The following is a 41,766-nucleotide window of genomic DNA, read 5'->3' on the forward strand; positions in this document are numbered from 1 at the left end:
GTCAGGGGGAGGCGGGTGCGGGGTCAGGGGGCCGCGGGTGCGAAGACGAGGGTGGTGCCGCGGCGGGTGGCGAGGACGCCGGGGAGGTCGACGCCCTTCTGGCCGTGCCAGTCGGTGACCAGCGCGGCGACCGCCAGCGTCTGCGAGCGCGAGAGCGCGACTCCGAACTCGTTCGCCACGACCAGGCGGATGATCCGCTGCCGCAGCGCCGGCGGGTCCGCCGCGAGCCCGCGCGCGTCGACCGTGACGTGCCCCGCCTCGTCCTGGCCCACCAGCTCGAGCGCCCAGTCGAGGGCGAGCGCGTCGAGCGCGTCCCCGTCCTCCCGCAGCTGCTCGGCGGTGCGCGCCAGAGCCTGCGCCACTCCCGGCCCCAGCTCGTCCTCCAGCACGGGCAGCACGCGGTTCCGCACCCGGACCCGCGAGTAGCGGGGGTCGTCGTTGTGCGGGTCGTCCCACGGCACGAGCCCCTGGTCGGAGCAGGCGAGGCGGGTCGTCTCGCGCCGCAGGCCGAGAATCGGCCGACGCAGCGGTCCGCTGACCGGCGCCATCCCGTGCAGCGAGGCCGCACCGGCTCCTCGTGCCAGGCCCAGCAGCACCGTCTCGGCCTGGTCGTCGAGGGTGTGGCCCAGGAGGATCGCGGCGGCGCCCGTCGCGGTCAGCGCGTCGTCGAAGGCGCGGTAGCGTGCACTGCGGGCGGCCGCCTCCGGACCGCCCTCGGCGGACACCGTCACCACCTCGCGCAGCACCGGCGCGAGCCCCAGCCCGTGCGCCTGCTCCGCGGCCCGCCGCGCGACCTCCGCCGACGCCTCCTGCAGCCCGTGGTCGACGATCACCGCGCCGGCCCGCCTCCCGCCCCGCGGGGCCTCGAAGGCGACCGCCGCCGCGAGCGCGAGCGAGTCCGCTCCCCCGCTCAGCGCGACCAGCACGAGCGCTCCGGGGTCGAGCCCGTCGAGGCTCTCGCGCACCGCCCGCCGCAGATCGGCGACAGCGGGGGTCAGGCGGGGGCGATCGGGCACATCAAGTAACGTAATGCCAGCGATCCGCCCCTCCCGCGCGCGCACCCGCGCGAGCGTTCCGGAGGCCGATCCGTCCGCCGATGCGCCGCTCACGGCGCCACCGACTCAAGGAGAGAGCATGGCCGCATACGACGTCGTCGTCGAGATCCCCAAGGGGAGCCGCAACAAGTACGAGGTCGACCACGAGACCGGTCGCGTCTACCTCGACCGCGTGCTCTTCACCTCCTTCGTCTACCCGACGGACTACGGGTACTTCGAGAACACCCTCGGCCTCGACGGCGACCCCGTCGACGCGCTGGTGCTGCTCGAGTACCCCGTCTTCCCGGGCGTGGGCGTCTCCGTCCGCCCGGTCGGCGTGCTCAACATGAGCGACGAGGCCGGCTCCGACGCGAAGGTGATCGTGGTCCCCGCGAAGGACCCGCGCTGGCAGCACATCCAGGACATCGGCGACGTCCCGGAGCAGACGAAGAACGAGATCAAGCACTTCTTCGAGCGCTACAAGGACCTCGAGCCCGGCAAGTGGGTCAAGGTCGACGCGTGGGGCGACGCCGCCGAGGCGGAGCAGATCGTCCAGGACGGCATCAAGAAGCTGGCCGAAGAGGGTCACTGACCCCTCGCATCGACGAAGGAACCCCCTCCCGTCGTCTCGACAGGAGGGGGTTCTCTCGTTGTGCGGTGCGGCCGCGTCTCAGGCGGCCGGGCGGCCGACCATGCCGGCGGGCGTGCCCCAGGTGTTCCAGATGCGCACGGGCTTGCCGTAGTCGGCGGCCTCGATGATCTGGTTGTTCCCGAGGTAGATGGCCACGTGGTAGTAGTCTCCGCCGCCGCCCCAGAAGATCAGGTCGCCGCGCTGGCGCTGGCTGTAGGGGACGAGCTTGCCGGCGCCGGCCATGGTGTTGTACTGGTTCGTCGCCGAATGGGTGCCGATGTAGATGCCCGAGGACGCGTACGAGGCCTTGGTGAGGCCCGAGCAGTCCCACTGGTCCGGGCCCATGCCGCCGAGGACGTACTCCTCGCCGAGCTGAGCCATCGCGTACGAGATCGCGTTCTCGACGGCGCCGCTGGTCGGCACCAGGACCGGAGCGGTCACCGGCTGCGGGAGCGGCTGAGCCGCCGGCTGGGCGACCGGCTGAGCAGCGGGCTGGGCCGGAGCAGGAGCGGGCTGCTGCTGCGCGGGCTGCGGCGCGGCGGGCTGCGGGAGGGACGCGGTCTGCCGCGACGGGGCGGCGGTGTCGGCCTGCGCCGAGGACTGCTGCTGGGCGGAGCGGGCGGTGGACTGCGCCTGAGCGGCGGCCTCCGCCTCGGCCTGCGCCTGGGCGGCGGCCTCGTCGGCCTGGCGCTTCTGCTCGCCCGCGAGGTACTGGGTCTCGGCCTCGACCGAGGAGTCCTTCAGCAGCGCGAGCTGGGCGACCAGCTCCTGCGACTTCTCCTCCTGCGCCGAGAGCGACGCGCGGGCCGACTCGGCGGCGGCGTCGGCGTCCTTGCGGGCGGCGTCGGCCTCGTCCGAGAGCGCCTGGTGCTCGGTGACGGCGCGGTCGGCCTGGTCGCCGAGCGACTCCGCGTTCTGCTTGTCGGCGAGGGCGTCGGCGTAGACCTTCTGCGACTGCTCCGAGAGCTGCGACATCGCGCCGAGCTGGTAGAGCAGGTCGCCCGCGTCCTTGCCCTTGGCCACGAGGCTGGCGGAGAGGTCGCCACCGGCGGCGCGAGAGAGGTGCGCGGCCAGCAGGCCGGCGCGCATCTTCGAGGTCTGGGCCTTGGCGGAGGCGGTGGTCGCCTTCTCCTCGAGGTCGGCGACGGCCTTCGCAGCGGCGTCGAGCGCCTCCTTGGCCTGGCGCCAGACCTCGGCCTTCTTCATCGCGGTGATCGACTTCTCGTCGACCGCGGTCTGCAGGCTCGCGATGAGGCCGGTGATCGAGTCGATCTCGGCCTGCTTGCTCGCCTCGTCCTTCTTGGCGTTCTGCACGTCGTCCCACGAGGGGTACTTCGCGTCGTCGGCGAGGGCCGGGGTGATGCCGAGGGACGCGGTGACCGCCGTGACCGCGAAGGCGGCGGAGATGACGAGCGGGAGGCGGCCCTTCCAGGCGCGCTCCCGGGGTGCCGGGGTGAAGGTGCGTGCGGTCGTCTGTGCGTCAGCCAAGGGTGACTCCTCGTTGGGCCATGAAAGGTTGGGCGTCGACGGCGGAGCCGTTGACGCGGGTCTCGAAGTGCAGGTGGCAGCCGGTGGAGGCGCCGGTCGAGCCGACGGCGGCGATCTGCTCGCCCGCCTGGACCTGCTGGCCGACGCGGACGTAGATCCCGCCGGACATGATGTGGGCGTAGCCGGTGCTGATGCCGCTGCCGTGGTCGATCAGAACCCAGTTGCCGTAGGTGCCGTTGGGGCCCGCGTAGGAGACGGTGCCGCTGTGCGCCGCGAAGATCGGGATGCCGCAGCCGCCCGCGAGGTCGGTGCCGCGGTGGTACGAGCCGGAGGATCCTCCGCCGGTCGAGATGCTGTCGCGCGGGCCGAAGGTGCCGGTGATGCGGCCTCCGGCAGGGCGGACCCAGCCGGAGTCGCTGACGGCGCTGGAGCCGCCGCCGCCCGAGGGGGCGACGTACCCGCCACCGCCACCGCTGCCGCCGCTGGATGCGGCTGCGGCCCGAGCGGCCTCGCGGCGCGCGGCCTCGGCCTGGGCGGCGGCCTGGCGGGCGGCCTCCTCCTCGGCGAGCTTCCGGAGGCGCTCGGCCTCGCGGGCGGCGACGCCGGCCTCGTACTCGGCCACGGTCTTCGACTCGGTGTCGCGGAGCGCGGCGAGCTGCTGCTCGAGCACGACGCTCTGCTCCTGCTGCTCGGCGAGCGCGGCCTCGGACGCCTCCTGAGCGGCGGTCGCCTCGGCCAGCTTCTGCTCGGCGGCGACGCGGAGGCGCTCGCGCTCCGTCTGCGCGACCTCGGCCTGGTCGGCGAGGGACGACGCGGTGTTCCGGGCGGTGCTGGCCTGCTCGTAGATCGCGGAGGAGCGCTCGACCAGCTTGGTCATGCTCCCGATCTTCGACAGCAGCTGGTCGGCCTGGCCGGCCTTCTGGTCGAGGAAGATGTTGACGGACAGGTCGGTGCCGGTGCTGCGGTAGAGCTGCGCGGCGAGCAGGCCCGCCTGCTGCGAGGCCTTGTCGGCCTCCTCGGCGCTGGCGGCGGCCCGGTCCTCGAGCTTCTTCGACTGGTCCGAGGCCTCGTCGAACGCCTGCTGAGCGGCGAAGTGCTCGTCGCCGCGCTGCTGCGCGAGCTGCTGAGCGGAGGCGACCTCGCTCTGGAGGTCGCCGATCAGGGACGTGATCCGGTCGACCTGAGCGGCAGCGGCGGCGGTGTCGCCCTTCGCCGCCTCGACGTCGGCCCACGACGGGTACTCGACCGCCTGGGCGGGAGTGGCGACGAGCAGTCCGGCGACGAGCGCGACGACGGCGGAGGCCAGGGCAGCACCTCGGAGTCGCCCGAGTCGCGGCGCGCCGGGGAGGCGGGCGGGACGCGGACGGCGCAGGGAGTGGGGCATGGGACCTCGGGGATAGGGGGCCCTCCCTCCGCGGCGGTGCGGCTCCGGCGCGCGGGTGGGGGGAAGAGCGATTCCGCCCCACCCTAACCGCGGCCCTGCCCGATCTCCTAGACCCGGGTCAACCCCGGACGGGGTGCACGCCGCCTGCGGAACCGTCGATTTTGCATCCTGCGCCGCAGCCCCCTATGCTTGCGTGTCGGTAGTCATGGGGGGTCGGCCGCAGGGTCGCCCCGCGAGTCTCCGGCCCCATCGTTTAGTGGCCTAGGACACCGCCCTTTCACGGCGGCAGCACGGGTTCGAATCCCGTTGGGGTCACGGATGGGTCGGTACTACCAGCACCACCAGAAGTACCAGCACCACCGGAAAGTGCGCCGGCTCGAGAGGGTCGGGGCGTGAAAATAGAACAGCCTCGAAGGCAGTATGCTTGTCTTCGCAACGAGGCCCTGTAGCGCAGTTGGTTAGCGTGCCGCCCTGTCACGGCGGAGGTCGCGGGTTCAAGTCCCGTCAGGGTCGCAAAGAGGCCCTTCCGAGAGGAAGGGCCTTTTTCAGGAGATCACCTCTCCAGCGACATCACGTCGCAACGGCTCTGTAGCTCAGTTGGTAGAGCGCACGACTGAAAATCGTGAGGTCACGGGATCGACGCCCGTCGGAGCCACTGGAACCCTCGCCTAGCTTCTACATGGCGAGGGTTTCTTCGTACCCGGAGGTCCCCGCCGCCGCGATCCGCCGCACATCCCTCCCGTTCCGGCCCGCGCCGAGCAGTGACGGCAGCCCGGATCCCGTCCAGGCGGTCTGCGTAGGCTGGCCCGGCCATGCAACCCGACGCCTTCCCGCCGCCCGATCCCGCGACGCTCGCGCCCGACTCCGCTGCGGCGCCGTCGTGGCCGGCCGAGCCCCTCGCCTCGGTCCACGCGCCCTACTCCTCCCTCCTCTACCTGCCCGATCCTCGGGTCCGCTGGGGCCTGCCGACCGCCGTGCTCACGATCGTCGGGATCGTCCTGCCGCTGGCCGTGCTCATCCTGCTGTTCGGGTTCGGCGTGCTCCCCTACTCCGCCGGACTCGCCTTCGCGGGGGCGCTCGCGAGCTATCTCGTCGCGCTGATCGTCCCGTTCGCGGCGTCTCGGCTGCGCGGGCTGGGCACGATGGCGGCCGACTTCGGGCTGCGGTTCCGCTGGATCGACGTGCCCCTCGGGATCGGGCTCGGCATCGCGGTGCGCGTCGTGATCCTGTTCGTGCTCGCCGCGTTCGCTCCGCTCCTCCAGGACGCGCAGGGGAACCTCGACATCGACCCCGATCCGCTGTGGTTCGTGCTGAGCTCGGTCCTCATCCCCGTCGTCGTCGCGCCGCTGGTCGAGGAGGTCCTCTGCCGCGGCGTCGTGATGCGCGCGGTGCGGAACCGGATGCTCCGGGGCTCGGCGGAGTCGGCGCCGCCCACCCGCGGCCGCCGGGTCTGGGCGATGGCGTTCAGCATCCTGGCGTCCACGGCGGTCTTCGCCCTGCTGCACGGGCACCAGATGGTGAACCCGGCGACGATCGTGACGCTCGGCGTGACGACGGTCACCGCGGGACTCGCGCACGGCTGGATCGCGACGATCACCGGGCGGCTCGGAGCGGCGATCGTCTCGCACGCGACGCTGAACGGCTCCGCGGTGCTGCTGCTGGCGCTGCTGCCGCTGCTGACTCCGTAAGGGGGGATCTCGAGACGCCCGCTGCGCGGGCTGCTCGATCGGCAGGAGTCGGAGCGGCCCGATCGGCGGCGTGGGGCGGCCCGTCAGACGTCGTAGGTGCGCGCCCCGGGCAGCGGGCCGCGGACCTGGCGGTGGAGGCGCTCCATGTCGGCGTCGAGGGTGGCGGCGGTGCGGGCCGCGTCGGCGAGGCCGTCGAGGAGCTCCTGCGGGACCTGGCGGTCGTACTTGTAGTAGATCTTGTGCTCCAGGCTCGCCCAGAAGTCCATCGCGATGGTCCGGAACTGCACCTCGACGCAGACGTCGACCGATCCGCCGGAGAGGAACACCGGCACCTCGACGATCGCGTGCAGGCTCTTGTAGCCGTTCTCCTTCGGCTCGGCGATGTAGTCCTTCACCTCGAGCACCGTCACGTCGGACTGCGAGGTGAGCAGGTCGAAGACGCGGTAGACGTCCGAGACGAAGCTGCAGGTGATCCGCACGCCGGCGATGTCGGTGATCGCGTCGGCGATGCCCTCGAAGGTCGTCTCGCAGCCCTTGCGCTCGATCTTCTCGATCAGGCTGTCGGCCGACTTGAGCCGGCTGGTGACGTGCTCGATCGGGTTGTACTCCTGCAGCTCGCGGAACTCCTCCTGCAGGATCGACACCTTCGTGACGATCTCGTCCATCCCGAACTTGTACTGGAGCATGAAGCGCGCGAAGTCGTCGCGCAGAGCGCGGATCTCGGCGACGGTGGTGGCGTCGAGCGCTTCGGCGACGGCATCCGTCAGCGGAGGGACGGCGTGCGCGGGTTCGGGGATGCGGGATTCCACAGTCGGACACCCTACGCGCGGAGTCGTTCGAGACCGGTGGGAGGCGCCCGGCCTAGCCTGGGAGCGTGATCACCGAGCCCCGCCCGCTGCGCTTCTGCGCGTTCGTCATGAACACCGCCTCCCACATCCAGCACGGCCTCTGGCGCCACCCCGACGCCCGGCAGCACGAGTTCGACGACGTGCAGCTCTGGATCGACCTCGCCCGGACGCTGGAGCGCGGCCGCTTCGACGCGATGTTCTTCGCCGACGTGGCGGGGCTCTACGGTCCGGCGGACGGCGACTGGGACGTCAACGCCCGCGAGGGGCTGCAGCTGCCCAGCAACGACCCGTCGGTGCTGCTCTCGGCCCTGGCGGTGAGCACCGAGCACCTCGGCTTCGCGTTCACGAGCTCGGTGCTGCAGTCGCATCCGTTCGACTTCGCCCGGAAGGTCTCGACCCTCGACCACCTCTCGAAGGGGCGGATCGCCTGGAACATCGTCACCAGCGCCCTCGACGGCGCGGCCCGCAACTTCGGCTACGACCGGCTCGAGGAGCACGACGAGCGCTACGCCTGGGCGCAGGAGTACCTCGACGTGGTCTACAAGCTGTGGGAGGGCTCGTGGGACGACGGCGCGCTCCTGCGCGACAAGAGCGGCTCCTTCGCCGACCCGGCGCGCATCCACCGCATCGACCACGTCGGGAAGCGCTACCGCGTGCAGGGGCCGCACCTCTCGGCTCCGTCGCCGCAACGCACCCCCGTGCTCTTCCAGGCCGGCTCCTCCCCCGCGGGCCGGCGCTTCGCCGCGCGGAACGCGGAGGCGCAGTTCGTGTTCTCGGGGTCGCCGGAGAAGACCCGCGAGCTGATCGAGGACACGCGGGCCCTCGCCGCGGCGGCCGGTCGCGGAGCGGGTGCGCCCTCCTTCTACCTGGGGCTCTCCTTCATCACCGGCGACACGGAGGAGGAGGCGCGACGCGCTGAGCGCGAGATCGACGAGTACCTCTCCTCCGACGCCTTTCTCGTGCACTCGAACCTCGGCTTCGACCCGGCGACGGGCGAGAAGCTCGACCCCGACCTGCCGCTCTCGGCGATCGAGACCTACGCCGGCCAGAGCCACCTGCAGTGGATCCGGGACGCCTCCCCCGACCGCGAGCCGACCGTCCGCGATCTGGCCCGGCTCTCGGCGAAGCTGCGCGGACGGGTCGTCGGCACTCCCGAGCAGATCGCCGACCACCTGGCGGGCTGGCGCGACGCGGGGATCGACGGGATCAACGTCGTCAACTGGATCCTGCCCGGCAGCTACGAGGAGTTCGTCGACCGGGTGATGCCGGTGCTCCAGGAGCGGGGCCTCGCGCAGACCGAGTACGCCGAGGGGACGCTGCGCCGCAAGCTGTTCGGGACGGACGAGCTGCCGGCGACGCACCCGGCGCGGGCGTACCGCGGGGCGTTCGCGGGCTGAGCCGTCGCGGGCCGGGCTCTGCGCGTCCGCTGCCCCTGCACCGGCTGCCCGCCCCGCCCCGCGCCCTCCGTCGGGCGGGGGACGCGAGGGCGGGTGCGGCTCCGTAGCGTCGAGGGATGATCCAGACCTGGGGAGTCCTGACCGCGCTGTACGGAGTCGTCGTGACGGCGGTCGCGGTGCTCGCGATCGTGCTGCTGGTGCTGCTGTGCCGCCTGGTGCTCGCCGCGCGCGAGAACCTGCAGGCCTCGACGCGGCTGCGTGAGCTGCAGATCGAGCGGATGCTGCTCGAGGACGAGTAGCGGGCCGCGCGTCGCCGGCCGCGACCAGGTCTCCTCAGCGAGGAGCACTCGCGGCCGACGACGCGCGGTCCGGTCAGGGCAGAGCGGGTCGCGCCTCAGGGCGGGGCGCCCGCGGGATGAGCAGGCCGAGGGCGACGGCGACCAGCGCTCCGATCGCGCCGATCACGAACGTGGTCTCGAAGCCCTGCGAGCTCGGCAGCTGCACGTCGCCGACGGACACGGTCAGCTGCGCGAGCACGCCCGCGGTCACGGCGGAGGAGAGCGTCGTGCCGAGGGTGCGCATCAGCGAGTTCAGCCCGTTCGCGGCGGCGGTCTCCGAGGCGGGGACGGCGTGCATGATGAGCGTCGGCATCGCGGCGTAGGCGAGGCCCAGGCCGACACCGATGAGGGCGTTGATCACCAGGATCTGCCACACCTCGCCGCCGAACGGGAGGATCAGCAGGTACGAGACCGCGATCAGCCCGGAGCCGGCGATCAGCACGAGCCGCGGCCCGGACTGCGCCGAGAGGCGGGCGGCGAGAGGGGACGTCGCCATCATCGCCAGGCCCGAGGGCGCAAGCACGAGGCTCGCCACGATCAGGCTCAGGCCGAAGCCGACGCCCGACGCGGCCGGCAGCTCGAGGCGCTGCGGCAGCGTGATCTGGGCGCCGAAGAACGCGAAGCCGACCGCCACCGAGGCGAGGTTGGTGAAGAGCACGGCGGGGCGGGCGGCCACCCGGAGGTCGACGAGCGGGCTCTCCTGCCGCAGCTCGTACCAGCCCCAGAGGAGCAGGACGGCGATGCCGCCGAGGCCGGAGCCGAGGATCGCGGGGCTCGTCCAGCCGGAGTCGTTGCCGCGCGAGACGGCGATCAGCACGCCGCTCAGTCCGAGGGCGAGGCCGATCGTGCCGACCACGTCGAAGGTGCCGGGCGAGCGCAGCGTCGACACCGGCACGACCAGGAGGACGAGGACGATGTCGAGGACGCCGAGGCCCGCGGACATCCAGAACAGGACGTGCCAGTCGGTGTTCTGCGCGATGAGGGCGCTGAGCGGCAGGCCGAGCGCGCCGCCGATGCCGAGGGTCGCGCTGACCAGGGCGATCGCGCCGGGGAGCCGGTCGCGGTGGAGGGTGTCGCGGAGGATCGAGATGCCGAGCGGGATGACGCCCATCACCGCGCCCTGGAGGGCCCGGCCCACGACCAGCGTCCACACGTCGCCCGCGAAGGCGCACACGATCGAGCCGATCACGAGGACGACCAGCGCGGCCACAGCCATCCGCCGCTTGCCGTAGAGGTCGCCGAGGCGGCCCGAGACCGGGGTGAGGATGCAGGCGCTCAGCAGCGTCGCGGTGATCACCCACGCGGTCTCGGTGCGGTCGGCGCCGAGCAGCGTCGGCAGCTCGGACTGGATCGGGACGACCAGCGTCTGCATGAAGGAGGCGCTCATGCCCGCGAAGGCGAGGACGGCGGTGATGAGGCGCGGGTCCGGCGAGCGGGTCAGGGAACGTCTGTCGGAGTCGGGCACGGCGGTCCTTCGTGTCGGCGGCGGACGCGCACCCGGACCGCGGCGGCGGGCGGGCCGTCGTCGGCGGGATCGTATCGCTCGGCTCTGCTTTCGACCGGCTCGGGGCTCAACAGCGCGGGCCGCCGCTTTGTTCCCTCCTCCTCCTTCCCGCGCGCGTCGGGCAGGACGAGGATGGGCGGATGATCGACATCGAGAGCTGGATCACCGGCTACGAGAAGGCCTGGGCCACGGACGACGCGGCGGACGTGGCCGCACTGTTCACCGAGGACGCCGAGTACTTCACGGCGCCGCACCGCGACGCGATCACTCCGCGCGACGCGATCGTCGAGTGGTGGCGGGCGGAGGAGGAGCCCGCCGACCCGACGTTCGCGTGGGGCCTGGTCGCACTGACGGAGGAGACCGCGGTGGTGGAGGGGCGCACCGTCTACCCGGGCGACCGCACCTACCTGAACCTCTGGGTCATCCGCTTCGCCCCCGACGGGCGGGCGCGCTCGTTCACCGAGTGGTACATGGAGGAGCCGGCCGACTCCGTGTCCTGACCCGCGCGGGTCCCCAGGAGCGGCGAGGAGCCCTCAGCGGCGCCCGGTCAGAGCTGCGCGGCCGCGAAGGTGTCGCAGCTGGTGGCGTCGCCCTCGAAGCCGGCCTGGAACCAGCGCTGCCGCTGCTCGGCCGAGCCGTGCGTCCATCCCTCCGGATCGACGGTGCCGGTGGCCTGCTCCTGGATGCGGTCGTCGCCGACGGCGGCCGCGGCGCCGAGCGCGTCCTGGTACTCCTGCGCCGTCACCGGCTTGAGGTAGGGCGTGCCGGTCTCGTCGGGCACCGTCGAGGCGTCGCCCACCCAGGCTCCGGCGAAGCAGTCGGCCTGCAGCTCGAGGCGCACCGAGTCCGACTCGGGGCCGGTGCCGGAGCGGTCCGCCGACTCCATCGCGCCGGTCAGGTTCTGGATGTGGTGGCCCCACTCGTGGGCGAGGATGTACATCTGCGCGAGCGATCCGCCCGAGGTGTCGAACCGGGTGCGCAGCTCGTCGAAGAAGTCGGTGTCGAGGTAGATCGTCCGGTCCGGCGGGCAGTAGAACGGGCCGACCGCGGCGGTCGCGCTCCCGCAGCCGGTGGTGGTGCTGTCCTCGAACAGGTCGACGCCGGTCGGGGTCGTGTAGGCGACTCCGAGGGTCGGCGTCTGCTCGCCCCAGTAGCGGTCGAGCGACTCGGCCGCACCCTCGAGGCGGCAGTCGACCTGCGTGTTCGCGTCGGCGCCGCTGTCGCAGGCCACCGCGGTGGAGGTGACGCCCTCCGGCGAGGACCCGCCTCCGCCGAACACCTCGCCGAGGCCCGAGAGGTTCACGCCGAGCAGCTGCGAGAGCAGCGCGAGCACGACCACGCCCACCGCGCCCCCGCCGACGGCGATGCCGGTGGTGCGGCCGCGGCGGCGGACCTTGCCGCCGCTGAGCTGGGAGTCGTCGTTGAAGGTCATGCCGACGAAGCTAGCGCTCCGCGGACGGGCTCCGCTCGGGCTTGCGGTCAGCCCCAGCGCGACTCGCTGGCCGAGCGGATGATCTCGAGCAGTGCCTCGCGCAGGGGGCCGTGCTCGAGCGAGCCCGGGAACATGTCGACCTCGAGGCGGTGCGCCCGGCGCCAGGCCTCGCCGCCCGCGTCGGTGAGCGCGACGAGCTGCCGGCGGCGGTCCGACGGATCCGTGGTGCGCGAGACGTGGCCCTCGCGCTCGAGGCGCTCGATGGTGCGCGACATGGTCTGCACCTCGACGTGGGCCGCGGCGGCCAGCTCCTTCTGCGCGACGGGACCCGCCTGCAGGAGGTGCAGCACGATCAGGCCGGCGTGGGTGAGGCCGATCTCGGCGAGGGCGCCGTGCCAGGCGTGCTCGACCATCCGGGAGGCGGTGGAGAGCAGCCGGCCGGTGGGCCAGTCCTCCATACCGGAGGCGTCGTCCGCGCGCATCTGATCAGGGTAGACCCGCTCCCGGGACACGACGGCACCGGGCGCGGGACGCTCAGGCACGGGCGCCCGGGCATCCCGGCCTCAGGCGCGGACCGCCCCGCCCGTCAGGACGCGAAGCGGTCCGTCGCCTCGATCAGCGCGTCGAGGATCCCCGGCTCATCGAAGGCGTGGCCCGCGTCGGCGATCATCCGGAAGTCGGCCTCGGGCCAGGCCCGGTGCAGGTCCCAGGCGGTGAAGGCCGGGGTGCACATGTCGTAGCGGCCCTGCACGATGACGGCCGGGATGTCGCGGAGGACGCCGGCGTCGCGGATCAGCTGCCCCTCCTCCAGCCAGCCCCTGTGCACGAAGAAGTGGTTCTCGATGCGGGCGAAGGCGAGCGCGAAGACGGGATCGGACCAGTCCGCGATCAGCTCCGGCTTCTGCAGGAGGGTGATGGTCGACGCCTCCCAGGTGGTCCAGGCGACACCGGCGGGGCCGTGCACGGCGGGGTCCGCGTCGTGGAGCAGGCGGTAGTACGCCTCGATGAGGCTGCCCCGCTCGCCGGCCGGGACGACGGAGGTGTAGCCCTCCCAGAGGTCCGGGTAGACCGCGGCGGCGCCGCCCTCGTAGAACCACTCGAGCTCGGCGCGGCGGAGGGTGAAGATCCCGCGGAGGACGATCTCGCTGACCCGCTCGGGGTGGGTCTCGGCGTAGGCGAGGGCGAGGGTCGAGCCCCAGGAGCCGCCGAGCACGAGCCAGCGCTCGACGCCGAGGTGCTCGCGGAGGCGCTCGATGTCGGCGACCAGGTACCAGGTGGTGTTGGTCGAGAGGTCGGCCTCCGGCTCGCCGGCGTGCGGGGTGGAGCGGCCGCACATCCGCTGGTCGAACAGCACGATGCGGTACTTCTCGGGGTCGAACAGCCGGCGGTGGGCGGGCGAGGTGCCGGCTCCGGGGCCGCCGTGCAGGAACACGACGGGCTTGCCCTCGGGGTTGCCCGAGACCTCCCAGTAGAGCGAGTGGCCGTCGCCGACGTCGAGCATGCCGGAGTCGTGGGGCTCGATCTCGGGGTACAGAGTGCGCATGGCCCGCACCCTACCGACTGTCAGGGTCGCGGTCCGCGAGGCGGGCGGTCCGTTACCGGAGAGGGCGGGAGCGCCCGCGTCCACCCGGCGCACCCGCATCCCGCGGTCGTTACTGTGGAGCGGACCTGCACGCCCCCGTCGAAGGAGCCCCCATGCCCACCACTGTGCGCGGCGTCATCGCCCGGTCGAAGGGCGCTCCCGTGGAGCTCGTCGACATCGTCGTCCCCGATCCGGGCCCGGGCGAGGCCGTGGTCGACATCGAGACCTGCGGTGTCTGCCACACCGACTTCCACTACCGCGAGGGCGGGATCAGCGACGACTTCCCCTTCCTCCTCGGTCACGAGGCGGCCGGGCGGGTCAGCGCGATCGGAGAGGGAGTCACCCACGTCGCGGTCGGCGACTTCGTGGTCCTCAACTGGCGCGCGGTCTGCGGCGAGTGCCGGGCCTGCACCCGGGCCGAGCCCTGGTACTGCTTCGACACCTTCAACGCGACGCAGCGGATGACCCTGGAGGACGGCACCGAGCTCAGCCCCGCCCTCGGGATCGGCGCCTTCGCCGAGAAGACCCTCGTGCACGCCAAGCAGTGCACGAAGGTCGATCCGGAGGCGGACCCCGCCGCGGTGGGCCTGCTCGGCTGCGGGATCATGGCGGGCCTCGGCGCGGCGATGAACACCGGGAACGTGACGCGCGGCGACTCCGTCGCGGTCATCGGCTGCGGAGGAGTCGGCACGGCCGCCGTGGTCGGCGCCGCTCTCGCGGGCGCCGGCACGGTCATCGCGATCGACCGGGACCCCAAGAAGCTGGTCGCGGCCGAGAAGCTCGGCGCCACGCACGTCATCGACTCCAGCGGCCTCGACGAGGCGGGCGTCGTCGCGGCGGTGCAGGCTCTGACGAACGGCTTCGGAGCGGACGTCGTCATCGACGCCGTGGGCCGCCCCGAGACCTGGCGCCAGGCGTTCTACGCCCGCGACCTCGCCGGGACCGTGGTGCTGGTCGGGGTGCCGACTCCCGAGATGACGCTCGAGATCCCCCTGCTCGACGTCTTCGGCCGCGGCGGCTCGCTGAAGTCGAGCTGGTACGGCGACTGCCTGCCGGAGAGGGACTTCCCGATGCTGACCGGCCTCTACCTCCAGGGCCGCCTGCCCCTGGACGAGTTCGTGAGCGAGCGGATCGGGATCGAGGACATCGAGGAGGCCTTCGCCACGATGGCCGGCGGCGACGTGCTCCGCTCGGTGGTGGTGCTCTGATGGGCGCGCGGATCGAGCAGCTCGTCACGAGCGGCACCTTCAGCCTCGACGGCGGCACCTGGGACGTCGACAACAACGTCTGGATCGTCGGCGACGACTCCGAGTGCGTCGTCATCGACGCGGCCCATGACGCGGACGCGATCCTCGCGGCCGTCGGCGAGCGCCGGCTCCTCGCCGTGCTGCTGACCCACGGGCACGACGACCACCTCGACGCGGTCGAGGGAGTCCGCGCTGCGACCGGCGCCCCGGTGCTGCTCCACGAGGCCGACCGGATGCTGTGGGACGCCGTGCACCCCGGCACGGCCCCGAGCGGCGCCCTGGTCGACGGGCGGATCGTGCCCGTCGCCGGCGTCGAGCTCGAGGTGCGGCACACCCCGGGCCACACCCCCGGCGCCGTCTGCTTCGTCGCCGAGGCGCTCGGCTCGGTGTTCACCGGCGACACGCTCTTCCAGGGCGGGCCGGGAGCCACCGGCCGCTCCTACAGCGACTTCCCGACGATCATCGACTCGATCACGGAGCGCCTGCTGACGCTGCCCGCCGCGACGGTCGTCCGGACCGGCCACGGCGACTCGACCACGATCGGAGCGGAGGCGCCGCACCGCGAGGAGTGGATCGCGCGCGGGCACTGACCGGGCGGGGCCGGCGCAGAGGCTGCCGGCCCTCCCGCTTCGGCGTTCTGCTCGCCCGGATGTCCGACGGGTGTGGGAGTTTCGCAACCGATGATCGTGCTCCCTTGTTACCGTGAACAATCGCCGGTACCGTGCGAAGACCACACCGCTGGCGGGATCCCCTGTCCGCCCGCCGGTTCGCTGCAGAACCCGAGAGGACACGTCGACGATGACGTCACGACCCCCGGGCGGAGGCAGGCGCTCGCGCCTGCTCGCCGCCACCCTCGCCGCCTCCGCGACGATCGCCCTCGCCGCCGGCGCCGCCGTGCCGGTCGCCGTCGCCGCGACAGCGGCGACCACTCCCGCGCAGAGCCTGCTCGCGGACTTCACCTTCGACACCGCCCCGAGCGGAGGCGCCTTCACCGACAGGTCGACCCGCGCCGCCGTGAAGGGGACGCCGACCCTCGTCGCCGGGCGCACCGGGCAGGGCAGCGCCGTCTCGCTGTCGTCCTCGTTCTGGCTCGACCTCACCGCGACCGACGGGCAGCCGCTGCTGAAGGGTCGCGACTCCGTCACTCTGTCGTACGACTCCAAGCCCGCCGCCGCGGACAACGTCGGCTGGTCGGTCTTCGCCGCTCGCTCGGCCGCGACCCAGGACTACGCCCAGGAGAAGTACGTCGGCGTCCTCGACAGGACGAACGGCCTCACCGTCGAGCGCTACGCCAACAGCGGCGCCCGCGACTCCTCGGGCAACCTCACCGGCCCGAGCAGCACGGAGTGGAAGCACGTCGATCTCGTGCTGAGCGGCGGCACCGCCCGCCTCTACGTCGACGCGAAGCCCGTGGCCGTCACGACGGCCGGCCCCTCGCTCGCGACGGTCCTCGGATCGACCGGCGGAGTCCTGCAGATCGGCAAGGCCAACTGGGGCGGCGGGGAGTACTTCACCGGACTCCTCGACAATCTGCGCATCTACGACCGCGCCCTGACCGGGGCCGAGCTGGGCGCGACGAGCAGTCCCGTGGCGACCGACCTGCGCGCCGCCCTCGACGTCCCCACGACCGTGCTCGGCGACCTGCCCGCGCAGGTCCTCGGGAACACCGTGACGTGGACCGCCTCCGGCGCCGGCGCCGCGCGCGTCTCCTCCACCGGCGCCGTGAACCTCTCGGGCCTCACCGCTCCCGTCGCCGTCCGCCTCCAGGCAGCCGTCGCCGGGCAGACCTACGCGTGGGACAGCACCCTCGCTGTGCCCGGCGGGCGCATCGCCACCTCCGTCAAGACCGTCACCACGACGAACGGCGTGAAGGACGACCCGCTGGCGTACAACGACGACCGTCGCGCGGACTCGCTCTTCACGGCCGCACTGCCCGCCGGCGCGACCACCTGGGAGCCGCTGAACCGCTCGCAGTCGATCCTCTCCGTCCTCAGGGACGGCGATCAGGCGCAGCGCCCGAACGCCCAGATGGGCTCGCCGCTGCTGTTCCGCTCGAAGGACGGCTCGCTCGGCGCGGTCTCGTCGCAGAACAACGCCACGGACTCCGTCTACCTCTGGAGCTCCGCCGACGGCCGCACGTTCCGCGACCAGCGCGTCCTCCGGGTCGCGCCGGGCTCGGTCGTGACCGACCCGCGGATCGTCTTCGACTCCGCCCTCGGCGTCTACAAGCTGTTCTGGACCGATCTGCTCACCACCGAGGGCCGCGTGACGCTGTTCACGGACCTCGCCTCCGGCACCGCTCCCGGAGCGACCACCCGCGCCGACGCCCGCGTCCCCGGTGTCCAGGGCTCGGGTCTCCCCGCCGGGTTCACCCAGGGCCAGGCCGGCGAGACGGCGCTGACCTCGACCGAGTTCGGCACGTTCTACCGCGAGTACGTCGACCTGAAGAACACCGGTGTGAAGTCGCTCAGCGGCTCCGTCGACTCCGGCGCCGGATCCGCTGCGATCGCCGCCGCGCTCCCGGGGCAGGCCGTGATGGAGTACAACGACGGCTCGACCAAGTCGCTCAACGTCGACTGGCAGGACGATCTGACCACCGCCGTCGACACCTCGCGTCCCGGGACCTACCGGGTCACCGGCTCCGTCCAGCAGGACCCCGAGGCGATGGTCAACGAGGCCCGCGCGGATCCGCACGTCTTCTTCAACGAGGACGACGGCTACTACTACCTCACGGGCTCGCACTACGGTCAGGACTCGCTCGGCCCGATCGAGGAGAGCTCCAGCTACCGCAAGATCGGCCTCAAGCGCTCGAAGACCATCGCCGGTCTCGACTCCGCTCCCGAGCAGATCGTGATCGACCCCGACGCCGGCACGCCCGGTCGCCAGAGCCAGTACCCGAACACCTTCTACGGCTGGGGCGGATACATCTGGGCGCAGGAGTTCCACAAGATCAACGGCACCTGGTGGATCGTCGCCGGCATGAACAAGGGCTACGCGCCTGTGGGCGGCTGGTGCGACAACACCGTCCTGATCCCCTACACCGGGACCGACGCCTCGATCGCCGAGGGCGGATTCCTCGACCAGACGAAGTGGGGCGAGCCGGTCGTCCTCGAGGGCGCGGCCTTCGACGTCAGCTACATCGAGCGCCAGGAGAACGGCGCCGCCCAGGGCTACTGGGTCCTGCCCAACGGCGGCACGCTCTCGCTCGCCAAGGCGACCATGGGGCCCAAGGGCACCGTCCCGCTGATCTCCGGTGCAGTCAGCCGCATCTACGGCGAGAGCCAGCCGTGGGAGTCGGGCAAGCGCTCGCCGACCCCGTCCGACACCACCGAGGGAAGCGACCAGGGCATCGTCGAGGCGCCGTTCATCGTGTCGAAGGGGGGACGCCTGTACCTCACCTACTCGGGTGGAACGGTCGACAAGTACTACTCGCTCGGCCTGCTCACGGCCGACGCGAGCGCCGACCTCCTCAACCCCGCGACGTGGACGCAGACCGCGTTCCCCGTGCTGGACACCGAGGACACCTACCTGGGCCGCCTCGGCGCCGACGAGACGCAGTACTTCTCGCGCCAGCAGGCCGGCACCGGGCACAACTCGTTCGTCGAGGACGAGTCGGGCAACCTGCTCCTCGCCTACCACGCCCGCCCCTACCCGGACCCGCACACGGCGACCGACCCGCAGAACGCGGGCGGCCTGTTCGACTCGGACCGCAACACCTGGTTCAAGGGCGTCAACATCCGCGCGAGCGGCCGACTCGACCTCTCCCTCTCGAAGGAGCAGGAGGTGGCCTCGGCCAACCGCACCGTCACGGCGACGATCACCGTGAAGGCGCCGGCTGTGCCCGTCACCGCCACCGCCGCGGCTCGCTGCGTCGCGGGCAAGGTGGTGGTCACCCTGACCACCGTCAACAGGGCCGCGGCGACCGCCGACCTCCGCTGGAGCACCCTGTGGGGCGCGAAGACGCAGCAGATCGACGCGGGCCGGACCGCCTCGCTGGCCGTGACCACGCGGGCCGCCTCGGTCACCGCCGGGACCGTCCAGGGAGTCGCCACCGTCGGCAGTGCCTCCGCTCCCGTGAGCGCCGCCTACCCGGCGCTCCGCTGCGGATGACCTGACCCGCTTCCGCGAACGACGACGCCCGGCCGTCCCTCACACGAGGGCGGCCGGGCGTCGTCGTTCCGTTCTGCGGTGATGTGCCGAACGACCGGGTCGCGACCCTCGATGATCTCTCGGCGGTGCCGCCGGCATCGCGGGAGGAGACCCACCGGATGAAGCGGCAGCGTCGCACGACCGCACGGTTGCGATCCACGAGTCACTCCTCATCGGGGGGGGGAGGTCGTCGCTCGACGAGGTACGGGGTGTCGTGAATCGGACTCGAATGGGCGAGCCGATCTGTCGCTTCTGCACGAACCGGCCCGCCCCTTCGGCATCGTCTCACTGGACGAGGGCGTCCTCCGCCTCGTCCCAGGCGCGGTCGAGGTCCTCCTTCCTCCCTCGGATGAGGAGGAATCCGATGGCGACGGGCGAGAACGCCGTGACCGCGACGGTCAGGGCGAGGTTCGCGAGCCCGGCCCCAGCGGTCCCGTTCCGAGAACGATCTGGAAGTGGAACGCGAGAGAGAGGACGGCCCCGATCAGGACGGCGCCGTCGGCGGCATGAATCAGGATCGCGCCACCTCGCGCACGACGCAGGGTGAAGGGGCGGCAACGGCCGGCGTGGAGTCGCCGGAGCCCTGAGCGGCGACTGGTGCTCCGCGGGGGCGTCGTCACGGGCGAGCCGTGCCTGAGCGCGCGCCGGCGGCGAGCTCGCACAGCTCGTCGGGATTCGCGTCGGCAGTGCCTCCGGCTGCGGTCGGCCTCGTGATCCTGAGCGGGTGTGACGCGGTCACGAGCGAGGGGACCGCGAGGCCGGGACCTGCCTGCGACCCGGCGCGTCGGATCCCCGGATCGACGCCGAACAGACTCGACGCGCCCGCGCAGGCGCTCGGCTCGTCAGCGGGACAGCAGCGCGACGTGGATCTCCTCGGCGAGGAGGTCCAGTGCTCTGGCGTGGGACGCCAGGAAGGCCCGGCCGTCGCGCGTGATCGAGAAGCGCTCGATGCGCTGCAGTGCGGTCCTCCTGCCTCTCTCCAGGAGCACCAGGCCCCGGCGGGAGAGCCGGAGGAGCCGCTTGCGCACCTCGAGGACCTCGACACGGTCGCCGGAGCGGAGGTCGAGGACTGCTCGCAGGCGGGTCTCGTCGCGGTTCTCTCCGGTCGCGAGCGCGATCAGGATGAAGACGTCGATGCTGCAGTCGAGCCCGCAGGCTCCGCAGCGGTTCGTGCACCGCGCAGAGCGTGCCAGGGACACGAGGAATCGATCGAGGCGCATCACGGGTATCTCCTGGGGAACGGCGGTCTCCTGCTGCATCGGGAGGAAGGGGCTGGGCCGGTCACCGCCGGCGCGCGTCCGGGAGTCGCCTCAGGAGAGCTCCACGCATCAGCGATCGGCCCGGACAGCAGAATCCGGCCCGATCACCACCCCGGTCTGCAGCCGGTGGTGAGGTCGGCTCGGCGGGATCGTCGGGCGACCAGGGCCGTGGACCCACCCGTACCGCTCAGGTGGACTCAGGAGAGAGGGAGGGCGTTGCCGTTGATCAGCAGGAGGTCGTGTCCTCCGACGGCAGCTGCGCTGCCGGCCGCTCCGTCGTCCTTCTCCTCGGTGAGGGTGTGCGACTGCGCGACCTTCGTCAGCACGGGCCCGATGGTCGGGACCGTCCCGGTTCTCACTCTGTGGTGCATCTCGTCGGTCGTCCTTCTGAGGTGGCGGCACTGCAGGGCGGCGCAGTGCCGGTCGGGGGCGGGGCGACGAGGGAGCGGGCGATCGTGGCGCCCGCTCCCTCACCGTCTCAGCGGCAGCTGCGCGCCGGGTAGTCGACGCTCGTCTGCGTGCTGACCGTCTTCCCGTCGACGACGGCCTTTCCTGTCGCGGCCACCGACCCCGCGGGGATCGAGACCGCTCGGGTGGTGACGGCGCTCGACGCGGACGATCCCGGAGCGACTCCGGTCACGGTCTTCGAGCCGAAGGCGGTGACGGTCGTGATGTCCATGATCGAGCGGCTGTCGTTCTTCACCACAGTGGTCAGGACGACCTTCCCGCTGACGCAGCGGGTCGACGCCGTGGCGGTCAGGGTCAGGGGCGACGTGACGGTGACCTTGGCGGTCACAGTCCGGTTCGCGGGTGCGACCTCCTCCGTCGGCGTCAGGTCGAAGACCGGCCGGCCGTCGGCGGCGTAGTGGATGCGGGCGAGACGGGTGTCGCGGCCGTCACCCCCGACTCCGTTGCCCCAGGTGTGGTAGACGTACACGTCGTTGCCGTCCTCGTCCTGGGTGACGGCTCCGTGGCCGGGACCCTGCTCGTAGGTGCGGTAGTCGAGGACGCCGTCGGGCAGGGGGACGCTCTGCAGGAGCGGGGCGTCGTACTTGGTCCAGCTCGCGATGTCGGTCAGGTCACTGCCCTCCTTCGCCCAGGCGCCGCCCACGATGTACTTCGGGCTGACGCCGCTGCTGGAGTAGACGAGCGTGATCCTCCCGTCGCGCTGGATCGCGAACGCTCCCTCGGACAGGTGGTCCTCGAACGTCAGCGAGGGCACGATGATCGGGGTCGGCTCGCCGATGACGCGGGTGGGGTTCGCGGGATCGACCTTGGCGATCCAGGTCGCCGGGTCGCTCACTCCGTTGTCGACGTAGCGCTGGGACCAGGCGTAGTACGCAGTTCCACCGGACTCGAAGTAGGTCATGTCGAGGCTGATGTTGCGTCCCGTGCCGGGGCGTCCGAGGGCGCTTCCATCGCTCTTCACGACAGCGCGCGGCGCGCTCCAGTCGGAGGGGTTCGCGGGGTCTCCGCCGTCGCGCAGCTGCATGATGTGCGCCTGCACCGTGAACCACTGACCGTTCTGGTTCGACTGGTCGTTGTCCGGGTTGAAGCACGGGGCGAACAGGATGGAGAGCTTGCCGCCGATCTCGTGGATCTCGGGGGCCCAGTAGCAGCCCGCGATCACCTTGCCCTCGGCGGTGCGGTCCATCCGCGTGGTGCGGTTGAGGAGGTCCACCTCACGGGCCCGTCCGCCGTTGTCGTCGCTGAGCTGGTCGATGCTGTCGGCGACCCGGATCGGCAGGTGCTGCGAGGCGACGTTGTTGTTGTTCGTGTCGTCCGTGGCGGTGAAGAGGTACTGCGTCTTCCCGTTGCGCTCGTAGCGGTGGATCGTCGGATCCGCGCGGTTGTAGGCGAACGGCTCGTTGTACTGCCGCTGGCGGACGGTCCCGGAGAGGTCGTACGTTCCCGGGCCCTTCGCAGCGAGGTCGGCGAGCTGCTGCTGGTTCCAGTCGATGCCGAGGCTGCCGGTCGAGCCGTCGTTGTAGGAGAGCTGCGCCTTCACTCCGGACAGGGCGGAGGTGTCGCCCTGATCGATCGTCTGCGGTGCGACCGAGGATCCGGTGTTGACCGTGCGGCCGAACCTCTTCACGAGCGAGTCGGCGACGGAGCCGGAGACCGTCAGCGCGCCGCCCGGCAGAGCGTCGGCGACGCGGCCCGGGACTCCGGAGAGGTCGGGAGCGGCGACGGTGGCGGGGCTTCCACCGAGGACCGCACCGCGGTTCCCGTCGGTCACGACGACGCTGCGACGGCCGCCGTCCTTCGGCCAGAACGCCTGCGCGCGGAGCTCGGTGCGGGCGAGGTCCGTGACGGTCGTGTACTTCGCCGCCCCGGAGGAGTCCGTCCAGGAGACGAGGTAGCGGTTCTGGTCCGTGTCGAAGACGGCCTTCGGCGCGACGACGCCGCCGGTGGTGCCGAGGTCGATGAGGCCGAGCTCGGTGAAGTCGGACGCGGTGGCGTCCGTGGCCTTGAAGATCAGAGCGCTCGAGGCCCCGGTGCCGTCGGACGCGCCCGACTGCAGGACGCGCGTGGCGATCACGCCGACGGTGCCGTCGGCGAAGGTGAACAGCGAGGGGTTCGCGAGGCCGCGGTTGTCGGCCTTGTCGGTTCCGAGGAAGACCCCGTCGGCGAAGAGGACTCCTGAGTTGCCCGAGAGCGGTGCCGCGTCGGCGACGGACGAGCCGAGTGCCAGGTGGAGGCCGCGGGCGATCGTGTCCTGGTTCGCCTTGTCCTCGCCGGTCGGCGTCCGGGTGTACGACACCACGGTCTTCGCCGTAGAGGCGCTGAGGACGGTGGTGCGGAAGGTCTTCGTCAGCGTGGTGGCGCCGACCTTCACGGAGGCGGTGAGCGCGAGTGCCCGGTCGGTCGCCGAGTCGTTCACGAGGCGGCCGCCGGACAGGCCGGCACCGTCCGCGCTCCACGACACGGTGTAGCCGGCGACCGTGGGAAGAGCGGTTCCGGAGGCGACGGTCGGCGGGACGACGAGGGCGGTGCGCAGGCGCGCCGTGGCGTCGGCCTCGGTGTCCGCGGCGACGGTGACACTGCGCGCGGTGCCGGTGGCGGCGGATCCGGCGAAGGTCGCGGTCGGGGTCAGGGTCACGGTGGCGTTCGCCGATCCGGGTGCCGGGCGGCGCACGGAGCCGTCGGTGCCGATCACCGCGGGGTCGCTGCTCGCCCAGGTGAGGACGGAGCCGCCCGCGCCGCGGGTCGGCAGGGGGAGGTCGCTGGTGACGGGTCCGGTGACGGCGATGGTCGCCGCGGCGGCGTCCGATGCGGCGATCGCGGCGGCGGCCGGAGCCGCGTCCTCGCGCACCTGGTCCTGGGTCAGGGCGGAGGAGTAGACGTGCACGTCGTCCATCGCCCCGGCGAAGAGGGGGTCGGGGCCGTAGAACGACTTGCCGAGGAGGCCGGAGAAGGCGGAGGTGCCGACAGTCGCCGCTCCGGTCGCGGAGGTCGGGGTGGTCTGGGCGAGCCGGCCGTCGACGTAGGTCGAGACGCTGACGCCGCTGCGCAGGACCACGGCGACGTGGCTCCAGCGACCGGTGGCGGCGGGACCGGAGTCGGCCGCACGCTGCTCCGAGCCGTTCTTCACGGCGCCGATCAGGTTGCCTCCGCACTGGGGCGTGGTGAAGAGGTACCGCTCGGTCGACTGCCCGAGCGCGTACGCCCAGCTGCAGCTCTGGTTCCCCTCCCAGCGCAGCCAGGCCGACATGGTCACATCGGTGGTGGCCGCCGTGGTCAGTCCGGGCGCGATCTCGGCGTAGGCGGCGGAGCTGCCCGCGGCACCGCCGGGGAGGCGCAGTGCGCGGTCGGTGCCGCCGCGCGGACCGGCGACGGTCGTCGCTCCGGTCCCGCGCACGGTGGCGGAGCGGCCGGCAGCGGAGTCGGTCAGGGTCGTGCCCGCGCCCACGGCGGAGCCGACAGCGGCGGACGAGGAGAAGTCGTAGGAGAGGACCGGGCTGGGCACCGCGGCCTGTGCGGGTGCCGCGCCGAGCGCAGCCCCTCCCGCTGTCAGGCTCGCGGCGACCAGGAGGGCCGTCGTGCGTCGGAACCGCATTGTTCGTCTACTTCCGTGGGAGAGGTGGATCCGGGGAGAACGGACACGGGGTCCGTGCTTCCTGCTCCGGTGGCCGGAGGCCCCGGAGCGAGAGGAGATCAGGGGAGGGGCGACTCGGAGCCGCCCCTCCCCCTGTCACCGGCCTAGCGGCAGGTGAGCGCCGAGTACGGCGCGGCGGCCGTCCTGGTGCCGTTCGCGTCCTTCGAGGCGACGCTCACCTCGCCCGCGGCGACCGAGGTCGCCCGGGTGGTGAAGGCGGCGGACACGGACTTGCCGGGAGCGACCCCGGTGAAGGTCCTGCTCCCCCACTGCGAGCCGACGGTCATCTCGACCGTGGAGCCGCTCGTGTTGGTCCCGGTCGCGGTGACCGTCACCTTGCCGGCGACGCAGCGGCTCGAGGCCGAGGCCGTCAGCGACGGTCCGGGAGGAGCCGTGGCGGTGATGGTGGCGATGGCCGGAGTCGCCGCCGAATTGGCGAGCTGTCCGCGCACCTGCACGGTGTCGCCGGCCTTCTTCAGCGAGCTGAGATCGGCCGTCTCCCACGTCACGGCGACCGTCTCGCGGTGGCCGTCCTTGAACGTCGCGCCCACCGTGGCGGGCAGGTCGACGGTGGTCGATCCGGCCTGCACGGTCCGCGCCACGGCGTCGATCGAGGTCACCAGGAGCGACGGGTTCCACTTCGCGGCCAGCGCGTCGCGCTCCTTCGCGGTGATGGAGACGACGGATCCGTGGCGGGGCGACGTCGGCAGCGAGAAGCTGCTGGGGATCGTCCACTGGATGTCGCCCTCGAGCGAGTTCGTGCCGAGCGGGATGTAGCCGCGTCCGCCGTAGTTGTCGGTCCAGAGGAAGTACTTGTACCCCGCCCGGTCGCCCTCGTTGGTCTTGAAGATCTCGGGACCCTCGACCTCCGGCGTTCCGGCGGTGCGGCCGATGCAGGTGTCGATCAGGCTCCACGCGCCGGAGGCGGTGGTGGCCCGCAGGTTCGTCGACTTCTGTCCGATGATGTCGGGCGAGGGGCAGCCGCTGGTCTCGGTCGCCTTCGTGAAGCGGTAGTAGGTGTCGCCGTCCTTGAGCATCGTGGCGTCGATCAGCCCGTTGCGGCTGTTGAGCGAGGGGACGTCGGCGGCCTTGAACCAGACCTCGGGGGTGGTGAACTCCCGGAAGTCGCGGGTGGTGGAGGTGAGGATCTGGGGTCCGTTGCCGTCCTCGACGTTGCGGGTGCTGTCGGTGAAGAGGGCCGAGGTCCAGTAGACGACGTACGCGTCGATGGTGGGGTCGTAGGTGGCCTCCGGCGCCCAGGTCATGCCCGCGTTCGGCAGGTTGACCTCGACGTGGCGCTGCTGGCCCCAGTTGACGAGGTCCGTGGACTCCCAGATCTCGAGGTAGCGGCTTCCGCGGTTGGTCGAGCCGCCGAATCCTGTGGTGCCGACGGAGAGGTCGGTGGCCATCAGGAAGAAGCGGTCGCCCTCCTTCGAGCGGAAGATGAACGGGTCGCGCAGGCCCTTCGTGCCCAGGGTCGAGGTGAGGATCGGCTGCGCGTCGTTCAGGGTCTTCCACTTGAGCGAGTCGTTGCCGTCGGAGGTCGCGAAGCGGATCTTCTCGCCCTCGATGCTGTCGCCGGTGAAGTACGCGAACAGGTACGCGTCGAGGTCGCTCGCGGCGACGGGGGCCGCGGCCGGAACGGTGCGCGTGAGGGTCCGGACGAGGGGCGTGGTGCCGGGGACGGTGATCGTCGCGGTGAGGGTGACGGTGGTGTCGGCGGACGGACGCGTGAGCGAGCCCTTCGCGACGACGTTCGGCGCAGTGCCCTTGTCGGCGGAGGTGATGACGGCCTCGTTCGACGAGGTCCAGGTCACCACGGCGCTGGCGCTGTTCGCGCGCGCGGCGGTGGTGGCGACGTCGGCTCCGGTCGAGGGCAGGTTCAGGCTGCCGCGCACTGGTCCGGCGAGGGCGGGATCGTTGGCGATGCCGTCGGCGACGGCCCGGGCGAGCTCGGCCTCGGCGCTGTCACCGGCGGCGTACGCCGGGACGGAGACGGTGGTCGCTCGGCCGACGACGGTGATGCCGCCGTGGACGGCGGTCGGGGTCAGCGTGACGGTGGCGTCCGGGCTGCCCGCGGCGGGCCGGGTGACGACGCCGCTGGTGCTGACGACGCCGGGGGCGCTCGACGTCCAGGTGATCGTGGAGCCGTTGGCGCCGGTCGTGGGGAGAGTGAGGTTCGAGGTGACGTTCGAGGTGTCACCGAGCGAGACGGCGGCGTCCTGGTTCGCGAGCACCGAGTGCACGGACGCGGCGCTCTGCTGCACCTGGCCGGCGGTGAGCGCGGAGGTCCAGACCTGCATGTCGTCGATGGCACCGGCCCAGTAGGCGTCCGCGCCGTAGAACGATTTGCCGAGGAAGCCGGAGAACGTGGACGTGCCGATCGCGGACGCGGCGGTGAAGGTCGTGCTGCCCTGGCCGACGAGAGCTCCGTCGAAGTAGGTCGAGACCGACTGGCCGCCCTTGACGACGACCGCCATGTGCACCCAGCGGTTCGCGGCGACCGGAGTGGTGCCTGCGGCCCGCACCTCGGAGCCGCTCTTGATCGCGCCGAAGCCGGCCGGTCCGCACTTCGTGGTGGAGAGGACGTGGGAGTCGACGCTGGAGCCGAGCGTGAAGGGCCAGGTGCAGTCCGGAGCACCGCTCCAGCGCAGCCAGGCGGACATCGTGACGTCCTGCGTGCCGGCGGGGATCAGGCCCGGGGCGATCCGGACGTGCGGCGCGGCCGACGTGCTCGATCCGCCCGGGAGCGAGAGAGCGCGGTCGGTGGAGGCGCCGGAGGGGCCCGCGACGCTGGTCGCGCCGGAGTTGATCAGGGTCCCGGGGTGGTTGCCCGGAGCGGAGTCGGCGACGACGGCTCCGTTGGCGAGCGTCGCGCCGATGCCGTCGAACGAGTACTGCAGCGCAGGAGCGGGGACGGTCTCTGCGGCGCCGGCGGCGCCGATCGGTCCGAGGACGCCGCCGAGGCAGGCGATGGCGAGCGTCAGCGCGGCGCCCGCTCGAGGGAGGCGTGAGCGCCGGGTGCGCTCCTGCCGGGGGGTTCGTGACATGGGGGGTCCTTCAGGTGAGGGGTGGAGGGGAGGTCGGGATCGCGGCGAAGCGCGACGGCGGACGCCCGAGGCGGAGGCCGGGGGGCTGGTGGGGAGCATTCGCGTGCGGGGATGCGAGCCGGGCCGTGGAGGCGGCGGCCGATCCCGCCGAACAGGGCGGGCCGGTCAGGCGGCGGGACAGCGCTCGCGATCGGCGGTCATCGCGAGGAGGCGGAAGCGGGATCGACGGCGGTGCCGGAGGTCATCGCGACGCTGGCGAGCGTCGGCGGACGGGGGGCGGAGATGTCGTCGTCATCGACGGTCCTCTCAGGTTCGTCATCGAACCGGTCGGTCGGAGTGGGATGTCGGGCGTGAGGACACGCTGACCACTTCAGGGGCCACAGTAGCGAGTTTTGTTAACGGTAACAATGGCGGAATTCTGCGGAAGTTCCGACGGTCGGCAGTGTGAGCGCTCTCTCCTTGCGAGCGCTGGGATCCGCCGTGCCGCACCCGGATCGGATCGCCCTCGTCCCGTCGAGCACCGCGCGGATCGGCCCTTGACACCGGCTGTCCGACCGGTCGATGGTTGTCCACGTCAACACCGGGCCGACTCCGGCTCAGCTCCCCATCGGAGCCCCGGTGCCGACACGCCCCGCGATCGAGCGGCCGGATCACCGTCCCGGCCGGCTCCGAACGCTCCTTCTGCCGCCGCCCGACCCGGTCGGACGCGGCCTCCTCCTGCGACCCCTCACACGCGTCCCCTCGGGGGCGCCGGATGTCTGCGAAAGGCACCCCTATGTCCCGGACAACGAAGTCCCACCCCTCCCGCCGCCTGATCGGAGCTCTGATCACGGCCGTCGTCGGAATCACGACGCTCGGCTTCAGCACGCCCGCCTCCGCGGCCACCGCCCCGGTCGGCCTCGGAGCGGCTCAGGAGATCCGCAACCAGCACAGCAGCATGTGCCTCGACGACTACGACTTCATCACTCAACCCGGCGCCGAGGTGCGCCAGTGGAGCTGCAGCGAGTCGAGCAATCAGCGCTGGCAGGTCACCGACCTGGGCACCGGCTACGCCGAGATCAAGAACACGTTCAGCAACCTCTGCCTCGACGACTTCGACTTCGGCACCACGCCCGGTGCGGAAGTGCGCCAGTGGAGCTGCAACGGCAGCACCGCGCAGCAGTGGCGGATCACCTCCGTCGGCGGGGGCTACGCCGAGATCGCCAACCGCCACAGCAACCTCTGCCTCGATGACAAGGACTTCGGCCAGCTCGACGGCTCCCCCGTCCAGCAGTGGACCTGCACCGGCTCCAAGGCGCAGCGCTGGGCCCTGACCGACCCGACCGTGCAGAAGATCACCTACACGCTGAACCGCTCGGCGACCCCGACCGCTGACGAGGCCGACGCCTACACCCGCATCACCGCCGCCATGGACCGCGCCGTGGCCCGCTACAACCGCCTCAACAACATCTCCCGCCACCTGACCGTCTCCTACAGCCCCGGCACGCCGACGGCCGACGCGAACATCTACGGTCAGATGCGCTTCGGCTCGAACCGCACCTACATGGTGGAGGGCACGGCGCTTCACGAGATGTCGCACACCGTGGGCGTGGGCACGTCGTCCGGCTTCACCTCCAACTGCCAGAACAACGGCTGGGTCTCCTCCCAGGCACTGCTGCGCACCTGGGACGGAGCGGGCGCGACCCTCAACTGCTCCGGGGTCCACTTCTACCCCTACGGCCTCAACTACAACACCGAGTTCAGCGAGCTGAACTTCGAGCGCCACACCAAGCTGGTGCAGTCCATGCTCAGTGACGGCATGTAGCCGTCACTCGAGGCACGCCCGAACGAGCACCCCGTCGCCCCTCGCGGGCGGCCGGTCCGGCGGGGAGGGGAACCAGAGCCCCCCTCCCCGCCGGCGCCGGATGCCCGGACGCCTCCATCCGGAGGCGCTGGGCAGCGGGGCGCTCGGGAGTCGAGGAGGGCCCCTCGACCGGGTGGTCGCAGCCGACGTGCCGGACGCCGCACCCTGGGGAGGGGGCGTCCGGCACGTCTTCCTCGTGTCCGCTCCGTCCGGTCCGCCGGACGCCACGGAGGCGCAGGACGGGCGGCCTCTGCGGGCGCTAGCGGTTCTGCTCGAGGGTGGTCGGAGCGGTCCGATCCGTGTCCGGCGCCTCGGTGCCGACGGGTTCCGCCCCTCCGCTCGCCGCGGCCTCCCGCAGGTACTGCGCCGACATCACGCGGTAGGAGCGGGTGAGCATCGCCGCGCCGGCCGCGATGATCATGACGACTCCGCCGACCAGGAACACCAGCGCGATCCCCCGGCCGATGCCGTCGCCGAGCAGCCCGCCGAACGCCGAGCGCCCGGACGGCGACTCCATGTACGGGATGAGCGCGAACTCGGCGATCGGGGCGATGAGGAACGACGTGATCGGAGCGGCGGCCGATTCGAACGCCGCCGCGAAGCCGAAGACGCGCCCCTGGGTCTCGAAGGGGACGACCTTCTGGATCACCGTCTGCTCCGCGGCCTCGACCGCCGGGATCAGGGTCATGTAGATCCAGATGCCGCCGGCGTAGAGCCACCACCAGTCGCGGAGGGTGAAGACCGCGCCGATCAGGCCCATCGCCATCACGAGCAGCAGCATCGTCCGGATCGGGTTCCTCCCGAGCCCGAACCTCGCGACGAGCAGACCGCCGATGACGAAGCCGGTCGCCGTCACTCCGAGCACCACGCCCCATAGCTCGACCGGGAACAGCTCGAGGCCGTACGGGTCCATCAGCGCCATGTAGACGCCGCCGATCAGGTTGTTGAACGTCGAGAAGACGATGAGCGCGAACAGCCCGGTCGCCGCCCGCACCGCGGTGATGCTGCCGCGCAGATCGATCAGCGGCGCCCTCTCCCCCGTCGGCGCGGGCCGGTCCTCCGGGATGCGCAGGAACAGGAGGTGCAGGAGCGCGGCGGCGGAGAGGCCGATCGAGATCACCAGCGTCCACCCCATGCCGAGCAGGCCGATGGCGAGCCCGCTGAAGACGCTCGTCACCACGAAGGCGAGGCCCTGGACCGTGCCGACGAGGCCGTTCGCGCGGGCGTGCCCCTCCACCGGGACCAGCAGGGTCACCGTCGTGGACAGGGCGATGTTGCGCATGTTCTCGATGACGGCGCCGAAGAGGATCGTTCCCGAGAACACCCAGAACCAGGGGGCGCGGAAGTCCAGGAGCGCCGCCTCGGGCAGCGCGAGGAAGAGACCGCCCGCGACGCCGAACGACACGAGCGTGACCGCCCCGGCGAAGACCATGACGCGGAACTTGCGGTGCCGGTCCACGATCGTGCCGAAGGCCATCGCGAAGACCGCGACGAGCAGCATGTAGGCGCCGCCGATGATCCCGGTCGCCAGGACGGAGCGCGTCTCGAGGTACACCCAGAACGTGAGCGCGAACCAGAGGAAGCTCGTCGTCACGTTCGCGACGGCGGTGTTGAGGAGGATCTGGTGGAAGTCGCGGAGCTTCGTCGAGGTGTCGGCGTCGGCTCCGGGCACGGGGGCGGTCGAGGACACGGCTTCCCTCCGCTCGCGACGGCGCCGTCGGTCCCGCGGCGGGAGTCGAGGGTCGTCGCAGCCACTGTAGGACCGCGCCGTCGGCGAGTCGAGAGGGGCCGGGCGTCCGGCGGGGATGCGCTGCCGCCTCCCGCGCGGACGCGGGCGCCGCCGCCCTCGCGACCCGGATCAGCGGGCCTCGGGGGCGGCGGCGCCGACGGGTCAGACGATGGCGGCGCGGAGGGCCGCGGCGGCCTCGCCGACGTCCGGGGCGCCGTAGATGGCCCCGCCCGCGACGGCCACGAGGGCGCCGGCGCGCTGCACCGACTCGATGGTGGCGGTGCTCACGCCGCCCGCGACCGAGAACGGCACGCCCGAGGACTCGCCGTCGCGCAGCAGGGTCTCGAAGGTGAAGCCCTCCTCCGCCTGCTCGTCCAGACCGGCGTGCATCTCGACGAACTCGGCGCCGAGGGCGACGACCTCGCGGGCGCGGGCGGCCTTGTCGGGCACGCCGATGAGGTCGACGACGACGCCCTTGCCGTGCTTCCTCCCGGCGGCGATCGCGCCGGCGATGGTGCTGTCGCCGGCGACGCCGAGGACCGTCACGAGGTCGGCGCCGGCCGCGAAGGCCATGTCGGCCTCGAGCTCGCCCGCGTCCATCGTCTTGAGGTCGGCGAAGACCGTCTTGTCGGGGTGCGCCTCCTTGATGGCGGTGATGGCGGAGAGGCCGGCGCTCTTGATGAGCGGGGTGCCCAGCTCGAGGATGTCGACGTGCGGGGCGGCGGCAGCGGCGAGCTCGAGGGCGGCGTCGGTGCTGAGGGTGTCCATGGCGAACTGGAGCTTCACGGGGTTCTTCTTCCTGTCGGGGTGGGGAGTCGGGTCATTCGAGGTTCGCGTGGCGCGGCCAGAGCTCGTCGGCGCTGTCGCCGCGGCGCTGCCAGAGCGCGTGGAACAGGGCGTCGCCGGTGAGCACGACGACCTGCTCGAAGAGCCCGCCGGAGTACTGCGCCGAGGCGGCCCCGGAGCGGTCGAGCTTGTCGGCGGCGGGCACGACCACCACGGCGGAGGCGAGCCCGGCCAGCGGGGAGTCGGCGGCGGTCGTGATCGCCGCGACCCGCGCTCCGGCGTCGACGGCGGCCTGCGCGGCGCGGACGATGCCCCCGGTGGTGCCGGAGCCGCTCGCGGTGAGCAGCACGTCGCCGCCGCGGATCGCCGGGGTCGTCACGTCGCCGACCACGTGCACGACGAGTCCGAGGTGCATGAGGCGCATGGCGGTCATCCGCAGGGCGAGGCCGGAGCGGCCGGCGCCGTGGACGAAGACGCGGTCGGCACCGGCGAGCAGCTCGAGGACGGGCTCGAGCCGGTCGGTCGTCAGCGAGGCGGTCGCGGCGGACACCTCGGCGGCGATCACGGCGAGCGCCTCTGCGGGGTCGGTGGTGCGGTCGTCAGCGGGCATGGGTCCACAGTGCGCCCGGCGACCGGATCCGCGCGCCACCTGATCGAGGAGGCCCACCTACCCGATCGGGTGGGCGGTGCCACTCGCGGGTAGGACGGGTAGGTTCGGAGGATGGATCCCGCCGAGTCCCCCGCCTCCCGCACCCTGCTGCAGCAGCACGCCCGCACGGTGGCCGAGCAGGCCGACCGGCACGCGGTGGCGCTGGAGTCGGTGCTCGCCGCCCTGCGCGCCGAGCGCCTCGACGACCGTGCGGCCCGCACCGTCGCGATCGACATCGCCGCGAACGCCCTGGTCGAGCTGCGCACCGCCTCGGACGAGCAGCGCAGCGCGATGCTGGAGCCCGTCGTGGGCGCGTTCGCGCGGCTCCGGAGCGACCTGCGCCCGCTCGTGCGCTTCGGCGACCTCGATGTGCAGTTCGTCGAGCCGCCCGCCACCGGGCGCGCCCTCCCCGGCGAGGTGGCGCACGCGGCCCGCGCGATCGTGCGGAGCGCCGTGCTGGCGTTCGTGGAGTCGGAGCAGACGCGCCGGGTGCGGATCCAGTGGGACTGCGACGGGCTCAACCTGCTCATCGAGATCCGCGACGACGGCCGGGGCGAGCTGACGACCCGCGACGACGCCCTGCGCCCGATCGCCGAGCGCGTGCGCGGGCTCGACGGGGAGCTCTCGGTCGCGTCGACCGCGGGCTGGGGGTCGACCCTGTCGATCCGCCTCCCCCTCGATCCGCCGGCGCAGCCCGACGGGCTCGACCTCGCCGAGCTCAGTGCGCGCGAGCGGGAGGTGCTGAACCTGATCACGCTCGGCGCCTCGAACCAGCGGATCGCGGACGACCTCGGCATCAGCGGCAACACGGTGAAGTTCCACGTGTCGAACCTGCTGCGCAAGGCCGGGGCCCGCACCCGGGCAGAGCTGGCGGCGCTGGCGCGCTGATCGATCCGGGTGCCCCGTCCTGGCAGAGCCGCCCTCGCAGTGCCGCCCCTGGACGCACGGACGGGCCGCGGCGGCCGCCGAGGGTCTCCCCCTCTGCGGCGCCGCGGCCCGTCCGGCCGATCAGCGCGCCCCGATCACTCGCTCCGGAGCAGCCCGAAGCGGAACCGGCCGGAACCGTCGAGCGTGTCGTCGATGCCCGAGATCGTGGAGGAGGCGATGACGGTCTCCGTGCCCTCGAGGAGCGGCACGGTGATCGCCTTCTCCGCCGCGAGGCGCTGCGCCTCCTCGATCGCCGCGGTGCGCTCGTCGCCGGGGGCCAGGCTCCGCTCGCGCAGCACGACCTCGTTGTAGGCGTCGTCCTTCACGGCGGCGCCGAGGATGGAGGGGGCCTCGTCGGTGCCGTAGAGCAGGTTCAGGTAGTTGTCCGAGTCCGGGTAGTCCGCGAACCAGCCCTGCTGGTAGAGCGGGTAGGAGGTCGACTTCTCCTTCACGTACTGCGTCCACTCCGTCGACTGCAGGTCGACCGTGAACAGCCCGCTGCGCTCGAGCTGGTTCTTGATGAGCGCGTACTCGTCCGAGGTGCTGGAGCCGTAGTGGTCGGTGTTGTACTGCAGCTTGAGATCGACGGGACCGGTGATCCCGGCGGCCTGGAGCGCGGCGGCGGCCTCGTCCGCGCTGGGACCGCCGCTCCCGTCGCCGAAGGCCTGCTCGTACGCCGGCGTCGATCCGGTCAGGGCGCTGGGGACGATCGAGTAGACCGGCGCGTAGGTGCCCTTGTAGACCTGGTCCGACAGCTCGTCGCGGTCGATCAGGTCGGCGACGGCGGTGCGGACGGCGAGCGCCTTGTCGGCGTCGGCCTCGGGGGTCGCGGAGCCGTAGGGCATGGTCTCGGGGTTGAAGACCAGGAAGCGCATCTCCGCGCCGGGACCGGAGTGCACCGTCAGGCCCTCCTCGCCGCGGAGGTCCTCCGTGTCGGTCGCGTTCAGCGTGCGGTAGGCGACCGCGATCTCACCGCGCTGGATGTCGAGCTTGAGGTTGCTCTCGTCCGCGTAGTAGCGGACGATCACCGACTCGTTGGCGGCGGCGCCGAGGAGGCCGTCGTAGGAGTCGTTGCGGGTGAGCTGCACGAGCGAGTTCAGCTTGTAGCTCGTGATGGAGTACTGCCCGCTGAAGGCGTCGCCGGCGACGATGTCGTCGTCGGTGGTGAGGGAGTCGGCCGAGAAGACGTCCTCGTCGACGATCGCGGCGGCGGGGCTGGTGAGGATCTGGGGCCAGAGGGCGTTGTCCGGGGTGGCCAGTGTGAAGACGACGGTGGAGTCGTCCTCCGCCTCGACCGAGACCATGTCCGAGAGCAGCGACGAGGGGCCGTTCGGAGCGGCGATCGCCACCTGGCGCTCGAAGGTGAAGACCACGTCCGAGGCGGTGAGCGGATTGCCGTTGGCGAAGGCGGCGTCCTCGCGCAGGGCGACGCGGTAGTGGGTGGGGTCGGTGAACTCGGCCGAGGCCGCGAGGTCCGGCACGGGATCCGTCGATCCGGGGGCGGAGGTCAGCAGCCAGGAGAAGACCTGGTTCTGCAGCGTCGCCGAGCCGAGATCCCAGGAGCCGGCGGGATCCAGGGCGGTGACCTTGTCCGTGGTCCCCAGGAGGATCCCGGGGGGCGCCTGGGCGCCGGTGGTGCCCGGCGAGCAGGCGGTGAGGGCGACGGCCATCGCCGCACCGGCGACGAGGGGAGCCAGTACTCGGGATCTCATGGGGAACTCCTTGCGGGTCAGCCGTGCGGCGGGGATGAGGGAGGGACGCCGGGGCGCTGGGTCCATGGTGCCGAGGGAGCGTGCATCCGGCGTCGAGTAGTCGTCGGGGTCTGCGGCCGCTCGCTTCGACAACTGTCGCACCGCGCTCCGGCGCCGCGCCCGGCCGGGAGGGCCCGGGTTCGACGTCTGCTGTGCCCCGGGCCCTCCGCCCTCGCCACCTGTCCATGGCCGCCGACCCTCCGCGTCGTCAGAGTGGAGACCTCACGGTTCCGCGCGGGTCGGACCGGGAGAGAGAGGTCGCGGTGCGCGAGAACGTCGACACGGTCGTCATCGGAGGAGGCGCGATGGGCTCCGCCACCGCCTGGCAGCTGGCCCAGCGCGGCACGGACGTGGTGCTCCTCGAGCAGTTCGGCCCCGGCCACGAGAACGGCGCGTCCCACGGCCGCACCCGGAACTTCAACGAGGCCTACGCCGCCGACGACTACCTCGACCTCCTCGGCGAGGCCTCCCGCCTCTGGGACCGGCTGAGCGTCGAGGAGGGCACGCCGCTGCTCGACCGGGTCGGCCTCGTGAACCTCGGACCCGTCGGACCCCTCCGCGCGGTCCGGGAGGCGCACCGCGCCCACGGCGTCGCGAGCGAGCTGATCTCCGCCGCCGAGGCCCGCGACCGCTGGCCGGCGCTCCGCTTCGAGAGCGAGGTGCTGCACGTCCCCAGCAGCGGACGCGTCCGCGCCGCCGACGCTCTGCTCGCGCTGCGAGCCGGCGCTGAGCGCCGCGGCGCCCGCTTCCGCTACGACACCCCCGTCCGCGGGATCGACGTCGTCGGACCGGACACCGTGATCGTGACGACCGACGACACCGAGTACCGCGCCCGACGGGTCGTCGTCACCGCGGGAGCGTGGACGCAGCCCCTCCTCGCCGGGCTCGTGCCGCTGCGCCCCCTCCGGGTCTCGGAGGAGCACCCCGCGCACTTCCGGCTCCGCATGCCCGACGCGGCGTGGCCGAGCTTCAACCACACGCCCGACCCCGACCGCGCCGACCACGCGTACTTCCTCAGCCCCGTCTACGGCATGCTCACGCCGGGCGAGGGCCTGAAGGTCGGCTGGCACGGAGTGGGCAGGAGCGTCGATCCGGACGCCCGCACCCGCCGGCCGGTCGCCGAGCAGCTCGCGGCCCTCCGCCGCTACGTGGCGGAGTGGATCCCGGGCGCCGACGCGGAGGTCTGCGACGTCATCAGCTGCACGTACACGATGACCCGCAACGAGGACTTCATCCTCGACCGCAGCGGGCCGATCGTCGTCGGAGCGGGCTTCTCCGGCCACGGGTTCAAGTTCACCCCGGCGATCGGGCGGGTCCTCGCGGACCTGTCCGAGGGCGTCGCCGCCCCCCGCCGCTTCGCCGCGACGGCGCGTCCGGTGCTCGCGGGTCCGGTCCTGTAGAGCGGACGGCCTGCGGACCGGGCGCGCACCGGGGCGGACGCCCGCCCGACCGACCCTTGCCGGAGCGGACGCCTGCCCGACCGGACGCCTATCCGACCGGACGCGCACCCGAGCCGCCGCCTGCCCGAGCGGAGGCGCGCCGAAGCGGGCGCCCACAGGAACGGACGCCCGCTGAGCCGGACCGGGTGCCGCCCGGTCCGACCCGCCGTCAGCTCGCAGCCGCCAGATCGTCCCGGCTGGCGGCGGCCAGCGCCTCCCGGGCCGCGCGCTGGAGCGCGGGATCCGGCACGGGGAGCGACGCCAGGAGCCTCTGCGTGTACGCCTCGCGGGGCGAGCGGAGCACCTCGGCGGTCGACCCCTGCTCCACGACCGCGCCCTGCCGCAGGACGACCACCCGGCCGGCCACGCGGTCGACGACGGCGAGGTCGTGGCTGACGAAGAGGCAGCCGAAGCCGAGCGCGCCCTGCAGCTCGGCGAACAGCTCGAGCACGGTCGCCTGCACGGAGACGTCGAGCGCGCTGGTCGGCTCGTCGGCGATGAGCAGGCGCGGGCGCAGCGCGATGGCCCGGGCGAGCGAGGCCCGCTGCCGCTGCCCGCCGGAGAGCTCGTGGGGGAAGCGGTCGGCGAAGGCGCGGGGCAGGCGGACCGCGTCGAGCAGATCCAGGACCTCCTCGCGCACGCCGGCGGCCGACTCCGCGCGCCCGTGGATGACGAACGGCTCGGCGATGCACTCGCCGATGGTCAGGAACGGGTTGAAGCTGGTCGCCGGATCCTGGAAGACGAAGCCGAGGTCGGCGCGCGCGGCGGCACCGAGGGAGGCGCGGCGCCCGACGAGCTCGGAGCCGAGGACCCGGAGCGAGCCGCCGGTCGCGGGGACCAGCCCGGCGATCGTCCGGGCGAGCGTCGTCTTGCCCGAGCCCGACTCCCCCACGAGGCCCAGGACCTCGCCGGGGGCGAGCGTCAGCGAGAGGTCGGCGATCGCCGTGAAGGAGGGCTTGCCCAGGCGCCCCGGGTAGACGATCTCGAGCCGCTCCGCCACGACGAGCGGCTCGCTTCCCGGAGCGGGCTCGGGCCCCGCAGCGCCGGGCGCGCCGATCCGCGGGACCGCGGCCAGGAGCGAGCGGGTGTACTCGTGCTGCGGAGCGGAGAACAGCGACTGCACGTCCGCGGTCTCGACGATCCGGCCGCCGTTCATCACGATCACGCGGTCGGCCAGGTCGGCGACGACCCCCATGTTGTGCGTGATGAGGAGCATCGACCCGCCGAGATCGCGCCGCAGCGTGCGCAGGAGCTCGAGGATCTCGGCCTGCACGGTCACGTCCAGCGCGGTCGTCGGCTCGTCGGCCACGATCAGCGGGGCGCCCTGGATCAGCGCCATCGCGATCACGATCCGCTGCTTCTGCCCGCCCGAGAACTGGTGCGGGTAGTCGTCGATCCGCCGCTCGGGATCGGGGATGCCGACGGTCCGGAGGATCCGGACGGCCTCGGCCCGCGCCTCGCGGCGGCCGAGGGAGGTGTGCGCGCGGAGCCCCTCGACGATCTGCCAGCCCACGGTGAAGACCGGGTTGAGCGCGGTCGACGGCTCCTGGAACACCATCGCCGCCGCCGCTCCCCGCAGCCGCCGCATCGTCTTCTCGGGGGCGCCGACGATCTCGACGTCGCTCCCGCCGTGGCGGAGGCGGATGCTGCCGGAGACGACGGCCGATTCCGGCAGCAGCCCGAGGACCGCCTTGCCGGTGACGGTCTTGCCCGAGCCCGACTCCCCCACGAGGGCGACGATCTCCCCCGGCGCGACGTCGAGGTCGACGCCCTCGAGCGCCTGGACCGGGCCGTGGTCGGTGTCGAAGACGACGCGGAGGTCGCGGATGCTCAGTACGGCGGTCATCGCCGGGCCTTTCTCTGGCTGCGGCGGCGGACGCGCAGGCGGGGGTCGGACAGGTCGTTGAGGCTCTCGCCGACGAGGGTGATCCCGAGCACGACGATCATGATCGCGGCACCGGGAGCGACGCAGGTCCACCAGATCCCGCTCGTGACGTCCTGCACCGAGCGGTTGAGGTCGTAGCCCCACTCGGCGGCGGAGGTGGGCTCGATGCCGAAGCCGAGGAAGCCGAGGCCGGCCAGCGTCATGATCGCCTCGGAGGCGTTCAGCGTGATGATCACGGGCAGGGTGCGGGTGGAGTTGCGGAGCACGTGGCGGATCAGGATCCGCCGGTCTCGCGCGCCCATCACGCGCGCCGACTCCACGAAGGACTCGGAGACGACCCGGAGCACCTCCGCCCTGACCACCCGGAAGTACTGCGGCACGAAGACGACGGTGATCGACATCGCCGCGGCGAGGACCCCGCCCCACAGGCTCGACTGGCCGCCCGAGATCACGATCGACAGGACGATCGCGAGCAGGAGGCTCGGGAAGGCGTACACGGCGTCGGCGACGACCACGAGGATCCGGTCGAGCCAGCCGCCGACGTAGCCCGACACCGCGCCGAGCAGCACGCCCGCCGCGACCGAGGTCAGGAGCGACAGGGCGATCACCTGGACCGCGGTCCGCGCTCCCCACAGGGTGCGCGAGAGGACGTCGTAGCCGCCGACCGTGGTGCCCAGGAGGTGCTGCCCGCCGGGCGGCTGCTGCGCGCCGAAGTTGCGGCCGTCGACGGCGAGCTGGTCGTAGCCGAACGGGGCCAGCAGCGGCGCGCACGCGGCGACGATCACGAGGGCGCCGACCAGCGCGAGTCCGATCAGGAGCATCGCCCGCTGGGACCCTGCGCTGCTGCGCACCTGCGCGACGAGGGGGAGGCGGTCCCGCAGCGGACGCGGCGGAGCGGAGACGGTCGTCATGTCAGAACCTCACTCGGGGATCGATCAGGGCGGCGAGGACGTCCACCACGAAGTTCGTGACGGCGACGATGATGGCGAGCACCGCGACGATCCCCTGCACGGCGACGAAGTCGCGGGCGGCGAGGTACTGGCCGAGCATGAAGCCCAGCCCGCGCCACTCGAACGTGGTCTCGGTGAGGACCGCACCGCCCAGGAGCATCGCGATCTGCATGCCGATGACGGTGATGATCGGGATGAGTGCGGGCCGGAAGGCGTGGCGGGAGACGAGCCTCCCCTCCGAGACCCCGCGGGAGCGGCCGGCCTCGACGTAGCCCGCCTGCAGGGTGCCGATCATGTTGGTGCGCACGAGGCGGAGGAAGGTGCCCGCGGTGAGCAGGCCGAGCGTGAGGCCCGGGAGCACCGCGTGGGCGAGCACGTCGGTCACCGCGGAGCTGCTCCCGGAGCGCAGCGCGTCGACGAGGAAGAGCCCGGTCGGCTGCTGCAGCGTCGTGAGCATCAGCTCCGTCCCGGTGCTCGAGCGGCCCGCCGTGGGCACCACGTCGAGGACGACGCCGAAGACGAGCTTGAGCAGGAGCCCGGCGAAGAAGACGGGGGTCGCGTAGCTGAGGATCGCGAGGACCCGCAGGACGATGTCGGGCATCCGGTCCCGCTTGCGGGCGGCGATCGCGCCGAGCGGCACGCCGACGACCAGGGCGACCAGGAGCGCGTAGACGGCGAGCTCGAAGGTGGCGGCGCCGTACACGGCGAGGACCTCGGTGACCGGGCGGTTGTCGCTGATGGTGGTGCCGAAGTCGCCGCGCAGGACGCCCCCGAGGTACTCGACGTACTGCACGAGCACGGGGCGGTCGTAGCCGGCGGCCGCCACCCGGGCGGCCAGCTCGGCCCCGGAGAGCCGTCCGCCGAGGGCGGCGGTGATCGGATCGCCGGTCAGGCGCATCAGGAAGAAGACCATCGTGACGAGGATGAGCACCGTCGGGACGATCAGCAGGAAGCGGAGGAAGAGATAGCGCAGGAGGGGGTTCGAGGCGCTCTTCACGCCGCGACGCCCGGGGAGGACGAGGGGCAGTGAGACGGACACGGGGCTCCTTCCGGCAGGGCCGGTCGCTCCGGCCCGTCTCACGCTAGGGAGTGGGTCCCGCGCTCCTCGCCGTCAGGATTCGCGTTCTCGGAGCGGCCGTTCCGACAGCTGTCTGAACGGCTCCGGAGCGCCTCGCGCGCTCACCTGCGCGCGGGAAGAGGGGACTGCGGCTTGGTCACTCCGTAGGCGAAGGAGGTCTCGATCGAGGCCAGGGCGGGGATCATCCGGATCCTCGTGCGCACCAGCGTCTCGTACCCCTCGAGGTCCTCGACGGCGATCTTGAGGAGGAAGTCGCTGTCGCCCGCCATGAGGTACGCCTCCGTCACGTGGGGGATCCCGCGGATGGCCGTCTCGACCTGCTCGACGATCTCGGGGCTGTGGCTCTCGAGGCGCAGGCGCACGAAGGCGGTGATGGCCAGGCCCACCGCGCGGGGGTCGACGACGGCGCGGTAGCCGATCAGCACGCCGTCCTCCTCGAGCCGGCGCACGCGGCGCAGGCACGGTGAGGGCGAGAGGCCCACCCGGTCGGCGAGGTCCTGGTTGCTGAGCCGGCCGTCCTGCTGGAGCTCCTGCAGGATGCGCATGTCGATGTCGTCCATACCGCCGATCCTGGCAGATCCTGCCGCTACCACCGGATTCCGCGCTCGGATCCGCAATCGCCCGCCTCCTCCCCGGACCTAGCCTCGGAGGGTCGGCATCCACCGGCCCCGCCGAGAGGACCGCCATGACCAGATCCGCCCTCACCGGGACCGTCGCGATGATCGCGACCGTGGCCACCTGGGCCGGATTCGCCCTGAGCATCCGCGGGATCGGCGGGTCGGGCCTCACCACGGTCGACGTCGCGCTCCTGCGCTTCGGGATCCCGCTGCTGGTGCTGGCACCGGCGCTCCCCGGAGCGTTCCGGGCGATCCGGCGCGAATCGCCGCTCACCCTCGCCTGCCTCGCGGTCGGCGCCGGGCTGCCCTACTTCCTCACGGCCGCCGCGGGCGGGAGCCTGACGAGCGCGGCGCTCGTGGGCCTGGTGATCCCCGGCTCGGTGCCGGTCTTCGTCGGTCTGCTCGCGCTCCTGCTGATGCGCGAGCGCCCGAGCGGCGCCCGCCTGGCCGGACTGGGCGCGATCGTCGTCGGCGTCGTCGTCATCGTGGTGCTCACCTCTGCGGCGTCGGTCGCCCTGGGCATCGGCATCCTGCTCGCCGCCGGGATCCTCTGGGCCGTGTACACGCTGGGCCTCCGGCGGACCCGGCTGACCCCGGTCGCGGTGCTCCTGGTGGTCTGCGCCCCCTCCTTCCTCCTGAGCCTCGTCGCGGCGGTCAGCGGCGCCCTGCCCTCCACCCTGTTCTCGGGGTCGGCCGATCCGAGTGCCGTCGCGGTGTTCGGCCTCGTCCAGGGCGTCGGCGTCGGGATCGTCGCCGCGCTCGCCTACACCGTCGCCGTCCGATCCCTGGGCGCGGGCCGCGCCGCGGCCTTCGGGTCGCTGAGCCCCGTCGTCACCGCCCTGGTCGCGCTGCCGCTCTTCGGCGAGACGCTGCCGGCGAGCGAGATCGTCGGCCTCGCCCTGATCGTGCTCGGCGTGATCGTCGCGAGCACGGCGCGCCGCCCGAGCAGGAGGCGCTCCGCGTCGTGGACGGCGTCCATCAC

32 protein-coding genes and 3 tRNA genes are annotated in these 41,766 nt (G+C 72.4%); 15 read left to right on the plus strand and 20 right to left on the minus strand.

Annotated elements, in window-relative coordinates; all coding sequences use genetic code 11:
* Positions 1-23: 23 nt before the first annotated feature.
* Positions 24-1,016, minus strand: a complete 993-nt coding sequence (tilS, locus tag C5C39_RS13770; protein WP_104272967.1) for a tRNA lysidine(34) synthetase TilS — start codon at positions 1,014-1,016, stop codon at positions 24-26.
* A 118-nt stretch (positions 1,017-1,134) separates the two neighbouring features.
* Between tilS and ppa the strand changes: the two genes are divergently transcribed.
* Positions 1,135-1,626 (plus strand): inorganic diphosphatase, encoded by a 492-nt coding sequence (gene ppa / locus C5C39_RS13775; protein WP_068255683.1) that lies wholly within the window; start codon positions 1,135-1,137, stop codon positions 1,624-1,626.
* Positions 1,627-1,704: 78 nt separating this feature from the next.
* Here ppa and C5C39_RS13780 read toward each other — a convergent pair whose 3' ends face one another.
* Entirely contained in the window at positions 1,705-3,153 is a 1,449-nt protein-coding gene (locus C5C39_RS13780) for an NlpC/P60 family protein (protein ID WP_258075841.1), read from the minus strand.
* Complete coding sequence (locus C5C39_RS13785) at positions 3,146-4,537, minus strand: peptidoglycan DD-metalloendopeptidase family protein (protein WP_104291751.1); 1,392 nt, start codon at positions 4,535-4,537, stop codon at positions 3,146-3,148. Before C5C39_RS13785 ends, C5C39_RS13780 begins: the two co-directional genes overlap by 8 nt.
* A gap of 242 nt (positions 4,538-4,779) precedes the next feature.
* Here C5C39_RS13785 and C5C39_RS13790 point away from each other — a divergent pair.
* From C5C39_RS13790 to C5C39_RS13805, 4 genes are all read left to right on the plus strand, one after another.
* Positions 4,780-4,852, plus strand: a tRNA-Glu gene (locus tag C5C39_RS13790).
* 124 nt (positions 4,853-4,976) lie between these two features.
* Positions 4,977-5,050, plus strand: a tRNA-Asp gene (locus tag C5C39_RS13795).
* 69 nt (positions 5,051-5,119) lie between these two features.
* A tRNA-Phe gene (locus tag C5C39_RS13800) sits at positions 5,120-5,192 on the plus strand.
* Positions 5,193-5,349: 157 nt separating this feature from the next.
* Positions 5,350-6,225: a CPBP family intramembrane glutamic endopeptidase gene (locus C5C39_RS13805; RefSeq protein WP_104353641.1), complete on the plus strand. Its 876-nt coding sequence runs from the start codon at positions 5,350-5,352 to the stop codon at positions 6,223-6,225.
* Between the two features lie 83 nt (positions 6,226-6,308).
* Here the strand turns inward: C5C39_RS13805 and C5C39_RS13810 are convergent, their stop codons facing one another.
* Positions 6,309-6,911, minus strand: coding sequence for a GTP pyrophosphokinase family protein (locus C5C39_RS13810; RefSeq protein ID WP_104234325.1), 603 nt, complete (start codon positions 6,909-6,911; stop codon positions 6,309-6,311).
* Between the two features lie 230 nt (positions 6,912-7,141).
* On the opposite strand from C5C39_RS13810, the gene C5C39_RS13815 reads away from it, so the two are divergent.
* Together C5C39_RS13815 and C5C39_RS13820 are read left to right on the plus strand one after the other, a co-directional pair.
* Positions 7,142-8,470, plus strand: a complete 1,329-nt coding sequence (locus C5C39_RS13815) for an NtaA/DmoA family FMN-dependent monooxygenase (RefSeq protein ID WP_374953130.1) — start codon at positions 7,142-7,144, stop codon at positions 8,468-8,470.
* Positions 8,471-8,586: 116 nt separating this feature from the next.
* Complete coding sequence (locus C5C39_RS13820; RefSeq protein WP_104224402.1) at positions 8,587-8,769, plus strand: hypothetical protein; 183 nt, start codon at positions 8,587-8,589, stop codon at positions 8,767-8,769.
* A 73-nt stretch (positions 8,770-8,842) separates the two neighbouring features.
* Here the strand turns inward: C5C39_RS13820 and C5C39_RS13825 are convergent, their stop codons facing one another.
* A complete protein-coding gene (locus C5C39_RS13825; protein ID WP_244230520.1) occupies positions 8,843-10,273 on the minus strand; it encodes an MFS transporter in 1,431 nt (476 codons plus the stop codon).
* A gap of 179 nt (positions 10,274-10,452) precedes the next feature.
* Between C5C39_RS13825 and C5C39_RS13830 the strand changes: the two genes are divergently transcribed.
* Complete coding sequence (locus C5C39_RS13830; protein ID WP_104353642.1) at positions 10,453-10,812, plus strand: nuclear transport factor 2 family protein; 360 nt, start codon at positions 10,453-10,455, stop codon at positions 10,810-10,812.
* A 47-nt stretch (positions 10,813-10,859) separates the two neighbouring features.
* On the opposite strand, the gene C5C39_RS13835 is transcribed toward C5C39_RS13830, so the two are convergent.
* From C5C39_RS13835 to pip, 3 genes are all read right to left on the minus strand, one after another.
* Positions 10,860-11,744, minus strand: a complete 885-nt coding sequence (locus C5C39_RS13835; RefSeq protein WP_104224400.1) for a neutral zinc metallopeptidase — start codon at positions 11,742-11,744, stop codon at positions 10,860-10,862.
* 47 nt (positions 11,745-11,791) lie between these two features.
* Positions 11,792-12,226, minus strand: a complete 435-nt coding sequence (locus C5C39_RS13840) for a MarR family winged helix-turn-helix transcriptional regulator (RefSeq protein ID WP_104224399.1) — start codon at positions 12,224-12,226, stop codon at positions 11,792-11,794.
* 104 nt (positions 12,227-12,330) lie between these two features.
* On the minus strand, positions 12,331-13,287 hold the full coding sequence (gene pip, locus C5C39_RS13845; protein WP_104226020.1) for a prolyl aminopeptidase: 957 nt from the start codon (positions 13,285-13,287) through the stop codon (positions 12,331-12,333).
* Positions 13,288-13,439: 152 nt separating this feature from the next.
* Between pip and C5C39_RS13850 the strand changes: the two genes are divergently transcribed.
* From C5C39_RS13850 to C5C39_RS13860, 3 genes are all read left to right on the plus strand, one after another.
* Positions 13,440-14,534 carry an S-(hydroxymethyl)mycothiol dehydrogenase gene (locus C5C39_RS13850; RefSeq protein ID WP_104226021.1) on the plus strand — a complete coding sequence of 365 codons (1,095 nt, stop codon included), beginning with the start codon at positions 13,440-13,442 and terminating at the stop codon, positions 14,532-14,534.
* Complete coding sequence (locus tag C5C39_RS13855; protein WP_104353643.1) at positions 14,534-15,163, plus strand: MBL fold metallo-hydrolase; 630 nt, start codon at positions 14,534-14,536, stop codon at positions 15,161-15,163. Before C5C39_RS13850 ends, C5C39_RS13855 begins: the two co-directional genes overlap by 1 nt.
* A 208-nt stretch (positions 15,164-15,371) precedes the next feature.
* Positions 15,372-18,683: a family 43 glycosylhydrolase gene (locus C5C39_RS13860; RefSeq protein WP_104353644.1), complete on the plus strand. Its 3,312-nt coding sequence runs from the start codon at positions 15,372-15,374 to the stop codon at positions 18,681-18,683.
* 881 nt (positions 18,684-19,564) lie between these two features.
* Here the strand turns inward: C5C39_RS13860 and C5C39_RS13865 are convergent.
* The 4 genes from C5C39_RS13865 to C5C39_RS13875 form a co-directional block, all read right to left on the minus strand.
* A complete protein-coding gene (locus C5C39_RS13865; protein ID WP_104249689.1) occupies positions 19,565-19,945 on the minus strand; it encodes a hypothetical protein in 381 nt (126 codons plus the stop codon).
* A 233-nt stretch (positions 19,946-20,178) separates the two neighbouring features.
* A complete protein-coding gene (locus tag C5C39_RS17615) occupies positions 20,179-20,340 on the minus strand; it encodes a hypothetical protein (RefSeq protein ID WP_181067898.1) in 162 nt (53 codons plus the stop codon).
* 119 nt (positions 20,341-20,459) lie between these two features.
* Positions 20,460-24,041, minus strand: coding sequence for a family 43 glycosylhydrolase (locus tag C5C39_RS13870; protein ID WP_104353645.1), 3,582 nt, complete (start codon positions 24,039-24,041; stop codon positions 20,460-20,462).
* 143 nt (positions 24,042-24,184) lie between these two features.
* Positions 24,185-27,130: an immunoglobulin-like domain-containing protein gene (locus C5C39_RS13875; RefSeq protein ID WP_104353646.1), complete on the minus strand. Its 2,946-nt coding sequence runs from the start codon at positions 27,128-27,130 to the stop codon at positions 24,185-24,187.
* 775 nt (positions 27,131-27,905) lie between these two features.
* On the opposite strand from C5C39_RS13875, the gene C5C39_RS13880 reads away from it, so the two are divergent.
* On the plus strand, positions 27,906-28,934 hold the full coding sequence (locus C5C39_RS13880; RefSeq protein ID WP_181136396.1) for an RICIN domain-containing protein: 1,029 nt from the start codon (positions 27,906-27,908) through the stop codon (positions 28,932-28,934).
* A gap of 298 nt (positions 28,935-29,232) precedes the next feature.
* Here C5C39_RS13880 and C5C39_RS13885 read toward each other — a convergent pair whose 3' ends face one another.
* The 3 genes from C5C39_RS13885 to hxlB form a co-directional block, all read right to left on the minus strand.
* Complete coding sequence (locus tag C5C39_RS13885; RefSeq protein ID WP_104353648.1) at positions 29,233-30,663, minus strand: MFS transporter; 1,431 nt, start codon at positions 30,661-30,663, stop codon at positions 29,233-29,235.
* Between the two features lie 201 nt (positions 30,664-30,864).
* Positions 30,865-31,488, minus strand: coding sequence for a 3-hexulose-6-phosphate synthase (hxlA, locus tag C5C39_RS13890; protein WP_104224387.1), 624 nt, complete (start codon positions 31,486-31,488; stop codon positions 30,865-30,867).
* A 34-nt stretch (positions 31,489-31,522) separates the two neighbouring features.
* Positions 31,523-32,098 carry a 6-phospho-3-hexuloisomerase gene (gene hxlB / locus C5C39_RS13895; RefSeq protein ID WP_104249685.1) on the minus strand — a complete coding sequence of 192 codons (576 nt, stop codon included), beginning with the start codon at positions 32,096-32,098 and terminating at the stop codon, positions 31,523-31,525.
* Between the two features lie 111 nt (positions 32,099-32,209).
* Between hxlB and C5C39_RS13900 the strand changes: the two genes are divergently transcribed.
* Complete coding sequence (locus C5C39_RS13900; protein WP_104239653.1) at positions 32,210-33,025, plus strand: response regulator transcription factor family protein; 816 nt, start codon at positions 32,210-32,212, stop codon at positions 33,023-33,025.
* Positions 33,026-33,159: 134 nt separating this feature from the next.
* On the opposite strand, the gene C5C39_RS13905 is transcribed toward C5C39_RS13900, so the two are convergent.
* The gene (locus C5C39_RS13905; protein WP_104353649.1) at positions 33,160-34,776 is read right to left on the minus strand and encodes an ABC transporter substrate-binding protein; all 1,617 of its coding nucleotides are present in this window, start codon (positions 34,774-34,776) and stop codon (positions 33,160-33,162) included.
* A gap of 302 nt (positions 34,777-35,078) precedes the next feature.
* Between C5C39_RS13905 and C5C39_RS13910 the strand changes: the two genes are divergently transcribed.
* The gene (locus C5C39_RS13910; protein ID WP_258075842.1) at positions 35,079-36,215 is read left to right on the plus strand and encodes an FAD-dependent oxidoreductase; all 1,137 of its coding nucleotides are present in this window, start codon (positions 35,079-35,081) and stop codon (positions 36,213-36,215) included.
* Positions 36,216-36,423: 208 nt separating this feature from the next.
* On the opposite strand, the gene C5C39_RS13915 is transcribed toward C5C39_RS13910, so the two are convergent.
* From C5C39_RS13915 to C5C39_RS13930, 4 genes are all read right to left on the minus strand, one after another.
* Complete coding sequence (locus C5C39_RS13915; RefSeq protein WP_104353650.1) at positions 36,424-38,100, minus strand: ABC transporter ATP-binding protein; 1,677 nt, start codon at positions 38,098-38,100, stop codon at positions 36,424-36,426.
* Entirely contained in the window at positions 38,097-39,050 is a 954-nt protein-coding gene (locus tag C5C39_RS13920; protein ID WP_104282518.1) for an ABC transporter permease, read from the minus strand. The genes C5C39_RS13915 and C5C39_RS13920 overlap by 4 nt, the downstream gene beginning before the upstream one ends.
* 1 nt (position 39,051) lies before the next feature.
* Positions 39,052-40,086: an ABC transporter permease gene (locus tag C5C39_RS13925; RefSeq protein WP_374953705.1), complete on the minus strand. Its 1,035-nt coding sequence runs from the start codon at positions 40,084-40,086 to the stop codon at positions 39,052-39,054.
* Between the two features lie 182 nt (positions 40,087-40,268).
* Entirely contained in the window at positions 40,269-40,727 is a 459-nt protein-coding gene (locus C5C39_RS13930; RefSeq protein WP_104282519.1) for an Lrp/AsnC family transcriptional regulator, read from the minus strand.
* Positions 40,728-40,852: 125 nt separating this feature from the next.
* Here C5C39_RS13930 and C5C39_RS13935 point away from each other — a divergent pair.
* Positions 40,853-41,766 (plus strand): DMT family transporter (locus C5C39_RS13935; protein WP_104353651.1); only part of this gene is annotated, 914 nt, incomplete at its 3' end.

This window comes from Rathayibacter sp. AY1F3 (assembly GCF_002931975.1).
GTDB lineage: Bacteria > Actinomycetota > Actinomycetes > Actinomycetales > Microbacteriaceae > Rathayibacter.

Excerpts from the sequence above, each read along its gene's own strand:
- ppa (WP_068255683.1), top strand. The coding sequence starts at position 1,135 with ATGGCCGCATACGACGTCGTCGTCGAGATCCCCAAGGGGAGCCGCAAC.
- C5C39_RS13785 (WP_104291751.1), bottom strand. The coding sequence starts at position 4,537 with ATGCCCCACTCCCTGCGCCGTCCGCGTCCCGCCCGCCTCCCCGGCGCG.
- C5C39_RS13805 (WP_104353641.1), top strand. The coding sequence starts at position 5,350 with ATGCAACCCGACGCCTTCCCGCCGCCCGATCCCGCGACGCTCGCGCCC.
- C5C39_RS13810 (WP_104234325.1), bottom strand. The coding sequence starts at position 6,911 with ATGCTCCAGTACAAGTTCGGGATGGACGAGATCGTCACGAAGGTGTCG.
- C5C39_RS13815 (WP_374953130.1), top strand. The coding sequence starts at position 7,142 with ATGAACACCGCCTCCCACATCCAGCACGGCCTCTGGCGCCACCCCGAC.
- C5C39_RS13820 (WP_104224402.1), top strand. The coding sequence starts at position 8,587 with ATGATCCAGACCTGGGGAGTCCTGACCGCGCTGTACGGAGTCGTCGTG.
- C5C39_RS13830 (WP_104353642.1), top strand. The coding sequence starts at position 10,453 with ATGATCGACATCGAGAGCTGGATCACCGGCTACGAGAAGGCCTGGGCC.
- C5C39_RS13835 (WP_104224400.1), bottom strand. The coding sequence starts at position 11,744 with ATGACCTTCAACGACGACTCCCAGCTCAGCGGCGGCAAGGTCCGCCGC.
- C5C39_RS13840 (WP_104224399.1), bottom strand. The coding sequence starts at position 12,226 with ATGCGCGCGGACGACGCCTCCGGTATGGAGGACTGGCCCACCGGCCGG.
- pip (WP_104226020.1), bottom strand. The coding sequence starts at position 13,287 with ATGCGCACTCTGTACCCCGAGATCGAGCCCCACGACTCCGGCATGCTC.
- C5C39_RS13850 (WP_104226021.1), top strand. The coding sequence starts at position 13,440 with ATGCCCACCACTGTGCGCGGCGTCATCGCCCGGTCGAAGGGCGCTCCC.
- C5C39_RS13855 (WP_104353643.1), top strand. The coding sequence starts at position 14,534 with ATGGGCGCGCGGATCGAGCAGCTCGTCACGAGCGGCACCTTCAGCCTC.
- C5C39_RS13860 (WP_104353644.1), top strand. The coding sequence starts at position 15,372 with ATGACGTCACGACCCCCGGGCGGAGGCAGGCGCTCGCGCCTGCTCGCC.
- C5C39_RS13870 (WP_104353645.1), bottom strand. The coding sequence starts at position 24,041 with ATGCGGTTCCGACGCACGACGGCCCTCCTGGTCGCCGCGAGCCTGACA.
- C5C39_RS13875 (WP_104353646.1), bottom strand. The coding sequence starts at position 27,130 with ATGTCACGAACCCCCCGGCAGGAGCGCACCCGGCGCTCACGCCTCCCT.
- C5C39_RS13880 (WP_181136396.1), top strand. The coding sequence starts at position 27,906 with ATGTCCCGGACAACGAAGTCCCACCCCTCCCGCCGCCTGATCGGAGCT.
- hxlB (WP_104249685.1), bottom strand. The coding sequence starts at position 32,098 with ATGCCCGCTGACGACCGCACCACCGACCCCGCAGAGGCGCTCGCCGTG.
- C5C39_RS13900 (WP_104239653.1), top strand. The coding sequence starts at position 32,210 with ATGGATCCCGCCGAGTCCCCCGCCTCCCGCACCCTGCTGCAGCAGCAC.
- C5C39_RS13905 (WP_104353649.1), bottom strand. The coding sequence starts at position 34,776 with ATGAGATCCCGAGTACTGGCTCCCCTCGTCGCCGGTGCGGCGATGGCC.
- C5C39_RS13915 (WP_104353650.1), bottom strand. The coding sequence starts at position 38,100 with ATGACCGCCGTACTGAGCATCCGCGACCTCCGCGTCGTCTTCGACACC.
- C5C39_RS13920 (WP_104282518.1), bottom strand. The coding sequence starts at position 39,050 with ATGACGACCGTCTCCGCTCCGCCGCGTCCGCTGCGGGACCGCCTCCCC.
- C5C39_RS13930 (WP_104282519.1), bottom strand. The coding sequence starts at position 40,727 with ATGGACGACATCGACATGCGCATCCTGCAGGAGCTCCAGCAGGACGGC.